This is a genomic window from Pseudoalteromonas rhizosphaerae, assembly GCF_902498845.1.
In the GTDB taxonomy this organism is placed as follows: Bacteria; Pseudomonadota; Gammaproteobacteria; order Enterobacterales; family Alteromonadaceae; genus Pseudoalteromonas; species Pseudoalteromonas rhizosphaerae.
On sequence record NZ_CABVLM010000012.1, the window covers coordinates 57672 to 115342 of the forward strand.

Here is a 57671-nt window from a genome sequence, read left to right on the forward strand (position 1 = left end):
GTTCACTAAGTGATTAATTGCCGCTAAACTATTATTTATATCTTCGGCAACCACCGTTTGTTGCTCGGTTGAGGTGGCAATGTGATGACTTTGATCTTGTACTTTAGTCACTGAGTCAGCAATGTTTTGCAATGCATCTAGTACTTCTTGAGTTTGCGTAACCGAGCTTTGCGCGCGCTCTTGTCCTTGTTGCATCATAGTTGAAGCTTGCTGTGCAATTTGCTGTAAGCGTGAGATCATGTTGCGAATATCATCAGTTGACTCTTGTGTGCGACTGGCCAACGAGCGAACTTCATCGGCTACGACCGCAAAGCCACGGCCTTGCTCACCAGCACGGGCGGCTTCAATTGCAGCGTTCAGCGCCAGCAAATTGGTTTGCTCTGCAATGGAATTGATCACATCAACTACGGCGCCGATGTTACCACTTTCTTGCTCTAGGCCTGCGACCACTTTAGCAGCTTCGCCAATATGGTCAGCTAAGGCGGTCATCACGCTTTGTGCATTTTGCGAGCGAGTGGCGCCATCTGCGGTGATCTGTTGGACTTCCTCAGCTGCATTGTTGGTGTGTTGTGCATTACGCGAGATCTCCATAACCGTGGTCGCCATTTCGGTTACTGCAGCGCTAACACTATCAACCTGCTGTTTTTCTTGTTGAATTTCGTCATTAGTTTGTTGCGAAACCGATTTTAATTGTGCCGCCGCATCGGTAAGTTGTTCAGCCTGTGCTGCGGTATTAAGCATCATAACGCGTAATTTATCGATAAAGGTATTCATATGATGAGCTAACTGGCCAACTTCATCTTTGCTATCAATAGTAATTTTTTGGGTTAAATCGCCATCCCCAGAAGCAATATCGCGCATGATATGGGTCAAGGTGATGATCGGCTGTGAGATCATTTTTGTAGCCCATAAAATCATTGCCATGATGATTAATAAAATAATAATGACCGAGCTGGTGGTGGTCATGACCGCGTCATTTACTGGCTCATCAATCATAGTGCGTGGCACTAAAATACCCACGTACCAGTTTAGATAAGGATGCTCTAATTGTAAGCGGTTATAAACCACAAAGTACTCTTGTCCTTGTAAGGTTACCTTGGCATCACCAGCGACGTTATTTTTCATTTGCTGGTTGAGCGAACTGAAGCCTTGCGTGTCGCTAAATTGTTTTTCTAGTACTTCTAAGCCTTCTTTACCGTTAGGGCCTTCATCGGTGATTGAAAGTTTATGGTTGGTACGTTTTGAGAAATGCACCACTTTTTGGTCGCCATCGAGTAAAAAGCCAAAACCTTGACCGTTAAAACGAATATCTTCGACCATTTTATTGATTTTATTCAGTTGTAAATCTACGCCACCAAAACCAATTAGTTCGCGTTGCTTATTATAAACAGGCTGTTGCACAACCGCAGAGGCATTACCTGTGGTTAAATCAACTGAAATGGGCCCGACATATAAACGGTTAATTTTTAATGCATCTTGCCACCAACCACGTTTATAAGCGTAATACGGCTGGCCATTATAGTGGGTAGTACGTTCATGCTCTTTAAAATATTCACCGGTTTTGGCGGAGGCAAAAAATGCCGAGAGAATATTTTCATCATTGCCACTAATGCGTATAAAGTCTTGATTTACTTCTTCGTAGCCTGGCGCGCCTTGGAGTGTTTGGTCGCGTTTATCCCATGCGTCAAACCAGTTAACGAGATGAGGATTATTCACAAAAGTCTCTACAACTTTGCCATATTGAGCAAAATAGCTCTGCATTGACAGCTGTTCGCTTTGTAAGTAGCTGTATGCTTCACGTTCAATACTTTGACGAGACAAGGCGGCGATATGGTTCACAAAGTAAGCCGAGGCAATAAGTAACAGCACACTGATAGTGCCACCAATTAATAACAGGATTTTTTTTCGTAATGATAGATTTCGTAACATAAGTGCACACATTCTTATTATTTAGTAGAGTAAGCACTCTTATCTAATCATATCTTTATCTTAATCGCTATTGTGTGCGATGAGAGAAGTGAACAAATTTCTATTTAATTGTAAGGGTGATGTTACGTGGCGGGTACAAATAAAGACCAATTAATAGTATTGGGCGCAGGTTGGTTGGGTCAGCCATTGTGCTTACAACAGCTCGCAAAAGGTTGGGATGTTCAAGGCACCCATCGCAGCGCAGAGCATCAACATGCTTTTCAGCGCCAGTTAGTATTTGCAGATCAGCAATTAGCTCATCAACTAGATTTACATAATGCGTGGTGGGTGTGTGCTATACCACCACGTAGTCGCCACGCTGATAGCCATTATTTAGCCACGTTAAAATTAGCCATTGAACTGGCAGGCACCATGAATGCAAAAGGCTTTTTGTTGTGTTCATCAACGGCTGTGTATGCTCAAGATAATCTAACCTATACAGAGCAAAGTGAGATTAAAGTAAGCACTGCACGCCAACAGCCATTAATTGATGCTGAGCAACTGGTATTAAATGCGGGTGGAAAAGTACTTAGACTCGGTGGTTTAATTGGGCCAGAGCGAGAGCCTGGGCGTTTTGTGGCAGGCAAAGAACTACAAAGTTCGAGCAACCAAACCGTTAATATGGTGCAGCAACAAGATGTTATTAATGCGATTGTTACTGTGTTGGAGAATTGGCAAGTTGCAGCGCCAATTTACAATGTAGTCAATCCAGCTCATCCAACCAAAGCAGATTACTATCAGCAAAAATGCCAGCAATACGGAACAACCCCTCCTACATTTACGAGTGACGAAAGCGCCGAACGCATCATTGATGGTTCGGCTATTGAGTCACTTGGTTTTAACTATCAGTTTGCTATTTAAAACGACGGTAATACGCCTTTAGGTAATAAATTACACAACTCACCTTGCTGTAATAATAAATTAGCTGCTTCGATATCTGGGCCAAAATAACGGTCTTTATCGTAGTAGCTCACTTTTGTGCGCAGTGTTGCTTTAGCTTGTTCAACTTTGGCTGATGCCTGCAATGGCTTTCTAAATTCTAACCCTTGCGCAGATGCCAACCATTCAATTGCCAGTACGCCTTGCGTGTTATCAGCCATTTCTTGCAGACGACGTGCTGCAAAAGTTGCCATAGAAACATGGTCTTCTTGGTTCGCTGAAGTTGGTAAGCTATCCACAGAAGCAGGGTGCGCCAATGATTTATTTTCAGACGCTAATGCTGCTGCGGTTACTTGTGCAATCATAAAGCCTGAATTAACGCCGCCGTTTTCAACTAAGAAAGGTGGCAACTTTGATAAGTTTGAATCAATCAGTAACGCAATACGACGCTCAGCTAGTGCACCAATTTCGGCAATCGCTAATGCTAAATTGTCGGCTGCCATAGCCACAGGCTCGGCGTGGAAGTTACCTCCCGAAATAATATCGCCTACATCAGCAAATACTAATGGGTTGTCGGTTACACCATTAGATTCACACAACAACACTTCGGCGGCTTGGCGAATTTGTGTTAAGCATGCACCAAGTACTTGTGGCTGACAGCGTAGGCAATACGGGTCTTGTACTTTTTCACAATCCACATGAGCTTCGCTGATCTGTGAATGTTCACCGAGCATATCGCGAAACATTGCCGCGGTATCGATTTGACCAAGTTGGCCACGAATTTCATGAATACGTGCATCAAATGGCGAACGACTTCCCATTGCAGCTTCAATACTAATTGAGCCAATCGCGCAGCTTTGTGCATATAAATCCTCGGCCCGAAATAGCCCTTGAAGCGCAAATGCGGTAGAGGCTTGAGTGCCATTTAACAAAGCCAAGCCTTCTTTAGCGGCCAGTGTTAATGGCTCAAGACCGGCTATTTTAAGACCGTCAGCAGCGCTAATGAGTTTACCTTGATAGCGCATTTCGCCTTCGCCGAGCAGTGGTAAACACATATGTGAAAGTGGCGCTAAATCGCCAGATGCACCTACCGAGCCTTTTTTTGGCACGCATGGATAGACTTGTGCAGCAAGTAACTGCATAAAGAATTCGATCACTTTTAGGCGAATGCCAGAAAAGCCACGTGATAATGAATTAATTTTCAATACCATCATCAATCGTACTGTGCTGTCATCCATATAAGCACCGATGCCCGCAGCATGGGAAAGTACAATGGATCGCTGGAGTAACTCTAATTCATGTTCAGCAATTTTAGTATTGGCGAGTAAGCCAAAACCGGTATTAATGCCATATACCGTTCTGTGTTGATCAATCACGTCTTGCACGGTTTGTGCACTGGCTGCTATTTTTATCTCGCTATCTTTGGCGAGCGTTAACGTCACTGGTGATAAATTAATTTGACGCAGTGTTGCTAAATCGAGCTTTCCAGGTGTTAGGGTGAGTTTAAACATGATTATTCCTTATTTAACATTGGCAGGTCGAGGCCTTGCTCGGTCGCACAATTAATTGCAATATCGTAACCTGCATCCGCGTGGCGCATAACGCCCGTTGCAGGATCATTCCATAATACGCGGCCAACCCGCGCAGCTGCTTCGTCGGTGCCATCAGCAACAATGACTACGCCAGAATGTTGGCTAAAGCCCATACCTACACCACCACCATGATGAAGTGACACCCATGTTGCACCTCCTGCGGTATTCAGTAATGCATTAAGTAATGGCCAATCTGATACTGCATCTGAGCCGTCTTTCATTGCTTCGGTTTCACGGTTTGGACTCGCAACTGAGCCTGAGTCTAAATGGTCACGGCCGATCACAATCGGTGCTTTAAGCTCACCATTTTTGACCATCTCATTAAACGCCAGCGCTAAACGAGCGCGGTCTTTTAAGCCAACCCAGCAAATACGAGCAGGTAAGCCCTGGAATTGAATACGTTCACGAGCCATATCAAGCCAGTTATGTAAGTGTTTGTCGTCAGGAATAAGCTCTTTCACTTTTGCGTCGGTTTTATAAATATCTTCAGGATCGCCTGATAATGCCACCCAACGGAATGGACCAATTCCTTCGCAAAATAATGGACGAATATAAGCTGGCACAAAACCTGGGAAATCAAAGGCATTTGTTACGCCTTCGTCAAATGCCATTTGACGAATGTTATTGCCGTAGTCAGTTGTTGCAGCACCAGCTTGTTGTAGTGCTAACATTGCGTTGACTTGCACAGCCATCGATTGCTTAGCTGCTTTGACAACCGCTTGTGGATCTTGTTCACGCATTTTAGCCGCGTGTTGCATGCTCCAACCTTGCGGTAAATAGCCATTCAACGGGTCGTGAGCAGAGGTTTGATCGGTCACTACATCGGGAGTAATAGCTCGGTTAACAAGCTCACTAAATACATCAGCGGCATTACCAAGTAAGCCGACTGACAGCGCTTCGCCTTTGCCACACGCCTCGTTGATAAGCTCCAGTGCATGATCTAAATCGGTTGCTTTAACATCCACATAGCGGGTTTTGATCCGAAAATCGATACGCGTTTCATCGCATTCAACTACGAGTGCGCTAAATCCCGCCATGGTTGCCGCAAGTGGCTGCGCGCCGCCCATACCGCCTAAGCCACCGGTTAGCACCCACTTTCCAGCAGCGTCACCATTAAAATGTTGTTTTGCCATCGCTACAAAGGTTTCGTAGGTACCTTGTACTATGCCTTGTGATCCAATGTAGATCCATGATCCCGCAGTCATTTGCCCATACATCATCAAACCAAGTTTATCGAGCTCGTTAAAATGCTCCCAATTAGCCCAGTGAGGTACTAAGTTTGAGTTGGCAATTAATACTCGCGGTGCATTACTGTGAGTTTTAAATACCCCAACAGGTTTGCCTGATTGTACGAGTAGCGTTTCGTCGTCTTCGAGTCTGTCGAGAGTTTCGATGATTTTATCAAAGCAAGGCCAATCACGCGCTGCACGACCAATCCCACCGTACACAACTAAAGCATGTGGATGTTCGGCTACTTCAGGATCTAAATTATTCATTAACATGCGCTTAGCTGCTTCGGTGAGCCAGCTCTTAGCGCTGATTTTATCGCCGTGTGGGGCGCGGATAACGCGAGATTCATCAAGTCTGTTGTTCATAGATTACTCCTGTTGTATATACAAGCTTATTGGTTTCAAAAAATACGCTGTTAAGCGCATCATTTTGATTTTTATATTCTTTCTAATGTTATTTTTTACATATTACTTTTTAAAAGTTAAATGTCCGCCTAAGCGATACTTACTACCCGGTGATACTAAGCGGGCAAAACTAACAATCCCAGATGATGACCAAGTACGCCTAATCACCTGTAAGCATGGCTCTTCATGGTATAAATTAAGCCATTGGCACATTTCGCTGTTAGGCATTATTGCTTCTACCGTATGGCGCGCTTCAGTTAATGGTGCGACGCTCGATAAATATTCGTGCGGAGTTAACGCAGTAAAATCTTGTTGAAGGTAGCTTGTTGCTAGGGCCGGGTTAACAAAGCGCTCCTCAACTTGCAGTGGCTGTTCGTTTTCGTTATGCACTAATACACTGCGATACACCACGCTATCTACTTCAACACCCAGTGCAATCGCAATTGGCGCAATGGCGCTGATAGATTCAAGCACTAATACTGTACAGCTGTAATTGCCGTTACGGGCTTTGACTTCATCTGCTATATTTTTAATTTCAAGCAATGATGATTGTGATTTAAAACTGGCAACAAACGTGCCTAAACCTTGGCTACGAGTAAGAATACCTGCTTCGGTTAATTCGCTTAACGCTCGGCGCGCAGTCATTCGACTAACACTAAATTGTTCGGCCAATTCATTTTCAGAAGCCACACGTTGGTTTTCAAGCCATGCGCCGCTGCGGATATTATCAACAATAAATTGCTTTATTTGTGCGAACTTAGGTGTCGTCATTAAATTATTATGGTCTTTTAAATTTGCTATTAACTATAAGATGGCATATTTACCTTGTATATACAAGATGACTTGTTAGACTGAGGAAAAATAATTTTCGGAGTTAATATGACAACAATCACTGCAAATGATCCGGCTAATGACTGGGATTTATTGATCACAGATGCCAATATCGCAACTATGGATTGCAGTATTGCAGCACCTTATGGCGCCATCGAAAATGCAGCGCTGGCAATCCGTAAAGGTGTCATTGTGTGGTTGGGTAAACAGGCCGATTTACCTAAATTCGACGTATTAGCAACGCCGATGCTTTCAGCAAAAGGGCAGTGGCTAACACCTGGTTTAATTGATTGTCATACCCACTTAGTGTTTGCCGGCTCAAGAGCTGAAGAGTTTGAACAGCGTTTACAAGGTGTTAGTTACGAGCAAATAGCGGCGCAAGGTGGGGGGATCGCTAGTACGGTAGCAGCAACACGAGCTGCGGATCATGAGGCTTTATTTGTGCTCGCGAAGGATCGTCTCAATGCCCTCTATGCTGAGGGCGTGAGTACCGTTGAGATCAAATCTGGTTACGGACTTGATTGCGAAAATGAAGTTAAAATCCTCGAAGTGGCACGTTTGTTAGGTGAAAATCACCCAATTGATGTAAAAACGACATTCTTGGGAGCGCATGCCCTACCTTTGGAATTTAAAGGTCGCAGTGATGAGTATATCGATCTAGTTTGTAATGAGATGCTTGAGCAAGTGGTCACTGCAAATTTAGCCGATGCTGTCGATGTGTTTTGCGAAAATGTTGGTTTTAGTAATGAGCAAACTCGCCGAGTTTTTAATGCCGCAAAAAAACATAATTTGCCAGTGAAATGTCATGCTGAACAGCTTTCAAATCAGCAAGGAGCACAATTAGTCGCTGAATTTAATGGGTTATCTGCTGATCATATTGAACATTTAGATGAAGCTGGAGTAAAGGCCATGGCTGCAGCAGGCACTGTGGCGGTATTATTACCCGGGGCATTTTATTTTTTACGCGAAACCAAACAGCCGCCAATTGAGCTATTAAAGCAGTATCAAGTACCAATAGCGATTTCGACAGACTTTAATCCAGGTACATCACCCTTGTGTTCTTTGCAATTAATGATGAATATGGGGTGTACTTTATTTCGCTTAACTCCTGAAGAAACTCTCGCCGGAGTTACGCGTAATGCCGCAAAAGCATTGGGTTTAACTGATCGCGGAGTGTTAAAAGTCGGCATGCGTGCCGATATAGCTCATTGGCAAATATCCCACCCAGCACAATTAAGTTATCAATTTGGCGTGAATAAACTGTTAAATCTGTGGATTTTGGGTAGACTAAATTAGTCTGTTGTAATGTTGTACTCAAAAAATGATTTTAATTGCGCTATTAACAAATACGGGACTTGAATATTCTGCAGGGAGCGCTTTTTTAAACAATATATTGACGCCTACTTTTTTAGCCGGCGCTATTTTTATGGCGATGATCTGTGCCTTGTGCGTGGTTAAAAAGCCATTACTGCGCTTTAGCTATCTCAGCAATGGGGTACTTGGGTTGGCAGTATTAAGCGGCGGCTTTAACTTTTTGGAGTTACTATTTGCACTGAGTATTGGTTTGCATTTATGGCTGGCATTTTCGCAAAATAAATGGACTATGCTCACTTTGAGCTGTTGCTCAGCACTTGTATTTACGGTGTGCTTAGCGGCTCATTTACTACTTGAGTTACCTCTTTATTTAATTGTACTGGCGAGCATTGTACTGGCTATGTCTGGCTATTTTGATGATGAAGAGCTTGTTGCTGAGGCTGATGACGCAGCGCATATAAATCACTTTATGGAGCCTGCGCCGTTATTAAATCTTCCCGATATTAAGCAGTTACGACAAGGTTATTACGACTGGCGTAAAAACAATCAACAACGAGCTGCGTTGGTGGTTATCCGGTTGGAGGGGTTTGCTCAGGTTAATCAGCATATTGGCCGAGACTTTGGGGATTTACTATTAGCGCAGTCTGCAAACCGTATTAAGCAACTACTGCTTATTGAAGAAGTGATTAATTTAGCTGGGGAACAAAAATTAGCTCACCTTGGTGGCCTTAATTTTGCATTTATATGTAATTTAGCGCAGCAAAAACATTTACATGAGCAATTAATCAATCAAATACTAGGGGCCACCTTGAAGCCGTTTAATGTGGCTAATTGCACTATTAAAGTCAATGCACGGGCCAGTTTCGTTGATTGCGATGAACAAGAAAATAGCTTTGATAATTTAATTTCGTTTGCTTACCTCGCTTTAGATAGCCACCCAAAACAACAAGTGGTGGTGTACCATCAACAAATGAGAATAGAGCAACTAGAACAGCAAGCGCGTTTGCAAGAATTAGCAAATATCGATTTTTCTAGCGAACTTGAACTGTACTTCCAACCCATCATTTGCAATCACGATGAAAAAATTGAATTTTTAGAGTTGTTACTGCGTTGGCAACATCCCAGACAAGGGATTTTATCGGCTAATCGATTTATTGATGATATACGTGTTGCAGGGCTTGCTTATCCATTAGCCACATTTGTTATTGAACGCGCCGCAGAGCTTGCAATGGCACTGCGTATGGAAGGCATAACGATGCCTTTGAGTATAAATTTATTTGGCTCTGAAATGCTAAATGAAGAATTTATCGAATTCCTTGATCACATTTTTATCGAACATCAACTACAAACAGGCGATTTAATTGTCGAGTGTCCACTTAATCTGTTTATGAGTTTAGATGAGCAAGGTAAAGCAATGGTCGCACGCATCAATAGCATTGGTATTAAAGTCTGTGTGGATGGCCTTGGTGATAGCCCTATTTGGCTTGCTAAGTTACCAAATTTAGCCGTTGCATATGTGAAAATAGCGCCTTCATTAACAGCTGATTTCAGTCATCAAAGCCATGTTCGTAGTTTGATAAGTGGTATGGTTGATATGCATAACCAACAAAATGCGAAGGTAATTTGCGAAGGGGTAGAAACACTGGAGCAGCTTAATTTTGTAAAAAGTTTAAACGCCTATGCTGCGCAGGGTTATTACTACAGTCATCCACTGAGCAGTGTTGGCATGATCTCTTGGTTAAAACAATGGCAAATAGAGCATCCGTAATCGTTTTTTAGTTTGCTTTGGCTTGTAAATAAGCATTCACGAGAGCTGTGATTATTTGCCCTGCATCGCTCATTCCGGCCTGTATACCACTAGGATGTTGGTTGGGGGCTGCTTCACATAAATGCAAGTATTGGCTGTTTACTTGACTGGCAGCTAAATGCACAAAGTGCTCGGCATCGCTAACACTAAAACCACAATTGGTATACGCACTGACGGGCATTAATGAAATGCTATCAAGATCCACTTCAACCCCAAGTGGTGCATCAATTAGATTATATAGTGCCTGCTGGCATGCTTCAGTTAAGGTTTTTTCGCGCCTCACTTGCAGCGCTTGGTAGCTATCATAACTAAATTGGGCAGCAGCTAAAGCATCAATAATTGCTTGATTGTTTTTCAGCTCGTGCATGCCAATAACATGATAATTATTTAAGTGTTGCTCGTTATATGCATAGCGAAAACCATTACCACTATGGCGGCCTTCACAGTCACGGAAATCGGCATGAGGGTCAAAGTTGATCGCGTTTATTGGGCGCTGTTTATGCTTGCTTAATGCGCGAATAATACCAAGGCAGTTATTATGGCCACCGCCAATAACGATTGGCTCTAACCCCGCAGCAAAAATTAAGCTCAGCACTTGCTCAACACGTTGATCAAGCTGGGCGCATAACTGGCGTAATTGTGTTAGTTGCTGAGGATTTTGGTTTGATAAATCGCGCGCCGCAAGAGTCAAATCGCTGATCGCGACTTCGCCTAATAACAAAACTTTTTCGTTCGCTAAGAATTGGTTGTCAGGTTGATTTAAAAAGCGCTTAAGAAATGCTTGCCAGCCATCTTCGGCACCACCATTGCCTAAGTTGGCGCGTGGCCCGATATCTTCGCAAATACCTAGTAATACATACTTAATACCAAATTGCGCGGCATCGCGCATGGCTTGTAAAGGATCAACACCAGTGTCAAGTAGGGCTATTGACTGCCATGCTTTTCTTTCATTAGCGCGACTGCTACACCAAGGTTTTACAGTCGCTTCATCATAGATATGTAGGTGGTTTGACACTCGTTATTCTTCTACGATTTCCAGTTCAAGTTCTTCACCAGATAATACAATACCGGTGCTATCTGCATAGATAAAGTCGTCATCAAAGAATGATACACCAGCGAAGTTAACGCCAATGCCGTCTTCACCAGCACCGGTGCTGTCTGCTGCAACAGGGATTGAAGCAATTGCTTGAATACCTAAATCAAGCTCTTCAAGTTCATCAACATGACGTACTGCACCGTATACCACAATGCCTTGCCAGTTATTTTCTACAGCTAGTTCAGCAAGCTCGATATCGATTAATGCGCGACGAGTTGAACCACCCCCATCAATTAATAATACACATTCTTCGCCGTCTTGAGAGAGTATGTCGCGGATCAGTTCATTATTTTCAAAACATTTGACGGTTTTAATACGGCCACTAAAATTGTGACGACCACCAAAGTTAATAAACATAGGTTCGAGCACATCGACCACATCGGCAAAGTGATCGCATAAATCTGAAGTGCTGTAATCCATTTTTCTATCCTTTCTAAAGATACGTGAGCTGATGTTCAGTATACCTTTCTTAAATGCAATAACAACGACTTAATAACAGTAAATTGCGCTCTTTTTAAACAATTATTGCGCTAAAACAGGAAAAGCAATATTAGTGTCTTAAAAGCGTCACTCAATTGTTATTTTCACCGCCTAAGCTGAAATTGTGTACAGAGTTTGCACAATTAAAGGATCAAGTAATGAGTGAGAACAACATGCTAAAAAAAGTTGTCCAACTGGACCAAAGTTTGTTTTTGATGCTATTTAATGGCAATGCCCCAAAATGGTTAAAAAATTCAGCTTTAGGTTTCTCAAAAACAGGCAATGGAGGGCTTTATGTATTAATCGCTGTTGGTTTTGGCTGGCTTAGCAGTGAAGCTGAATTACGGCTTATGGCGATGACTCTATTGCTGGGCTTTTTAATTGAGCGACCCATTTATTACGTGGCTAAAAATAGTTTTGCCAGAATTCGGCCATGTGATTGTTTAGTAAAAGGCGCTTACATTACGCCCAGTGATAAATTTAGTTTACCGTCAGGTCACAGTGCTGGCGCATTTTTAGTGGCTGTTATCTTAGCGCAGTATTTCCCGCAATTCGCAGAGTTATGTTTTTTGTGGGCAACGGGGGTCGCAGCATCGCGGGTGTTACTTGGGGTACATTTTCCTGTTGATGTAGTGCTTGGTGCATTGATGGGGGGAAGCTGTGGTTTATTGGCAATCTTGATAGTGGCTACCTTATGAAAATACTTTATGGCATTCAAGGAACTGGTAATGGTCATATAACCCGAGCACGGGTGATGGCGAATGCGTTTAAGCAAATGGGGATTGCTGTAGATTATGTGTTTTCAGGGCGAGCCCAGCAGAATTACTTTGATATGGACGAGTTTACTAATTATCGCAGTTTTCGGGGGTTATCTTTTACTACTCAAAATGGTCAAGTCAATAGTTACCAAACAGTGAAAAATAGCCGTATATGTAGATTACTAAAAGACATAAAGCAGTTAGATGTATCGGGTTATGATTTTGTGTTTAATGACTTTGAACCGATCACTGCATGGGCAGCAAAACGTCAAGCAGTGCCAGTAATAGGCATGAGTCATCAAGCTGCATTTTTATCACCCAAAGTACCAATGTTTGGCCATAGTTTACTGCGCCGCTCATTAATAAAATATTATGCTCCTGCTGATACCTATTTAGGCGTGCATTGGCAGCCATTCGCACAAAATATCATCCCTCCTTTTATTGCTCATCATCGACATGATAATCCGGTCAATGTTGACAATAAAGTATTGGTATATTTACCTTTTGAAGAACTGCGAAGTGTGATTGATTACTTACAAGATTTTCCTGAAAAAGAATTTTATTGTTACCACCCGCAAGCTCAGGATAGTTCATCCGCTAATATTCATCTACGAGCCCCTTCACGTGGTGGCTTTTTAAATGATTTAGCCAATGCCAGTGGTGTGATCGCAAATGCGGGTTTTGAGCTCTCTAGCGAAGCACTAAAATTAGGTAAAAAACTGTTATTAAAACCATTGTCAGGGCAGTTTGAACAAGACGCCAATGCACAAACATTATTAGCAATGAAAGCCGCGCACGTAATGAATTACTTAAACCCTAATGCGTTGGATGACTGGCTCAATAGTACATCACAAAAACAGATTAATTTTCCAAGTGATCCACAGCCATTAGTTGAGTGGTTAGCAGCTAAACAGTGGCATAACACACAGGAGTTACATCAAAATTTGTGGGCTTCGGTAGGTTAAATTCAAAATCAACGGATTTTTTAAAGCACTGTAGTAAAAAACAATAATAATGTAAGCCAATTGTTAGTTATTTAACTATACTTCGTACTGTGATTTATTTTATAGGCTGTTGTTAATGAGTTTACTCCAAAATTTGACTATTAAACGTCGTTTACAAGTCAATGCATTAGTTGTTGGTCTCGCTATGGTCGTTATGTTATGCGTCATCATCTATGAGGCACGCATTATGCTGAAACTAAATGAAACGATTCAGTATGCTGAAGAGCTCGATATACACGAACTGTCAATGCGTAAGTACGAAAAAGACTTTTTGTTTTATAAGCAAGAAAGCAGCTTAGAGTTATTCGATCAAGAATATGAGCAGCTACAGGTTAAAATAAAAATGTTAGCTCAGTTATCAGCCGAGCTGGATATTGCCACTGCGCAAGTCGAGCAATTTGTAGCACTTGCTAAGCATTATAATGACGACTTTCAAAAAGTTGTAAAATTACAAAAGAAAATTGGTTTACACCCTAAAGATGCGCTTTATGGCGAACTACGAGATGCTGTGCATCAAATGGAAACGCTGTTAAATAAGCAAGATAACTATCATTTACTCACTTTGATGTTACAGCTTAGACGCTCTGAAAAAGATTTTATGCTGCGTTTTGACCTAAAATATTTAACTCGTTTTGAAGATGGTGTATCGCAGCTAGAACGTCAAATTCGCAACGAAAACTTGGCTTCAAGTGACCAGTCTGAGCTGTTACGTTTACTTGCAATTTATAAAAGTAAGTTTAAATCGTTAGTTGATGCGCAAGTTGCACTCGGTCTGGATTTAGGTTCAGGTGCGCTTGGTAAAATGAGAGACAGCGTTAAACAAAGTGATGATTTAGTCACTTTAATTACGACTGCAACGAAACAACAAGTTGAGTCTACTGCTGCACAAGCGCAAATGATCGCTATCGCAATTTTTATTGTTGCCAGCTTACTAGTGATGATTTTGGTGTACTTTACAAGTCGCTCGATTATCGTCCCAATAGAACGGGTATATCACACCATCAATGAAATTCGCCGCAACAATGATTTACGACTTACAATAGATCATAGTGGTAAAGACGAAGTCACGACCATGACGATCGATTTTAATAGTCTCATAAATGATTTTAAAGAACTGATCTATGAAGTGAATACAGCTTTAACAACTTTAAATATAGCTACCGATCACTTATCGGAGAGCACCGCAGCAACGAGCTCGGGTATGCAAGAGCAGTTGCATGAAGCTGATATGGTTGCAACCGCCGCTACGGAAATGCAAGCCACCATTCAAGACATTTCTCATAATACCGAGGCCGCAGCCAAAAAAGCAGAATCAACTAATCAAAGTGCTCAACAGGGGCGCAAAGAAGTTGAAGCAACGGTTAAGCAGATCAATCAATTATCCGATTCACTGGGTAATGCCTCTACCGTAGTATCACAGCTTGAAAAAGACGGTGAAACCATTGGCTCAGTATTGGATGTTATTCGTGGTATTGCTGAACAAACTAATTTACTAGCACTCAATGCCGCAATCGAAGCTGCGCGCGCCGGAGAGCAAGGCCGTGGCTTTGCTGTTGTTGCTGATGAAGTGCGTTCACTTGCACAGCGTACTCAAGAGTCAACCAAAGAGATTGAGAGCATTATCTCGATTTTACAAGGGCGTACTCAAGAAGTCGTAAGCATAATGCAACGATGCCGAACACAAGGCGGCGAAAGCGCAGCACAAGCAACAAAAGCGGGTGAACTTCTGAACTCTATTACCGAAGATGTGCAAACTATTATGGAAATGAGCACGCATATTGCCACCGCAATTGACGAGCAAAGCCAAGTTGCTTCTGAGGTGAATAAAAACGTCGTGCGTATTCGTGATATCGCCGAAGATGCCTCAGCTCATTCATCAAAAAATGCACAAACTAGCGAAGAGGTATCAGAGCAAGCAAGAGTGCTTTACGCCGCGATAGATAAGTTTAAGGTTTAAAAACAGCAGCTAGGTTCTAGGGTTTAGGCGCTAGGAGTTAGCTGAGCTTTAAGCGCTAAGCCATAAGTTTTAAGCAGCCCTGAGTTGTTTGAAAGTTATGGCTTTTTTGTTTGGATAATTAAATAAGCGCCGCGCCTCTGAGCCTCTTTGTAAATATTTCAATTAAAGATCTTTTGCACAAAGAGAAGGGAGTGAAAAGCTTCTGGTTTTGAGCAACGAGCTGCGGGTATACGCCTAGCTCCATTGTAGGTCGTCATTTATGGCGAAAATCAATTAACTATTGGAATTGACTGCTAAAGCACGACCTACGCCAACCTCAGCCTTTAGGCCCTACCTCTAAAACGCAGCGTCTCTTGACCTCTTTGTGAATAATTCACTAAATTTTTTTGCACACAGAGAAGGGAATGAGCAGTAAATGAAGGAAACTTAGCGCTTAGTATTGGCATGCTTAAATAACTGATAATCTAACATGAATATTACTAAGCGATTGAATCAAAATAGCAACTCCGCTATGGTTAAACCATCAATAACAATAAATTAAAAACGAGTTATTCTACAGGCTCGTTAGGATTATGAGAGTATCAATGAAACTTTTAAGCTGGATTTTACTGATATTATTTATATTATCTTATGGTGGTTCTGCATTATTTTGTTCAGGTTTTGTTGATATTATTGAGCCAAATTTTGGTGAATGCTTTAACAGTGGTGTTTCATATTTTGATTATTTTCCAAAAGGTCAGTCTCCTCTTGAAATGTTAGGTGTAAAACTAATTGCGGCATGCTTAGTAATATCATTTGTTATTGGTTTTATTTATCATAAGTTTAAAGTCAGAAAGCAACCCTAACATATATGAGTCTTAACTCAGTCAATAGGCAATAGTATTACCTTTAACGGTTTAAATTCGGTAACGGCCAACTTAAAATCAATAAACAAATTTGTTTACATCGTCTGTCGATGCAGCTGTAAGTAGCTTACGGCAATCAGACTATTTAGGGCTTATTAAAACCTAAAACCTAGTTACCTAGCACCTTCTCGTTACGCTTCGCTACACTCAACCACAACCACAACCACATAGTTAACTTTAACGCCGAGCTGCGCTAACTTTCACCTTGAACCTTTTAACTCGCTAACTATACTCTCGCAAACTCGCAAACTCGCAAACTCGCAAACTCGCAAACTCGCAAACTCGCAAACTCGCAAACTCGCAAACTCGCAAACTCGCAAACTCGCAAACTCGCAAACTCGCAAACTCGCAAACTCGCTAAGGTACAAACTTGATCGGTACGCTGTCTTTATTGGCTTGATGTTCTGCGAGGCGTTGTTGGTAGGTTTGCCATAAATCGTCATGTTGGGCTTGTAGGTGGGTGAAGTATGCCCAGCTGAATAAGCCGCTGTTGTGGCCATCATCAAAGTCTAAACGCAGTGCGTAGTGGCCGACGGGTTCTATCTGTTTAATATTCACTGATTGCTTATTAAGTACGAGTTTCATCGGTTCGTTGCCGTGGCCTTGTACTTCGGCAGAGGGGGAGTGAACACGTAGAAACTCACAGCTAAAGGTGCAATGGCTGTTATCGTCAAAATAAACATCAAGGGTTTTACTAACGGTGTGATGATGTACCTTGATCACTTGCTTCATTGTTATACCTTTGTGATTAACCTAGAACCTAGAACCTAGGCCCTAGATCCTAGTTTTAAAATTAAAGAATAAAGCGGCTTAGGTCTTCATCTTCAACTAACGCACCTAAGTGCTGCTCTACATAAGCGGCGTCAATCACGATGCTGCTGCCTGCCTGCTCGGATGCATCATAGGAAATTTCTTCCATTAGTTTTTCCATCACAGTGTGTAGACGACGAGCACCGATGTTTTCGGTTTTTTCATTAACTTGCCATGCCGCTTTGGCAATGCGCTCGATGGCGTCATCGCTAAACTCTACACTTACTTGCTCTGTTTTAAGTAGTGCATGTTGTTGCTCGGTCAGTGAGGCATGTGGTTCGGTTAAAATACGTTTAAAGTCGTCAGCGGTTAATGCTTCAAGCTCTACACGAATAGGTAAGCGACCTTGTAGTTCTGGGATCATGTCAGATGGTTTTGCCATTTGGAATGCGCCAGAGGCAATAAACAACATATGGTCAGTTTTCACCATGCCATGCTTAGTGCTCACGGTTGAGCCCTCAATCAGTGGCAGTAAGTCACGCTGTACGCCTTCACGGCTTACATCTGGACCTGATGATTCACCGCGTTTACAGATTTTGTCTATCTCGTCGATAAACACAATACCGTTTTGTTCGGCTGCGAAGATTGCTTGCTCTTTTAGCTCTTCAGGGTTTACTAATTTAGAGGCTTCTTCTTCAACCAATAATTTAAACGCTTCTTTAATTTTAAGTTTGCGTTTAGTGCGCTTGTCACCCGCCATATTTTGGAACATGCCTTGCAGCTGGTTGGTCATTTCTTCCATACCAGGAGGTGCCATGATCTCAACATTTGGTTGTGCTTGAGCTAAATCAATATCAATTTCTTTATCGTCTAATTGACCTTCGCGTAATTTTTTACGGAAGATCTGACGCGTTGAAGATCCTTCATCGCGTTGGCTTTCACCAGACGAATCTTTAGCTGGAGTCAGTAGTGCATCTAAAATACGTTCTTCGGCAGCTTCTTCTGCGCGATGTTTGAATTTTTTAGTTTGTTGCTCACGGGTCATTTTGATTGATACATCAACCAAGTCGCGAATGATGGTTTCAACTTCTTTACCAACATAGCCCACTTCAGTGAACTTAGTCGCTTCGACTTTAATGAAAGGCGCGTTGGCAAGTTTTGCTAAACGACGGGCAATTTCAGTTTTACCAACACCGGTTGGACCGATCATCAGGATATTCTTCGGCGTTACTTCAGCGCGAAGATCTTCATCTAATTGCATGCGGCGCCAGCGATTACGAAGGGCAATAGCCACTGCTTTTTTTGCTTTTGCTTGACCAATTATATGCAGGTCAAGTTCATGAACGATTTCTCTGGGAGTCATATCAGACATAGCAGTTCCTATTACAATTCTTCGATGGTTTGAAAGTTATTTGTGAATACACAAATGTTGCCGGCAATTGTCAGGCTTTTTTCAACAATTTCGCGGGCGCTTAAATCGGTGTTTTCAAGTAGGGCAGTTGCAGCTGATTGGGCAAAGTTACCACCACTACCAATGGCAATTAAATCATTTTCAGGCTGCACAACATCACCGTTACCAGTAATTATCAGTGAGGCTGTGGAGTCGGCAACAGCAAGCAATGCTTCGAGTTTGCGCAAGGCGCGATCGCTACGCCAATCTTTAGCCATTTCAACAGCGGCTTTGGTTAGGTTGCCTTGGTGCATTTCAAGCTTGCTTTCAAAACGTTCGAACAGGGTGAAGGCATCAGCAGTGCCGCCAGCAAAACCGGCGATCACTTTGCCATTATAAAGGCGTCGAACTTTGCGGGCGTTGCCCTTCATTACGGTGTTACCAAGTGAAACTTGGCCATCGCCACCAATGACGACTTTATCGCCGCGACGTACACTTACAATAGTGGTCATGTTATTCCTCATCATCGAGTCGCAGGGGCGACTCGTTAAAAGCGATTGATGATGAGTTAATATGGGTTAATGGGCTAAAATCAAGTCCAATTCCAAATTCCGCAACCAGTTATTTTGCTACGCTTTAGTTTGTTTTTATCACTTTCGGCTAAACGTTTGGTTTTATAAGGACCTAAACGCACTTTATACCAGACACCGTTAGTGCCGGTTGTTTCACGAATTTCGGCGATTAATCCGGCAAATGCGATTTTAGCTTTTAAGGTTTCTGCTTGGCCATGGGTTCTGAACGAGCCGCATTGCATTACATAAGGGCCTTTTTGTTCAAGCTCTCTTACTTCAACTTGAATTTCATGCTCTTTGATTTCTTTTATGAATTCAGGAGGGCGTGGTTTAGGCAACTCTTGTTGCACTTTTGCAGGTGTTGGGTTTGCTTGTTGTTCAACCAGCTTTGGATCTGCATTGGTTTTGACATACCATAAACCAAAACTAAAACCGCCAACAAGTAGTACGGTAACCAGTACTAATAATACGGGGAATGGTTTTTTCGGTGGCGCTGTTTTTTTGCTATTACGGTTGCCCGGTTTTTTATTAATAAAATCGTGTTGTGCCATGGTGGTATTGGGCTTCTAACCTTAAATCATATCTATTGGATCTACATCTAAGCTCCATCGCACCTTTTGCGCTAATTTACTGGTACTTAAGTAGTCTACCATTTGCGCGAGATATTGGTGTAATAGAGGGCGTTCGAGCGCTTGAATATGCAATTGAAAGCGATATTTCCCCGCAATTCGCTCGAGCGGTGCAGGGATCGGACCTAGCAATTGTATACCAGTTAGACCTTGGACTGGAACTAAATCTGTTAAAAAATCGACCACTTGCTTTATGTTGTGACCTTCAGCGCGGACAATCGCCATATTAGTTATTGGTGGTAGCTGTGCATCATCGCGCTCTTGCAGTGCAAAACGGGCGAAATCTTGATAACCATTATTGACTAAATCTTGTAATAAAGGATGTTCGGGAAAGTGAGTTTGCAATAATACATGACCTGGTTCGCCACTGCGCCCAGCACGGCCAGCCACCTGAGTAACCAATTGTGCTAAATGCTCTGTGGCGCGAAAGTCGCACGAGTACAAGCCGCCGTCGACATCAAGGATCAATACTAAGCTCACATCAGCAAAGTGATGACCTTTGGCAAGCATTTGGGTGCCAACTAAAATCCTTGCACCGCCTTGGTTTATATCGTCTAGGGCTTTTTCTAAACTGCCTTTACGACGCGTTGAGTCGCGATCAATCCGGCTAATCGGGGTATCAGGAAACTCGGTTGTTAAAAACTCTTCTATTTGTTCGGTGCCTTTGCCGTTAGGAAATATTTGTGTACTACCACAGTCTGGACACTGATGCGGCACGCGTTCTTGCTCACCGCAGTGATGGCAAATCATTTGGCCGATGGCTTTGTGAAAAGTCGCACTGGTGCTGCAACGTGTGCACTCACTTAACCAACCACATTCATGGCAAATCAGGGTAGGTGAAAAACCGCGACGGTTTAGAAATACCATCACTTGTTTGCCTCGTTTTAAATGCTGACGCATAGTGGCAAGACTGGCATGGGCTATACCAGCTTGATCCGGCTGGCCTTTCATATCAATCAGCTGAAATTTATTGTCGGTACTGGTTTGCGCACGTTGCGTTAGGCTCAGCAGTTGGTATTTATTATGAATTGCCTTATGCAAGGTTTCGAGCGCCGGGGTTGCTGAGCCTAAGATCAGCGGTATTTTATGTTGAAAAGCGCGGTATGCGGCTAAATCACGGGCATGGTAACGTAAGGTATCTTGTTGTTTAAATGAACCGTCATGTTCTTCATCAACAATGATCATACCAAGCTTTAAAAATGGTAAAAAGATACTCGAACGTGTACCAATCACAATTGCGCAACTGGCTTTTTCACAAAAGCGCCAAGTTTGTAAGCGTTCGTTATCGGTCAGTGCTGAATGCCACAGCATAATCGGCGTATCAGGAAAGCGACGACGAAATCGATTAACCGTTTGTGGCGTAAGGCCAATTTCAGGCACTAGTACGAGTGCTTGTTCACCGCGTTTTAAAACCTCTTCAAGGCATTGTAAGTAAACCTCGGTTTTACCACTGCCAGTAACACCTTCTAGTAAAAAGCTATTGAAACCGACCGCTTGATTAATGGTGGTACAGGCTACTGCTTGCTCTTTATTTAGAGTCGGCTTAGTGCCTACGGTGGGAAGTTGTTGTTGCCATTGGTTGTCGTGTTCAATCGTTTGGCTGATCAGCTCTTTGTTAAGTAAGCTGTCGATAGTTTTTTTACTAAACCCCAGCGCTTTTAATTCTGTAAGTGATGATTTACCCGAATCTGCCAGTTGTTTGAGTAAGCTTAGTTGGCTCTTTGCTTTTAAAGACGGTAATTTAGCGCCTTTTTCAGTTAGTGCCACCATACTAATACTGCTTTTATCTGGGCACAGTCCTTGACGCAGCGCGCCAGGCAGGGCGATATGAATTGTTTCACCTAGTGGGTAGCAATAATAGCGCGCAGTAAAACGCAATAATTCGATATGTCGCTCTGATAAAACGGCTTCATCATCAATCACTTCAAGCACTGCTTTAAGTTTATTAACCGGCACATCGGTGTTGGTTTTTAGCGCCAGTACGACCGCAACTTTGCGCTGATTACCAAATGGCACCCATACCCGCGCACCGACTTTAGGCATCACCGATAAACCATCGAGTTGCTCTGGAATGCGATAATCAAAGGTGCGATGCAACGGTACTTTTATAGCAACTTCAACAAAACTCATAACAACCCAAACAAGAACGAATAAGGGAGTTAATGTACTAAAATTATGGCTGAAAACCTACCTGCAAATATCTTCTTTAAAACTTTTGTTCATTTTATTAGCAAAAACGACATTTAAAGCTTGTAGCAAGTGGGGTTGTTGCTTAGAATACGCGTCCTAAATAATTTGTTTTAACGACGTATGGTGCCAGACTCCGGGTTTGGAGAGCGATGCGGCCTTAACTAGAGGTTTCTATGAAAGAAGGTATTCACCCTAAGTACGAAGTAATTTCAGCATCATGTTCATGTGGAAATAAATTCGAAACTCGTTCTACTCTGTGTAAAGACATTCACTTAGACGTATGTTCTGCGTGTCACCCGTTTTACACTGGTAAGCAAAAAGTTTTAGACACAGGTGGCCGTGTTGATCGCTTTAACAAGCGTTTCGGTTCACTTAGCAGCAAGTAATTCTTGTTGTTTTGTCGGAAAAAGCACCTTAGGGTGCTTTTTTTTATGCCTGCTATTTATTAAAAACACCGCCTTTTAGTCTTTATTTCTTGCTCTAGTGCTCCAGCTTTACGCATTCATTATGTTGTGACTATTTCCCACTTTTATATCCAGTATAGCGAGTAAATAACAGACAAATAGTGATTTGTTGACTATATTGTCATTCTCGTTAAAGCGATAAATTAAACGTTTTTGTCGGTAAAGTTAGGTCTTTTGCGGTTAAATGTTGTTAACGTCTTACTTTGATGGTTTTTAGTCATAGGCCATTATTTTTGCTTTAAAGCGTTGCATAATGAGCATTTTAAGATGGGTTTTTTGATGCTTTGTGGCGTTTTTATAGCCGAAAATTGAAGATTTTTTGCAAAAAATGCTGACAAAACGCATAAAATTAACGGATATAGCATATAACAGGATAGACCTGATATTGCTTGAATTTAATTATAATATAGGTATCGTTCCCTATAAGATATAAGAACTGCTTACTCTCACTTTCAACTTAACTTACTTGCAGGATAAAATCGCGTTATGTCAGACTTTCGTGAACAAGCTTTACATTACCATTCGCACCCCGTTCCAGGAAAAATTAGCGTTGAGCTTACAAAGCCAGCTGAAACCGTACAGGATCTTGCACTCGCATACAGCCCCGGTGTTGCAGAACCGGTACGTGAAATAGCTGCTGATCCCGCTAATGCCTACAAATACACTGGTAAAGGCAATATGGTTGCGGTTATTACTAACGGCACCGCTATTTTAGGTTTAGGTAACTTAGGTCCATTGGCTTCAAAACCGGTTATGGAAGGTAAAGCGTTATTATTTAAACGCTTTGCGGGTCTAGATTCGATAGATATTGAGGTGAAACACAATACCACCGAAGATTTCATCAATACGGTTGCTAACATCGCTGATACGTTTGGCGGTATTAACTTAGAAGACATTAAAGCGCCAGAGTGTTTTGAAATAGAAAAAGCATTGATCGAGCGTTGTAGCATTCCAGTGTTCCACGACGATCAACACGGTACCGCGATTGTAACGGCTGCTGGTATGATCAACGCACTTGAAGTACAAGGCAAAGAAATCGAAGATGCGATTATCGTTTGTTTAGGAGCCGGTGCCGCAGCGGTTGCGTGTATGGAGCTACTGATCAAGTGTGGCGCATTGCGTGAACATATTTACATGTTAGATCGTAAAGGCGTTATTCATACTCGTCGTGATGATTTAAACGAGTACAAACAGTTATTCGCTAACAATACAGATAAGCGCACACTGCAAGATGTTATTGCTGATGCCGATGTATTTGTTGGTGTATCTGGCCCGAATTTACTTTCTCCTGACGATCTTAAGCTAATGGCTGATCGACCTGTAGTGTTTGCCTGTTCAAACCCAGATCCAGAAATCTCTCCAGTGCTTGCTCATGGTGCTCGCGATGATTTAATCATGGCAACGGGTCGTTCAGATTATCCAAACCAAGTTAACAACGTGCTGTGTTTCCCATTTATTTTCCGTGGTGCGCTAGATGTGCGTGCAAGCAAAATTAATGATGAAATGAAAATTGCTGCGGTTGACGCTATTCGTAGCATTGCTAAAGAACCAGTACCAGCGGAAGTATTAAAAGCGGCGGGTGTTGAGACACTTGAATTTGGTGCGCAGTATATTATTCCAAAACCGATGGATCCGCGTCTATTACCGCGCATTGCCAAAGCAGTAGCGCAAGCGGCAATTGATTCTGGTGTTGCACAAATTGATATGCCGGAAAACTACATGGAGTAGCTGCTTCGCTGCAATTGGTAATGGCACAATAATAAAAACCTCAGCAACTTACGTTACTGAGGTTTTTTTGTAGCCAATTCCTGAAGCAGGAATATATACAAATGATAACTTAATCTTCGTTGAGTACAGGTACTTCGAGACCCATCTCAAGCATGATTTTTTTCACTTCTTCAGGCACTTTCTCTGGATTATCTTTACGTAAATCTTCATCGTTTGGCAGTGGTTGGCCAGTAAATGCGTGTAAAAATGCTTCACAAAGTAATTCGCTATTTGTTGCATGGCGAAGATTATTAATTTGACGACGAGTGCGCTCATCAGTCAAAACTTTTAATACATTTAGCGGGATCGAAACGGTGATCTTTTTAACTTGTTCTGATTTTTTCCCGTGTTCTGCGTATGGGTGAATATATTCACCATTCCATTTAGCCATAGGATGTATCGTTGCCTCAGGTTGTTAATTGTTTGCGCGACCTTTTGCAGCGCAAAGATGGCGAAATTCTATCGTGTTAAAAAAGATAGTCAAATACTTGTTTTTTAGCCATCTAGAGGCTTAAATGTTTTTACTTCTAATCTTGCGGCTAAAACCGCATAAATGCTTTGACTTATTAAATTTGATCCTCTAACCTTTTAGACGTCTAAACATCCATTTAATTGTAGGTGACGGTATGAGTCAAAAGAATAAAGCAACCATTGCAGTACGCAATGGTATTGATGCAGATAAACATCACGGCGCGGTTGTGCCTCCCATTCATTTATCGACCACCTACTCATTTGCTGATTTTGATAAAAAGCGCCAATATGATTATGGCCGTAGCGGCAACCCAAACCGTGACTTACTCGCTGAAACGCTCGCTAAGCTTGAAGGTGGCGCTAAGGGAATTATCACTGCAACGGGCATGGCTGCGGTGCATTTAGCTACTCAGCTGCTAAACAGTGACGATACTTTAGTGATCCCACATGATTGCTATGGCGGTAGTTACCGCTTATTCACCTCACTTGAAAAGCGTGGCTTATTAAAGTTAGTGGTTTTAGATTTAACTAAATCTGAAAATCATCAAAAAATTCTAGAGATAAAACCAAAGCTAATTTGGATTGAAACACCGAGTAATCCTATATTACGGTTAACCGATATTAAAGCGATCACCACGATTGCCAAGCAGTGCGGTGCGTTGGTTGGTGCCGATAACACATTTTTATCACCTGCTTTGCAAAACCCAATTGAGTTTGGTGTTGATATTGTGGTGCATTCGACCACTAAATATATTAACGGTCACTCAGATGTTGTTGGTGGTGCGGTGATCGCCGTTACCCAAGAGTTGGGTGATGAGCTTGCTTGGTGGGCTAATAACATCGGCATTACCGGAGCCCCGTTTGATAGCTACTTAACGTTACGTGGCCTGCGTACTTTGAATGTACGTTTACGTCAGCATCAAGAAAATGCCTTTATTATTGCCCAATATCTAGAAAACTCACCTTATGTAAGCCAAGTATATTACCCTGGATTAGTATCTCATCCACAGCATGAACTCGCTAAACAGCAGCAACGTGGTTTTGGTGGCATGGTAAGCTTTGATATCAAAGGTGATATTAATGATGCTGCAGAATTTTTGACCAGCTTAGAAGAATTTAGCTTAGCTGAGTCATTAGGTGGGGTTGAGAGTTTGATTTGTCACCCTGCAACTATGACTCATGCAGGTATGGAGGCAACTGCTCGTCTTGCTGCGGGAGTAGGTGATACCCTGATCCGTATTTCGGTGGGCATTGAAGATGTAAAAGATTTAATCGCTGACTTAGATCGTGTATTCAATAAAGTGAAACCAGGTCAAGGTCAGCACGGCGCAAAAGTAATTGCTTCCTCTGTTCAACAACAAGATGATGAGCAATCAAGCTCATTTAAACTGACTCCTGCACATACGGCTTTGTGGTAATAAAAAATGGTAAATATAGTTCATAAATTTGGTGGTTCTAGCCTTAGTTCTGCAGAGCGTTATCAGGCCGTAGCAAATATTATTCTAGCCCATACGGAAGCCGGTGATTGTGTGGTGGTATCCGCAGCTGGTAAAACTACCAATACGTTAGTTACGCTATGGCAGAGTTACCAGCAAGGTGATCAACAGGCAGTGAGTGATATTTTATTGCAGCTTGATAATCATCAACGTACTTTGATCGAGCAGTTATTGAGTCCAGCAGCGCGACATACGGCATTAAACGTATTAGAACAGGAGCTAGCCTTAATTGCACAGCAAACTCAACAGCAAAGCTTACAGGAAGCCGCATTGCTTGCTCACGGTGAAGTTTGGTCGGCACGATTATTAGCTAGCTATTTAAAACAGTTAAATGTTGCAGCTCAAGATGTTGATGCTCGTCAATTGTTTACCCTTAATGATGGGCAATTATTACATCAAAAAAATCAACAAGCCTGTGCCGAGTTAATTTCAGCCAATTGCATTAATGTTGTTACTGGTTTTATAGCCGCTGATTGCCAAGCAAATACCGTTACTTTGGGGCGCAATGGCAGTGATTACAGCGCGACTTTGTTAAGCAGTTATTGTCATGCTAGTCAGGTATCAATTTGGACTGATACCCAAGGGGTGTTTAGTACCGACCCTCGTAAAGTAAAAAAAGCGATTAAGTATTCTAAAGTATGTCGTGGCCAAGCAAACTTACTGGCGCGTTTGGGCAACCCAGTGTTACATGCTAAAACTCTCTCGCCATTAAAAAATACTGATATCAAATTAGTCGTTCGCAGTAGTTACGACAGCGAAGCTAGCGCGACAGAAATTGTCAAAGAAGGTTACAGCAAAGCTAAGCGTTTTATCACTACCTTAGAAAATATTGATTTACTGCGCATTGATCAGCTGCGTGGCGGTGAAATTGGCGAATTAAGTCAGCTTATTCAACACAGCTTGCATCATTTTATTAAAAACGGCGATACCTACTTACTAGTGCCGGCAGCAGCGACTCATCAGGTGGTGAGTCATTTGCAAGGGCGCGCTAATATTATTGAGTCGAACTTACATGGTTGCGCTGTTGTGGCGCCACGAAATGATGTAGCGCAATTATTTGAACAAGCAACGCAAGTGCTTAGTGAGCAAAGTTTAGTGCCGCGCTTTAGCCATCAAGATGCAGACTACATATTACTACTAACGGATCAATCTATTGATAGTGATGTGTTGACCTTATTGCATGATAAGCTGATTAACAAAGGCCAAGAGCTTGCCATTATTGTTGCTGGCCTTGGTAATGTTGGTGAAGTATTTATTGAGCAACTTAGTCAGCAACTTAATCGTTTGCAACAGCATTTTAGCGTAAAGCTGGTTGGTTTATTACGCTCGCGCTCTATGTTGTTCAGCCCAAGTGGTATCGTGCTTGAGCAATGGCAGTCGCAGTGGCAAAACGAAGCAATAGATTACCAAGAAGCTGATTTACTGACACGTATCAGCGAACTCGATTACGAACACAAAGTGCTGATTGATATTACTGCTAGTGAAGCGTTTAGTAAGCTTTACCCGGCGTTTGTAAATTTAGATTGTCACCTGATCAGTGCTAATAAATATGCGGGCACTGCAAATAATGACTGGTATCAAAATTTACGCCGTAATTTAGCTGAACGTAACTTATTATGGCGTTATAACACCAGTGTTGGTGCGGGTTTACCAATTAATTTTGCGTTAGCTGATTTACAAAACAGTGGCGACAGTATTACCCATATTGAAGGCGTGTTCTCAGGCACTTTATCGTGGTTGTGTAGCAGTTATGATGGCAGTGTGGCGTTTTCCGATCTAGTGTTGCAAGCGCAGCAAATGGGTTACACCGAGCCTGATCCACGGGAAGATTTATCAGGGCGTGATATGCAGCGTAAGCTATTAATTTTAGCTCGTGAATTAGGGCTCACCTTAGAGCTTGATGAGATTGGCTTAACACCGTTGATGCCAGAGCAACTAGCGCAAGGTGATTGGCAGTCTTTTTTAGCTAATAAGCAGTTGCTTGATGACTTTATTGCTGAAAAAGCGCAGTTAGCAGGCAAAGAAAACAAAGTACTGCGTTATACCGGTGCGTTAACAATTGCTGATGGCAAAGTAACCGCTAAAGTCGGTTTGGCTTATGCAACACAGGGTGATGCCTTAGCTAACTTAACTCCAGGTGATAATATCTTTGTTATCAACAGTCAGTGGTATAGCGATAATGCGTTGGTGATCCAAGGTCCTGGTGCAGGCAAAGAAGTTACCGCAGCAGGCGTGCATTCTGATTTATATTGGTTAATACAAAACTTAAAATGAGCTCTGAGTTTGTAAAATAAAAAAAGCGCCGATTGGCGCTTTTTTTATGTAGCAGCGATTTTATATCGCGATAGAGTAATATTAAAACAGCTCTTCTTCTGTTTTAGTTTCTTCTTCAAAAACGTTTTCTACATGCTGCATCACATACTTAGTGGGCGAGGTGCCTTTTTCAAAGTATTCAAAGCGACTAGTGTAATCGTTCTTTTGACTCAAGAGTCCCGTTGCTAAATCGATTCGTACCGACACTAATCCTTCAGGTGGCTCGATTGGTGCTTCTGGCTTATCTTTGAGTGCTACTCGCATAAAGTCAATCCATGCCGGTTGAGCTGTTTTAGCACCAGATTCTGCACCAGAGATCTGGGTATTATCCATGTTGTTGTTATACGTCGAGCGACCAAGCGGGTTACCTGGATTATCAAATCCAACCCAGACCGAGGTCATAACATTACGGTTAAAGCCGCTAAACCAAGTATCGACAGAGTCATTAGTAGTACCCGTTTTACCGGAAAGATCGCGACGATCTAATACCTGAGCACGCCAACCGGTTCCACTCCAACCCGTTTTATGGGCCCAACTACCGCCCCCCCAAATTGCGCTATTCATCGCATCAGCTATCAAAAACGCGTTTTGTTTAGATATGATGCGCGGCGCACAATGATTTGCTGTTTGGCTGGTATTTAACCCTGTAGTGGACTCAAATTGAGTCATTGTTAGCTGAGGCGTAACAGGATCACACGCTAATAATGGTTTTGTTTTAAATAACACATTACCTGCAGAGTCTTGAATCTCATTAATAAAATAAGGGGTGATCAAATGACCGCCATTGGCAAATGTGCTCATGCCACGGGCAAGCTCTAAAGGAGTGATTGACGCACTACCTAAAGCTAGCGATTCACTGCGATTGATATCATTATTTTGAAAGCCAAATTTTAATAGGTGATCAGCTGTGCGCTGCAAGCCTACACCGCGCAGTAAGCGCACCGAAATAACGTTTTTCGATTGTGCTAAAGCACGACGAATACGGATTGGGCCGTTATATACCGCAGGGCTGTTTTTTGGTCGCCATGCAACCCCTAGGCTCTTGTCCCATTGATTGATTGGCGCATCATTTAAAATAGACGCTAAGGTATAACCATTATTCAGCGCCGCCGAATAAATAAAGGGCTTAATGTTAGAACCTACCTGACGTTTTGCTTGCACGGCTCGGTTATATTGGCTTTGTTCAAAGCTATAGCCGCCAACAATAGCTTTAATGCGACCATCATTCGGATCCAGCGATACTAATGCACTTGATGCTTCAGGTAATTGGCTGAGTAGATAACTACCATCGTCATTTTTACGTAGCCAAATTTGCTCCCCTGGATTGAGTATGTCGGTAGCGGTTTTTGGAGGAAAACCTTGACGGTAACGCGTAATGTATTTGCGTGCCCATTTGAGATTATCCCAGTCTAGAGTGGCTTGCTCACCACTTTTTAATAACACTGTTGCCGTTTGATCTGCTACAGACAAAACTGCTGCTGTTAATAACGGGGCAATTTCTTTTACCGGTTTTAGCTTTGCTAAAATTTCACTAGAACTTAGGGCAGGTTGCGTTTCAAAATCCCACAGTTGCTGCTCTGGGCCACGATAGCCATGGCGCATGTCGTATGCATGGAGATTATTAACGAGTGCTTTTTGCGCTGCGGCTTGTACGTCAGATTCAACACTGGTGTAAACTTTAAAGCCGGTATTATAGGCTTTTTCGTAGCCATAACGAGCGACCATTTCTGCACGCACCATTTCAGATATATAAGGCGCATATAAGTCTATTTCGGCACCATGAAATTTTGCCGTAATTGGTTCTTGAGAGCTCTGGTTGTAGTCTGCTTGAGAGATATAACCTTCATCGAGCATACGTCTGAGTACCACATTACGGCGTGCCTTGGCGCGAACTGGGTTTCTGATCGGATTTAAAGCTGACGGCGCTTTTGGTAAGCCTGCAATCATTGCCATTTGCGCTAAAGTTAACTCGTTTAGTTGCTTACCATAATAGACTTGTGCAGCGGCTCCGATACCAAAAGCACGATTACCTAACTCTATTTTATTTAGGTATAAAGCGAGTATTTCATCCTTGGTAAGTAAGTTCTCAATGTGTAACGCAATGAAGATCTCTTTTACTTTACGGATATAGGCCTTTTCACGTGTTAAGAAGAAGTTACGAGCTAACTGCATTGTTATAGTACTTGCGCCTTGTTTTTTCTCACCAGTTGAAATTAATACGAGCGCTGAACGTAAAATACCTATAGGATCTATACCTATATGGTCATAAAAACGGTTATCTTCAGTAGCTAAAATAGCATTTATGAGTGGTTGTGGGATCTCTTCTATAGTCACTGGAATGCGACGTTTTTCACCGAACTGGTTGATTAACAAACCATCTTTCGAAAAGACTTGCATAGGAGTTTGTAATTGCACGTCTTTTAAAACTTGCACACTGGGGATATCAGATTTAACGTAATAATAAAGGCTTACTAAGGTAATGAGCCCTAAAAACGCGCAGATGATAAAAAATTGTAAAGTTCGTTTCAATAAAATCACTTATATTTTCCCTAAATGGACTCCCAATTAGAATCGGAGACTGCTAGTATATATTGATTAAAAAATGAATAGTATTTTTTCATATAAAAATTATAACTTGTTTATTCTTAAAACAAAGGCCAAGTTGCGAACATGCTAAGTCAACTATTGAGTAAGTCTTCATCGATGATGGTAGGGATAGATATCGGTTCACATGCTATAAAAGCGGTGTTGCTGAATGAAACGGACAGTGGCTACAGGCTCGAAGCGTTAGCAATTGAGCCAATGCCAAAAGGTACAATGGCTGAGCGCAATATTCAAGATATTGAGGCAATTGGTAATATCATTACTAAGCTAAAGCGTAAGTTACCTAAGTCAATTCGTTCGGCAGCAGTGGCTGTATCGGGACAAACCGTCATTACTAAAGTAATTTTTATGGATGTTACGCTTAGCGATGCAGAGCTTGAGTCGCAAATAGAAATCGAGGCCGACAGCCTTATTCCCTATCCTTTAGATGAAGTTAGCCTAGATTTTGAAAAGCTCAGTACCAACGAAGCCGATCCTTCCAAAATGAATGTGTTGCTTTCAGCTGCGCGTACCGAAAGTGTTGAAGCCCGTGTTGGTGCCTTAGAATCAGCTGGTTTAATAGCAAAAGTAGTTGATGTAGAAAGCTATGCGCTGAGTCGCGCAATGGATGTGTATTATCAGCAATTACCAAGCGATGCATTTAATAAGTGTGTAGCAGTGGTCGATATTGGCGCGGTACTCATGTTGGTAAGTGTGGTACTTGGCGGTGATACGATTTACACCCGAGACCAAGTATTTGGTGGCGATCAATACACCAACAGCATAGTGGCTTATTACAATAAAAGTTTTGATGAAGCTGAAATAGGCAAAACTACTGGCGATCTTCCGCCTAACTATACGTTTGAAGTATTGGCACCGTTTCAAACCTCATTATTACAGCAAGTGCGCCGCGCAGTGCAGATGTTTTTAACTACCAGTGGCAAAGATCAAATCGATTACATTGTGCTTACTGGTGGCACAGCGATGATTGATGGCCTTGATCGATTGCTAATTGAAGAACTAGGTATTCATACCATAGTGGCTGAGCCTTTTGAAAATATGGATATTTCCCACCATGTCGATCGCAATGTGTTACAGCGTCATCGTACTCAATTTGCAATAGCGACAGGTTTGGCATTAAGGAGTTTTTCATCATGCCACATATAAATCTACTGCCGTGGCGCGAACAGCAGCGAAAACAATCGCAGAATAAATTTGTCACTATTTTATTTTTCGTGGTGCTTGGCAGTTTTATCAGTATGTATTTATTGAGTAGCTATTACGGTGGTTTACGAGACGGTCAAAATATTAAAAATAATTACCTTTCAACTGAAATAGGGCAATTAGATCGGCGTATTAGTGAAATTCGTGAGTTAGATAAAAAGAAAGAAAACTTACAGCAACGTATGCGCTTAATTGAAGAGCTGCAAAGTAGTCGTAATTTAGGCACACAAATTATGGATGAAGTTGCCAAAATTGTACCAACGGGTGTTTATCTAACTAAGTTAGAGCGCCGTGGTAGTGCAATTCATGTGGTTGGGCGTAGCGAATCAAATAATTATTTGTCAAACATGTTGCGCCAAGTACAAAACTCCTATCTGCTCGAAAAGCCGACAATGCAAGGCATTATTGCAGGGGAGAAATCGTCTCGTTTATTGAGTGATTTTAATATGGAATTTTATGTAAAACCCTTTGATAAGATTGGAGAGGTTAAATAATGAACCTTGATATCAAAGCGTTAACAGAGATTGAATGGAACGAAATTGAGCTTGAAAATATCGGCGATTGGCCAATAGTTGTCAAGGTTATTTGCTGTACTTTTGTAGCTGCCTTGGTGCTGTTTTTTAGTTACAGCTTATTGGTTTCAGATGAAATAGATAGCTACCACAATGCAGTTAGTAAAGAAGTTGAGTTACGCAGTACCTATCGAGTGAAATATGCTGTGGCCAGTAATCTAGAAATTTACCGTCAACAAATGGTTGAAATGGAAGAAAAGTTTTCTTTACTACTAAAGCGCTTACCGACTTCAAACGAAACACCAGGCTTACTTGATGATTTATCTTATGTGGGCACGACCAGTGGCTTAACCTTTCTTAAAATTGGCTGGTTACCAGAAGTGGAAAAAGAATTTTATACTGAGTTACCGATTAAAATTGAAGTAATAGGTAGCTACCATGAGTTTGGTGATTTTGTTGGTAAAGTGGCGCAACTTCCTCGTATCGTAAGTTTGCATGACTTTTCAATTAATAGTTCAGACTCAGGCAAACTGACATTTAGCGTGGTTGCCAAAACTTACCGCTATGAAGGCGGCGTGAAGAAAGTAGGGGCTAAAAAATGAAAAAACTAGCCTTGGTTTTACTCAGCGGTATTTTGGTGAGCGCATGTAACGATGATACTTCTGAGCAAAAAGAATTTATTGATCAGGTAAAAGCCAGCACTACACCTAAGGTAGAGGCTATTCCAAAACTGACCCAATTTGAGCACTTTGAATACAATGCACAGCAACTACGTAGTCCTTTTGTTGCGCCGCAACCAGAAATTATTCAAAATAACATGATCCAAGTTAAAAACTGCTTACACCCTGATCCTGATCGTACGCGTGAAGTATTAGAGAAATATCCGTTGGATAACCTAGCAATGAAAGGCACGCTGGGTTCTGGTGGCCAAACATGGGCATTAATTAAAGCTGCAGATGATACTTTACACCGAGTTACTATCGGTAATCATATTGGTTTGTATCATGGTGTTGTACAAGATGTTAAAAGTGATTATATAGAATTGTTAGAATTAATACCCGACGGGTCTGGTTGTTGGAAAGAGCGCCTGACGAAGCTGGAAATGTTAGAGGCGGGATCCAATGGCACTAGTTAAAAATAAAAAAGGTAAAATTAAAATGCATAAGGGAGTATCTTGGAGTAATCGCATTCAGCAGGCTTTGTTTGTTGTTATTGCCCTTTTTATCACGCAATCAGCAATGGCTACGCCGCTATTGTATGATGTTCGTTATAGCCCGCTAATAGCTGGAGAAACACAGTTACAGCTGGTATTTGATGAAGAGCTGACTGAAGAGCCAAAAGTTCAGGTATTTAATAACCCGGCCCGTATTGAAATGCGCTTTAATGCAGCTAGTGTTGAACAAGGTTTAAGTGAAGTACAAATCAACCAAGCAGGTATTGAAAAAGTTAATAGTGTAGCTGTTGATGGTAACTTGATTGTCACTGTTCATTTAGAGCGTTTAAAAATTTACCAAACAACGGTGAACAATAACCTTGTTTCATTACACGTCTCAGATAATCCGATCACGTCACAACAAGATGCTAATACCGCTAAAGAAGTGACTGGCAATTACATCAACTCAATCCAGTCTATTGATTTTCGTCGCGGTGAAAAAGGTGAAGCGCGAGTCTTAGTCTTTTTACAAGATACTCAAGCTGCGATTGATGTGCATGAAAGTGGCGGTAAAATTATTGCTGAGTTTCATCATACCGATATTTTAGATGACTTATTATATGAGCTAGATGTGCTAGATTTTGGCACTGTAGTGAGCTCAATTGAGACATTTAAAGAAAATAATATGAGTAGGGTAGTGATAACCCCTAATGCCGCGTTTAAATTCACTTATCAACAAATTGAAAATATTCTTACACTTACAGTTGAAAAAGATGAATCGCAACGTTCATATTTAGAAGGTGGTAAAGAATACCAAGGTCGCCCAATGACCCTAAACTTTCAAGACATCTCTGTGCGTGCCGTATTGCAAATTATTGCCGGCTATAATGATTTCAACCTAGTAACCAGTGACTCAGTCAGTGGCAACATAACTCTGCGTTTAGATGGTGTGCCTTGGGATCAAGCTCTTGACGTGGTATTACGCGTTAAAGGTTTAGATAAGCGTATGGATGGCTCTATATTAATGGTGGCACCATCTGAAGAGCTTGCCGCCCGCGAAGCGAAAGATCTAAAAGCCAAACAACAAGTTGAAGACTTAGAGCCGCTTTATAGTGAATATATTCGTTTGAATTATGCTAAAGCGGAAGAGTTTGCTGATTTACTGAAAACCGACACTAACAGCATTATTAGTGCTCGCGGCAGTGTATCCGTTGATAAACGTACCAATACCTTGTTAATTAAAGACACCGTTAAAAGCATTGCAAGTGTTCGCCGTATGGTCGAAACTTTGGATATAGCGGTTAGACAAGTTATTATTGAGGCACGTATGGTTACTGTACGTGATAACGTAAAAGAAGACTTAGGAGTACGCTGGGGGTTTAGTGATCAACAAGGCACTGATGGTATTTCAGGTACCTTAGAAGGTGCTAATACGATTTCTAACGGCACCATTCCAAGTATTTCTGATCGCCTTAATGTAAACTTGCCTATCACAGGTGCCGCTGGCAGTATTGGTATGCACGTTGCTAAATTAGCAAATGGCACGTTACTTGATTTAGAGCTAACCGCGCTTGAAGAAGAAAACCGTGGTGAAATTATCGCAAGTCCGCGCATTACGACTGCCAACCAGAAAAAAGCACGTATTGAACAAGGTACCGAAATACCGTATGTTGAATCTGCTTCAAGTGGTGCTACAACTGTTAGCTTTAAAAAGGCAGTATTGAGTCTTGAGGTAACACCACACATCACCCCAGATAATAAAGTTATCTTGGATTTAATCATTACCCAAGATACCCGAGGTGATACGGTACAAACTGGAACTGGTCCTGCAGTTGCAATTGATACCCAAGAAATTCAAACCCAAGTACTGGTTGAGAATGGTCAAACCGTGGTACTTGGTGGTATATTCCAGCAGCAAATCATTAACTCAGTTAAAAAAGTACCATTATTAGGTGATATTCCTTACCTAGGAGTGCTGTTTAGAAGCACTAGTGAGTTTAATGAAAAGAAAGAATTGCTGATTTTCGTTACTCCGAAAATCCAAATAGAGTAATTTACACTGATTTATTCTTACACAATGGGCAATTATTGACTTTAATTGCTCGTTAATTGGCTTTTTGTTCTAATTGACTTGAAATACCCAATCAATTACTGAGATAATCCCCTCCTTAATTTTGGGGCCAGGTCGTTAGGCGGGGTTTTATTTCAAATTTTAGAGTTCGTTTGTACTAAAAGATATGGCTGAAAAACGTAATATATTTCTAGTTGGCCCTATGGGGGCTGGCAAAAGCACAATTGGTCGTCACATTGCAGATCAATTGCACCTTGAATTTGTCGATTCTGATCAAGAAATCGAACGCCGTACCGGTGCAGATATTGCCTGGGTGTTCGATCTTGAAGGTGAAGAAGGCTTTCGACTTCGTGAAGAATCTGTCATTGGCGATCTAACAGAAATGCAAGGTATTGTACTTGCAACTGGTGGTGGTTCTGTGATGAGTAAAGAAGTACGAAACAAGCTTTCGGCTCGTGGTATTGTTGTATACCTAGAGACACCTATCGAAAAGCAAGTTGCACGCACGCAGCGCGACAAGCGTCGCCCATTACTGCAAACAGAAGAAGCACCTCGTGATGTATTAGAGCGCTTAGCTGAAGAACGCGAACCGTTGTATAAAGAAGTAGCTGATTTTGTTGTACGCACTGATGAGCAAAGCGCTAAAGTTGTCGCTAATCAAATCATCGAGAAATTAGATTTTTAAATACCAATAAGAAAGGATACTAGCGATGCTTGAATTAACAGTTAATTTAGACGAGCGAAGTTATCCTATTTATATTGGTCAATCTGCTCTTCAACAGACTGACAGGCTGCATCATCATATTGGTGATTGTCGACCTATCATTATCACTAATGACACCATTGCACCTTTGTACTTAAGCGATGCAATGGCGTTATTAGCTGATTTAAATCCGCTAAGTTTTATTATTCCTGATGGTGAGCAATATAAATCACTGGAATGGTTTGAGAAAATCTCGGCATTTTTGCTTGAAAACAATTGCGGCAGAGATACTTGCTTAATCGCCCTTGGTGGTGGTGTGGTCGGTGATCTGACTGGTTTTGTTGCGGCCTGCTATCAACGCGGGGTACCGTTTATTCAAGTACCCACTACCTTATTATCGCAAGTTGATTCATCAGTTGGCGGTAAAACGGCGGTTAACCATCCTTTGGGTAAAAACATGATTGGGGCTTTTTATCAGCCGCAAGCCGTGTTTATTGATACTCAATCATTGCATACACTTCCTGCTCGTGAATTTGCAGCCGGTATGGCTGAAGTTATTAAATATGGCTTAATTTACGATACAGAATTATTTACTTTTCTAGAAAACAACACCGCGCAATTACAGGCTTTGGATGAAGAAACCATTCAGCATGTGATTTTTCGTTGTTGTGAAATTAAAGCACTGATTGTCGCTCAGGATGAAAAAGAAGCAGGACTACGAGCGTTACTTAATTTAGGCCATACCTTTGCGCATGCTATCGAAGCGCAAATGGGATACGGCCAATGGCTACATGGTGAAGCTGTTGCCACTGGCATGGTATTAGCTGCACAGCTAGCTCATACTCGTGGTGATTTAAGTGCACAAGAAGTTGCAAGGATCGTTACCTTAATAGCACAATATAATTTGCCTAGTGAGATCCCTGATGTGATGACTGCTGAACATTTCCTTCATCATATGCGTAAAGATAAAAAGAATAAAAAAGGCACGATCCGTTTTATTCTTCCTACTGCGTTTGGTCAATGCGCGTTGGTTGATGATGTATCAGATCAACAGGTCCGAAATTTAATAGGGCGCTAATGCAATCGCAAATCTTACCTAGCCGTGCGGCTTTGGTTGATCGGATTGCCCTACAGTTTGAATATGGGCAAAATTTAATTGTCTTACTGGGTCCTTCTGGACTTGGTAAAAGTTATCTTCTCGAAACCTTCATTACTGATAAATACAGTGATTTTAATAAGTCATTTGTGCAGCTTAGTGCGCGTATGAGTGATATGCAATTGATGAGTGAGTTACTGGAACAAAGCTTCCGCTCGCCGTTAATTGATCAAAACCTAAGCCTGTCAGAAAATTTTTACCAACTAGCTAAACAGCAAAACTGTGGTCCATGTTTATGGGTGTTAGATGGTGGACGGCATTTATCTGAAGAAATGGTCGAAGAGTTAACAACGCTTGCCAAGCATAGTCCTACTACTTTATATGTCTTACTGGCATCGCAATCAGTGGGGCAATTTAAAAGCGCTGTTGAAATTCATCTCGAAGCACTTTCAATAGCAGAAAGTAAACAGTTGATGAAGTGCTATTTTAATGATTTACCTTATGATGAAGACCCGGTATTTCAAACCTTTTTGCGCGAAGCACACGGTAATCCGAGTTTATTGTTAGCGTGGCAACCAACACAGCACACAGCTAAGGTTGTAGTCACTGATAAAGTATCTTGGCGAGTACATTTAATAACGCTGCTAGTGATTATTATGTTACTCATCATTGGTTTTTTATATAAATCTGATATGACCCGTTGGTGGCAGGATTTTTATCAGCCACAACCAGAAACTCCAGTGGCGACGGCAATCGCAGTCGATACTTTAAAGCAAGCTGTAACAGAACCTGCGGTGACAATAGATTCCTCACAAGTAGAAGCTGCAGATGCTCAATCAGCTGCTCAACAAGCCCAACCAGAGCAAGACAAGCCGCTTATTGATAATCCTACTCAGGAAAATAATGTTGCGGCAATACTAGATAGTTTAGCGCCAGTTGCAGAGCCTGTTGATATCACGACTAGCTTAGCTGAAGAACCCACTGTGGTAGAGCCTGTTCCTCAAACGCAGCAAATTATGCCAGCAGATAATGCTTGGTATCTACAACAGCCGGATAGTAAGGTCGTGATCCAGTTACTAGCGGTAACTCAGCAAACAATCGCCGAGCAGTTTGTTGCTAAACAGTCGCTGCAAGTACTTGGTAAAGTCTATCAAACACGACGCAACGATAAAATGTGGTGGGTGGTAACCTATGGCAGCTTTGATAACTTAAATGCGGCTCGCGAAGTGCTAGCAAGCCTACCTGAAGCGGTGCGTAAAAATCAGCCGTTTTATAAAAAAATCAGTAAAATAAAACAAGAAATCGCGTTACTAGATCAGTAAATTTACACTGTTTAGTGTAAAATCGCGGCACACCAGTTTGAAGTAAAGAGCCGATGCAGAAAAAGACCAGAGCCTTCCTTAAATGGGCTGGCGGAAAATACAGCTTAGTTGAAGATATTAGCGCGCGCTTAAATGAAGCGAGCAAACACGCTGATACCTTAGTTGAACCGTTTGTAGGTGCTGGCTCGGTATTTTTAAACACAGATTTTAAAGATTATATTCTTAATGATATTAATGCTGATCTCATTAACTTGTATAACGAATTAAAAAATTCTCCAGATGAATTCATCAGCGATGCTAAAAAGCTGTTTGTTGATTTAAACAACCAGCCTGACGCATATTATGATTATCGCGTACAGTTTAATCAAAGTAATGACATCTACGAGCGAGCGATCTTATTTTTATATATGAATCGCCACGGCTACAACGGTTTATGCCGCTATAACCTGAAAGGAATTTTTAATGTTCCGTTCGGTAAGTATAAACGTCCGTATTTTCCTGAAAAAGAAATGTACTTTTTTGCCGAAAAAGCGCAACAAGCCACGTTTACTTGTTTAGGTTATGACGATGTATTTAAATTAGTACCCGATAACGCAGTGATCTATTGCGATCCACCTTATGTGCCTTTGAGTAAAACGGCGTCGTTTACCTCTTATGCTAAGGGTGGCTTTAATTTAGATGATCAGGCGAATCTAGCTAATTTAGCTGAGCAAGCGGCATTTGAAAACAAAACACCGGTATTGATCTCCAATCATGACACTGTATGGACACGTAAAATATATAGCCAAGCAACGTTAGCTGAAATTCAAGTTAAGCGGACGATTAGCCCAAAAGGTGGTTCGCGCAATAAAGTTAATGAGTTGATGGCTATGTACTTAGCACCCAAGTCACCACGCCATAGATAGCGGTTACAAAAAATATAAATAAAATAATTGCGATGATAATAATGCTGGTAGGCGAGTGTTGTTTAAAGTCAGCGTGACGCTTGTGTTCAGATTGCACGCCAAAAAATGCCGCAACAACACTTTGTATAGCGCTGATCAGTTGCCGCATTTTATTAAAACCTAGGGCTAAGTGAACGCGCTTTTTGTGGTTCGTCTGAGCTGGTTAATAATTCAAGTAAATCTAAATAATGAAATTGTGCACTGCGACTATCACCAGTGATCCATGACATCCAACTTGATTCTTGTTCGACCTTCATACATTGCACTGCATTATTAATTTTTAAATGGCCTGAGCTACATTCGCAATCGTTAGCTGCGATAAGTGTATTATCACTTTTTGAAAAATAGCTTAGTGTACCGATAGTTATAGCAGCCGCAGTTAAGATCCCGATTTTAAAAGCACGCATTTTACTAAGTCCATAATAGTGTTACTCACTAGAGCATACATAAAAAATGCTCAAATAACAAACTTAATTTATCCTTAACAAATATAAAAAATTAATAAAATTAAAAGGTTAAGGTAAAAATAATGTTTATATTTAACTGTTTAAAATATAACCGTTGCAAAACTTCAAATAGAGTTAAAGCTTTAATTAACTGGGATTCTTGGGGAATAGCTTGATTTAGGTTACATTATGGCAATTAACGGCCCTGCTATTTTGCGCATTTTTAATATCACTAAGGATTGTTTATGTTAGAAACACTACAAAAGTACCTTATCGCCCCGTCTATTTTATCTGCTGATTTTGCCCGTTTGGGCGAAGATGTTGAGCGTGTTTTAGCTTCTGGTGCAGATGTAGTTCATTTTGATGTGATGGATAATCACTATGTGCCAAACTTAACAATTGGGCCTATGGTGTGCAAAGCGCTGCGTGATTATGGTATTACTGCGCCTATTGATGTGCATTTAATGGTTAAACCGGTCGATAGTTTAATACCGCAATTTGCTGATGCTGGCGCTTCAATCATTACTTTTCATCCCGAAGCGAGTGAACATATTGATCGCACTTTACAGCTGATCAAAGATCATGGTTGCCAAGCTGGTTTAGTCTTTAACCCTGCGACGAGTTTAAGCTATTTAGAACATGTGATTGATAAGCTTGATGTAATTTTACTCATGTCGGTTAATCCAGGTTTTGGCGGTCAAAGTTTTATTCCTCATACTTTGAAAAAACTACGCCAAGCACGGAAAATAATTGATGATTCAGGTCGTGCTATTCGTTTAGAAGTAGATGGTGGTATTAAAGTCGATAATATTGCGGCGGCGGCTCAAGCCGGAGCTGACATGTTTGTTGCCGGCTCTGCTATTTTTAATCAGCCAGATTACCAACAAGTAATTGAACAAATGCGTGCTCAGTTAGAGGGTGTAAAATAATGAAGTATGAAGCCGCTTTATTTGATCTTGATGGTACTTTAGTTGATAGTGTTTATGATTTATATATAGCGATGAATCTGACTTTATCTGATTTAGCTTTTCCAATTGTAAGTCAGGGGTTGGTACAAAGCTGGGTTGGTAACGGCATTGAAATGCTGGTTAAGCGAGGCCTCAGTGGCGACATGAAAGTCAGTGAACACCTAGATCCAGCATTAGCAGATAAAGCAATTGCGCTTTTTTATGGTCATTATGAGCAACAAGTAGGTGAATACAGTGTGCTTTATCAACACGTAGAAACAGGCCTTGCGGCGTTACGTGGTATACCAAAAGCGTTGATCACTAACAAAGCCCGCTGCTTTACTGAAAAGCTACTTGATAAGCTCGCTTTAAGAAGTCATTTTGAGGTGATAGTGTGTGGTGATGACATGGCCAAAAAGCCTTCACCAGAGCCTCTTTTATTTGCTTGTCAGCAATTAAATGTACCAGTGAGTCAAGCAATTATGATTGGTGACTCAAAAAGTGATATCTTAGCGGCGCAAGCGGCACATATAGACGTAATTGCCGTTAATTATGGTTATAACCAAGGTGAAAATCTTGCTGATTTGAATCCACAGTACCTCTGTGAGAATTTCTTAGATATAATACCTGTTCTTACCCAGCGTTAAGCGATTTTTTAATTTTAGCATTTTTTATTTTTGTAATATAAAGGAACATCATGAGTAAACCAGTAGTGTTAAGTGGCATGCAGCCAACCGGTGGAATGACAATAGGCAACTATGTTGGCGCTATTAACCAGTGGGTAAAGCTACAGGAAGAGTATGATAGTCACTTTATGTTAGCTGATTTGCACGCGATTACGTTACGCCAAGATCCAGAGCTTTTAAAAACCCGTGTATTAGATGGTATAGCTTTGTATGTTGCATGTGGTATTGATCCAGATAAAGCTGCTTTATTTGTGCAGTCGCAAGTGCCTGAACATGCACAGCTAGGTTGGGTACTAAACTGTTATGCGCAAATGGGTGAGCTTAACCGCATGACCCAGTTTAAAGATAAGTCAGCAAAGAACACCAGCAACGTAAACGTTGGTTTGTTTGCTTATCCGGTATTACAAGCAGCTGATATTTTACTTTATCAAGCGGCGCAAGTACCAGTAGGTGATGATCAAAAGCAGCACCTTGAACTAACACGCGATATCGCAACGCGCTTTAATAACTTATATGGTGAAGTTTTCACGATCCCAGAACCTTACATTCCAGAGTTTGGTGCGCGAGTAATGAGCCTGCAAGATCCACTGAAAAAAATGTCTAAATCAGATGAAAACCCAAATGGTTTTATCATGATGTTAGACGAACCAAAAAAGATCGAGAAAAAGCTTAAAAAAGCAGTAACCGATTCAGACGAGCAAGCGCGTATTTATTTTGATCGCACTGAAAAACCAGGTGTATCAAACTTACTAACACTTATGTCTGTTGCAACCAAGCGCTCAATTGAAGAGTTAGTGCCTGAATACGAAGATAAAATGTATGGCCATCTGAAAAAAGACACCGCTGACGCAGTAGTAAGCATGATCGAGCCAATCCAAGCGCGCTTTAAAGAGATCCGTGAAGATCAAGCATTGCTCAACAACATCATGAAAACCGGTGCTGAAAAAGCCAGCGCACGTGCAGAGATAACCTTAAAGTCTGTTTACAACGCGTTAGGATTTATTCCACGTCCGTAACGCTTGCTAATAACTAATCATATAAAGCCAGATGGTTCCAACTACAACGGAATATCTGGTTTTTTTGTAACTGCTATATACCGATTACAGCTCAATGAAGAGCGTAGGCAATCAATTTTTTGTTGTTTTAATGCTCTAAATTCTGTTCAATAGAAAAGTAATAGATATTGAGCAGTGCAGGGGCTGCTTAGATACAACAAGCACACAATTACATTTGTTTGATTTAGTTTATACTAAAAAGACTTTCCATAAATTTAAAACCCTTAGCATAAACGACAGCAACTCTGACAGATCGAGCATGTAGCGCCTCAGTCTACGAGCGACACTAAAATATAAACTGCGTGTTGCATAAAAACTAAAATGTTATATTTAAGGATAAAAAAATTGGGTCTTGGCGGGTGGGATGATGCAATACTAAAAAGCCTCTTATATGTGGGACTAGGTATTGCTATTTACGCTTTATTTAATAGTTTTACATCATTATCAGAGAACGATACTTTAGGCTTTGTTGTTACGTTATTGCTATACATCGGTGTGTATTTGCTTATTTCTATTGTTGGATGGTTAGTAATTGGATTCCCTCTCCATTTTGTAATCAGCAAATATACTAATGGTTCTTATTTATACTACGCTGCTTTGCCAAGTGTATTTGTTATACCGTGCTTGTTTTATAAAGGTTCGTTGTTGTTTGGTCTCGCAGCATTATTTCAAGCTTTAATATTTCGTTTTTTCGTTTACAAAAAAGCCTAATCAGATAGCCGGAGGTCACTAAACTCCAGAGTCTACATCATCCATCAAGCACTTTTATTATAAAGAAGTGGTATAGGCGGTTCATCTTCCGTAATAAATATTTATCCAAATATCTTTCAGTAACGTTAAACCTCGTGAAGCTAAATAGTCATTACCTAGTACAGCGTTAATTCCTTTTGTTTTGAGCTTCTACAAGGACCTCACTTCCAACGCTTACTTTTGGTACTTTGATACTAGTGCTCCCACATGATATGGCTAGTTGCTCGCTGGCACCCAGTTTCATTAAACCATCACACATGGCGAGACAATTATGAAGTGTAAAATAATACGTCAAGCGGTATCTTAATACATTGAAGTTGATTACAACAAATCAAGAAGGCATAGTATTTCTGGGCTATCTCAGCTCAGAAGTATTTTAACTAAAGAACATCGCTTAGTGCTGCGTTCAGTTCTAGTGCAAGGGACTAGACTTTAATTAAGATGGTGTTGAAGGAAATCAAATTTAGTGGATGATGTGATTTATGAGCAGAATTAATGTAACCGTCGATGAAGTGTATTTATCTTATAAGTTTAAGGGAGCTATTCTCTGTCATTTTGCTCTGGTTTTATTAGTAAGCACTTTTTGTTTTTTGTTATTTGAGTGGAGCTATTTGTCAGTCGATTTAATTCAGCTATTAAATAGATTGCCGATCTTTATAAATATCAATAATGCCTCTGCAAAGCCCGACTTTTATAATTGGCTTGCCTTTTGTGTGCTGGTTGATATGCCAATATACGTGTGTCAGTTATTTTTTTTAACGAAAGGGTTTGGCTTTGTTTATTTTGGCCCTAGCAATTGGGTTGTTCGCCTCAAGATAATCCTAGCTTTTGTTGTTCTATTGAGTGTGTTGCTTTTTTGGGTATTTGGCTGGGTTTTTACTTGGGACTTTAAAGGCCACAAAACGGATGACCTCTATAATCAAAAAGGTACCTTCATCTTATTAAATGTGTTGAATTTTTATTTATTTTGGTTACTGGTTTTTAGTTTAAAGACAGCGAAAAAGTATTAATAAATGAATACAAAGAAGATGAGTATAAAAAAGACGCCCATCAAGCGCTTTTTTATTAGCGGGGAGTGCAATGGGCGGTTTACCTCCCGCGATGGGGATTACCGTTTTACTTTAATTCACTGGCTTTAGTATTTGCCGCAGCTCGCACGCAACCCGCAGCCGCTATGGCGCTTTAATGCCAGGCGATTGGCAGGCTTTTACCGTAAAGCTGTAACCGTAAGGTTTGCTGTTATCTGGTGCAATTTCAACAATTTCGTAGTCGTTAATCTCAATCGATTTACTGTCGTCAGATTTTTTGCAACGGGAGTACTGGTCTGCTTCGTAGGTGTAAGCAAACATAGCAATTAACCGTTTGCTGCGTTCAAAGTAACCTTTGGTGTTAAAGAATAATCGTACGGATTGAGTGGTTTCATCTTCTTCCGTCTTAGTTACAGGCGGTGTGGGAGGTGTCTGCGTAATGTTTTCACTTGGCAGTTGCCCATGTATTTTTTGGCTGAGCTCTTCTACAACTTCAACTTCTTGTTGCTCTGTTAGTGCTCGACTTGAGAGCTGCTTGCTGCTGACGAAGTTGCTTACTATGTCATCAATAACGGCACCGGTATCTTTGTCATCAACAAAAGACATTAGATTGATTATTACAATCGTTGATAAAAAAAACCGTATAGAAGCGGTAAGCAAAGGTGAATAGCTTTGGCTAATAAACTTTACCCGCTGTGAACCAAACGGTTTGATGATTAAGAGCGTAAAAATGTAGAACGGCAATATCAATTGTAATAATAGTAATGTTGATAGAGAGATGCCCAACGCCCAGGGTGGTAAATAAAGTAGCGTGGCAAAATTATGGGTGTAATTAAAATGTGTTGCTGAAACATGAGTTACATTATTTACAATGCCACTGGCATTGGCCAGTACAAAGTTGGCGATACTGGCATAGAAAATAAGTATAAGTGCTTTGCCAGCAAGTGAATGCCAGAGCTTATTGAACTTTGGCCAAAACTCAATAGTAAGCGCTACGATAGTGATACTGGCGCATAGCCAACCACTTTGAAAGATAATTAGGCAGATTAACGCCAATAAGTAGAGCTTTTGCGCGGTGTTAAGATTAAACCAAATAGCTTTACCTTGCTCATAAAAGCGCAGTTTATGAGGTTGCAAATTTTGCTGTTGTTGCCTCAGCTGCGATTTGGCAATTTTTATATATCTTAACACCGGCCAACCTTAGTACATAAAGCGAAAACCCTATTTTGATAATAGGGGTTTCAAATAGTGGCCAGTATGTGAACGCTCACATTCGGCTACTTCATCCGGCGTGCCTGCAATGAGGATCTCACCGCCGCCAGCACCACCTTCGGGACCTAGATCAATGATCCAATCGGCTGTTTTTATTACATCAAGATTATGCTCAATAACCACAATCGTATTACCGTGGTCACGCAGGCGATGCAGTACTACTAATAATTGTTCAATATCAGCAAAGTGCAAGCCTGTGGTTGGTTCATCTAAAATGTATAAGGTTTTACCTGTGTCACGTTTAGATAACTCGCGGGCGAGTTTAACCCGTTGCGCTTCACCACCAGAGAGCGTTGTCGCGGCTTGGCCTAAGCGAATATAAGACAAGCCCACATCCATTAAGGTTTTTAGTTTACGCGCAATGGCGGGTATTTTATCAAAATAGTCGTGTGCGTCTTCCACCGTCATTTCTAATACTTGATGGATGTTTTTGCCTTTATACTGCACTTCTAACGTTTCACGGTTATAACGTTGCCCTTTACAGACATCACATGGCACATATACATCAGGTAAAAAGTGCATTTCGACTTTGATCACGCCATCGCCTTGGCAAGCTTCACAGCGGCCACCTTTTACATTAAAGCTAAAGCGACCGACTTTGTAACCACGAGAGCGAGATTCTTGCGTGCCTACAAACAGTTCACGAATGCCAGTAAAAATACCGGTATATGTGGCTGGGTTTGAGCGTGGGGTACGGCCAATCGGGCTTTGGTCAATATCGATAACTTTATCAAAATGCTCAAGGCCGCTAATTGATTTGTACGGTGCGGCTTCGGCGGTGGTTGCTCCGTTTAGTTCGGTATGAGCAAGTTTGAATAAGGTATCGTTGATAAGCGTTGACTTACCAGAACCTGATACGCCAGTAATACAGGTCATTAAACCAAAAGGTATTTTTAAATCGACATTTTTTAAGTTATTACCGCTAGCGCCAAACAGCTCTAACCACTTGTCGTTGATTTTATGACGCTCTTTGGGAACTTCAATTTTGCGTCGGCCAGATAAAAATTGCCCTGTTACTGACTCTTCGCTAGCTAAAATGTCATCGCGAGTACCTTGGGCAATGATATAACCGCCATGCACGCCAGCTCCAGGACCAATATCAATAATATGATCGGCGGCACGTATGGCATCTTCGTCGTGCTCTACCACAATCACGGTATTACCTAAGTCGCGAAGATGGATTAGCGTTTGCAGTAAACGGTCATTATCGCGTTGATGCAAACCAATCGATGGTTCATCAAGTACATACATTACGCCTACTAAGCCTGCGCCAATTTGGCTGGCTAAGCGAATACGTTGAGCTTCACCGCCAGATAAAGTATCGGCACTGCGCTCTAAAGAGAGATAATTTAGGCCAACGTTGATCAAAAACGATAAACGGTCGCGAATTTCTTTTAAGATTTTCTCGGCTATTTGGCCTTTTTGGCCCGTTAAGCTTAGTTGCTCAAAAAAGCTCATCGCTTCACCAATACTCATACTGGTGATAGCGGGTAAGTTAGTCTGACCGATAAATACACTGCGCGCTTCTTGGCGTAGGCGCGACCCTTTACAACTTGGGCAAGCTTGGCTGGTTTGATATTTAGCCAGCTCTTCGCGCACGGAATTTGATTCTGTTTCACGATAGCGGCGGTTCATGTTATTTAACACGCCTTCAAACTCATGGTTACGAGTGATCAGGTCGCCACGGTCGTTGCGGTAGTTAAAAGCAATTTTTGTATCGCCAGAACCTTCTAAAATGATTTTTTTAGCATCTTTAGATAGTTCCTGAAATGGCATTTCTAAATCAAATTTATAGTGCTCAGCAACGGCTTGTAGCATCTGGAAATAGTAAAAACTGCGTTTATCCCAGCCTTTTATGGCACCGCCAGATAAACTAAGCTCTGGGTTTTGAATCACTCGATTTGGGTCGAAATACTGACGAACCCCTAAACCATCACAACTTTGGCATGCGCCTGCCGGATTATTAAATGAGAATAACCGAGGTTCAAGTTCGGTCATGGCGTAGCCACATGTTGGGCAAGCGAAGTTGGCGGAGAGCAGCAGCTCTTCGGCGTTTGCGTCATCCATTGATGCAATAGTTGCTACACCGGCTGACAGCTCTAACGCGGTTTCAAACGATTCGGCTAAACGCTGTTGTAAGCCATCTTTCACTTTAAAACGATCGACCACGACTTCAATTGTGTGTTTTTTATGTAGTTCTAAAGTCGGTGGATCAGAAAGGTCGCATACTTCCCCGTCGATACGGGCGCGAATATAACCTTGGCTGGCTAGTTGCTCTAACAACTTAACGTGCTCACCTTTGCGCTCTTTCACAACAGGGGCTAGCAACATCAGCTTGCTGCCCTCTGGGAACGCCAGCACAGTGTCGACCATTTGGCTAACAGTTTGTGCAGCGAGTGGCAAATCGTGAGTAGGGCAACGCGGTTCACCGACACGGGCAAACATTAAGCGCAGGTAATCATATATTTCGGTAATGGTGCCAACGGTGGAGCGGGGATTATGTGACGTTGATTTTTGTTCAATTGAAATTGCCGGCGACAACCCTTCAATATGATCAACATCCGGTTTTTCCATTAAAGATAAAAATTGTCTGGCATAGGCCGATAAAGATTCTACATACCGACGCTGCCCTTCTGCATATAAGGTATCAAATGCTAAAGACGATTTACCCGAACCAGATAGACCGGTGATAACAATTAATTTATCACGGGGAATGGTTAGGCTGATGTCTTTTAAATTGTGCGTGCGGGCGCCTCGGACTTCAATGTTTTCCATGCTATCTCGTTTCATTACCAAATTGATTTACTGAGTATCTCATAATACGTGCGAAGATTAATCCTTGATCAATGAAAAATCATCGCATTGGGACGATTATTTCTCTGTAAGCTTGTGGTAGAATCCCTGCTCAAATTTTAATAGACAGCAAGAACACGCGAATCATGACAGCTTCTTCACTCAATTCACGAGAAAAACGCGCCGCAGTTTCCTTAGCGAGTGTGTTTGCATTTCGTATGCTTGGCCTATTTATGTTGATGCCAGTATTGGCTATTTATGGGCAAGAATTATCAGGATTTTCACCTATATGGATTGGTTTTGCGATTGGCGCCTATGGTTTAACACAAGCTGTGTTACAAATTCCCATGGGTTGGTTATCGGATAAAATTGGCCGTAAAAAAGTCATTGTTGGCGGTTTAACTGTTTTTGCCATCGGTTCGGTGATTGCTGCCACGGCTGATTCAATGCAAATGGTCACGTTAGGGCGAGCATTACAAGGGATGGGCGCAATTGCCAGCTCGTTATTAGCTTTTGCTTCTGATTTGAGCCGCGATGAGCAACGACCAAAAGTGATGGCCGTGATTGGTATGAGCATAGGCATGAGCTTTGCTATTGCTATGTTACTTGGTCCAATGGTTGCCGCAGCGTGGGGTCTTGCTGGAGTGTTCTGGTTAACTGCTATTTTGGCTGTTGCGGGTATTTTTATTGTGTTGTTTTTGGTCCCCAAAGCGGTTAGCAAAGCCCCCAAAGGCGATACCTTAGCAAGCGTTAGCGATATTAAAAAACTCATTAAGCACCCGCAATTAGCACGTTTAGATTTAGGGGTGATGCTATTACATTTGACCTTGACGACGATTTTTGTCGCCTTACCAGGGCAGTTAATTGCCAAAGGTTTAGCAGCACAAGCGCATTGGCAAGTATATATTCCCGTTTTATTACTGGCATTTTTATTAATGGCGCCAGTGATGATCATTGCGATCCGCAAAGAAAAAGAGAAACAGGCATTTGTTGGCTCTATCGCAGTGCTCGCTCTAAGTATGTTGGCAATGGCAATTGGTGTTGACTCAATCATCGGCATGGCGATGTGTATGCTGGCGTATTTTGTTGCCTTTAACTTTTTAGAAGCGACGATGCCGGCATTAGTATCGCGCTTAGCACCTGCTAGCCAAAAAGGCTCGGCGATGGGAGTGTTTTCGTCAGGACAATTTTTTGGTGCATTTTTAGGTGGTATTTTAGGCGGTTACGTTGCGCAATCAACAACACCGCAAGCAGTGTTTGCCGCAGCCGCAGTTGTTGGGGTAATATGGCTTATCCTTGCGTGGAATATGCAAGTCCCGCCACGCAGTAAAATGATAAGCTTAATGACAGAATTAAGTAACGAGCAGCAAGCGCAAACCCTTGCTTCTCGTTTAGTTGCTTTACCAGGCGTAATTGAAGCAACAGTAGTCTGTGATGAAAATCGCAGTTATTTAAAGATTGATGATAAAGAATTTGACCTAGACCAAGCCCGCAAAGTGGCTGGTTTAATATAACGTTTATAGGAGAAAGGTCCATGGCACGCGGTGTGAACAAAGTAATCTTGGTTGGTAATTTAGGTCAAGATCCAGAAGTACGTTATATGCCTAACGGCAATGGTGTAGCGAATATTACTCTAGCTACGTCAGATAGCTATAAAGACAAAAACACCGGTCAAATGGTTGATAAAACAGAATGGCACCGTGTTGTGTTTTTTGGCAAGTTAGCTGAAATTGTTGGTGAATATTGCCGTAAAGGTTCACAAATTTACGTTGAAGGCAAACTTCAAACCCGTAAATGGACTGACCAACAAGGCCAAGAGAAATTCACCACTGAAATCGTAGTGGATGGTTTCACTGGTCAAATGCAAATGTTAGGTGCCCGTGGTGGCGACCAACAAAGTGGCGGTTACCAAGGTGGCCAACAGCAAAGCCACGGTGGTCAATCTCAAGGTGGTTACGGCCAACAACAGAGCGCACCGCAGCAAAGCGCACCACAACAAGGTGGTGGGTATGCTCAGCAGCAAAGTGCAGCACAGCAAAGCGGCGGGTATGCACCAGCGCCACAACAAGCGCCAGCAGCTCGTCAGCAACCAGCTGCAGCACCACAGCAAAGTAATCAATACCAAGGTGGCGGCGGCTATGCTCCACAAGGTGGTGGACAAGCGCAAGGTGGTTTTGCACCTAAGCCACAAAGTGCTCCGCAAGGCGGCGCATCAAATCCAATGGAACCACCTATCGATTTTGATGACGATATCCCGTTCTAACCAAAGACAAAAATGAAAATGTTTAAAAAATCCTTTGAAGCCACTGTTTAGTGGCTTTTTCAATTTCATAAGTATTTATAATTTATTAGTACTTATGAAATAATGTGGTAATTATTAATGAAAGCCTCTTTAAATATTAAGTTTAAAGGTTTTTTTTGTTATTACGCAAACAAGAATAAGCAGGGGGATTAAACATTTTTTAAATCTCCAGCTTAACCTGAAAATCATTTAATTTAATAATATAACTGATAGTTTAATAATAGTTTGCAGACTAAATTGTGCTTTTAGAATATTAAATCAAAATTTGCCTCATGATGAATCTCAAGGCAATATTAAAGAAAGCGTAAAATTGTGTCTAAAACAAAAGATGAATACCATCGTAGGCATTAAGTAAAGGAATACATTTATTTCTAAGTCATTGACTATTATTGAAGACAATCTAGAACTTGCAGCATTGCTTAAGAGTTTTTTTGAAAAGCATGGCTTTTTGGTTAACACGATATATAGCGGTTCTAGTGGCTTAGAGTATGTGCTGTTACATCAACCTGATTTTGTCCTATTAGATTTGATGCTTCCCGAAGTGGATGGCTTTGAGGTGTGTCGTGCTTTACAGAATAAGTATTTTGGTAAAGTGATTATCTTAACGGCTAGCAATGACGACATCGATGAGATCACCTTACTGGAAATGGGGGCTGATGACTTTATTCAAAAGCCGGTTAATCCTCGAATTATATTGGCTAGATTTCGCAAGTTGCTCAGATTAGCTCAAGGAGTTGCGAGTAAAAGCAAATTGGATCATATACTCAATGTTGGCCCGTTTAAATTTAATTTGCTCACCAGAGTTGTAAGCCAATCCGATATCAAACTTGAGATGTCGGATAGTGAATTTGATCTCTTCTATTTTTTAGCTTCACATGTAGATTCTATAATTAGTCGCGATGATATTTCTCGGCAATTATATGGCAGGGAATTTGATGGATTAGATCGCACAATTGACAATAAAATAATGAAAATACGCAAAGTCATTGGGGATAATATACCTTATCGCCACCTCATTACAGTTAGGGGGAAGGGGTACATTATTGTCAATAGCAAGGAAACCGAATGTTGTTAATACGCTTTGCGGTAAAAAGCTTAATTTTCATTTTGATATTTTTAACGATTAATCCCCTTTTAACTTCACTTGCTACGGATTATTTTTCTACTGAATTGAAGCAAGATGTGGAATTAGACTATAGAGCCTACATTTATGCTTTAGATGCAGCTCGCCCAGCACTGAGCAATGAACAATGGCTTGCTTTGCTAAAGCGAATCTCGGAGCAAAGCAACCTAACTGTTAAAACTATTAGTACCCCAGCTTCAGAACAGACGCAAACTATACTTGTAGAAAATGTTCATGATGGGAATTTGCAAGCTGTTACAGCAAAAATACAGGGGAATGAGTTAATTCAATTTTCAGCATTTAGAGTGAAAGATAATGTCGAGACCATTCTGTTTTTTATTCAATATGGGCTGCCTTTGGGTTTAATATTATTTCTTTTTTTATTGCATACACTTTGGCTGCAATACAGACTTTTTAGATTAGAGCTTGCAAGCAAACTAATTGCAAAGGGCCAATTATCGGGGCGTGCTGATACTGGACTTTTCGCTATTGGACGTGTAAATGAAACTTTCAACCACATGGCAGAGAAGTTGGAGCGCTTGTTTGCTCAGCAAAGGCATATGATAAGAGCAATTTCTCACGAACTAAAAACCCCTATTTTTCGATTGCAACTGAAGCTTGAGCTGTTAGATAAGTCCTCAAATAATGAAAAGCTTATTTACGAGTTATTTGAGGAATGTGACGAACTGGATACTTTAGTCCATGAAATATTAGAATATAGTAAAGTAGAGCAGTTTTCTTCATCTTTGAATTTTACTGAAATTAATTTGAGCAATTCACTTCAAAACTATGCGAAGTCTATAGAAAAGTACTGTAACCATCCTATTATTTTGGATGTCCAACAATCTATATTTGCGCGAGTAGATAACGCTGGTATCAAAAGAGTTATACATAATTTAGTTGTTAACGCGGATAAGTACGCTGTAGAGCAGATTCATGTGTCACTACTTAGGCAAGGTAGACGTTTGCTGTTGACAGTTGAGGATGATGGAATAGGAATTGCCAAGGGCAAACGAGAGTTAGTTTTTCAACCCTTTTATACCGTTGATGAAAGTAGGACAGGTAAGCGCCATGGTGTGGGTCTAGGGCTTGCAATCGTAAAAGAAATTTTGTCTAGCCATGATGCGAATGTAAAAATAAGTAAAAGCCAGTTTGGTGGCGCTTGTTTGACTATTGATTTGTCTAGTTGTTTTGTCGAATAGGCATTACGAAACTCTGACATTAAAGTGACAAACCGAGAGTGCTTTGAATATTAGAATAACTTCTTATTTCAATTTATAGGAAGTTGTAATGATCAAATGTATTGCTAAATTAGTCGTCACCATATTTTGTATCAGCTTACTTGGATGTAACTCTGATAGTGATCAAAGTGACATTATCAAAGAGCAGCGAAATGAGCTTTGGTATTCGGATATTTATGGTGAAATAAAACAGATCAGCGGTGATTCCGTTGTTACTTGGCAGGTAACAGGAGCTTTCTGTTATCCAATAATTACTTTAGACCCCTTGCCACTTTTTGATTCTTTTAGCCAAAAGTATAAAGACCAACTTATTTATGAACGACCGTATGATAGTGGTCCTGCTTCATATAGATCTATACAAAACATTGAAGATGTTTGCACTGACGGCATACTAGATACAATCGCCGGTAACAGCTATGAATTTGATGCCGAAGTTATTTTTCAGTTGTTTTGGCTAGATATGCAAAATCACTACGCCTTTTTTAAGGAGCGTAACATTGATTGGGAGCATATCTATGAAGTGTACGCTCCGAAATTAAATGAAAATGATGAAGAGCAACTCATTAATATAATTAGTGAAATATTAGAAATTTTGAGTGATGGTCATACTCGCTTGTATTATAACTTAGACGAAGAGCCAATAAGCTTTGAAGCTAAGTTAACACTTGCAAAACGACTGGAACAAGAAGCGCATGATTTAGAGTTGAAAGGCGAAGCTGCTGAGAATTATATTATCGAGCAAACTGTACTTGTTAGAGAAAATATTACGCAGTACCTAAATAAAGCAACTCAGCCAGCGTTTATTGCACGTAATACACTGAACTCATTTAGCCCAAACTGGGGGATCATTGATGTTGAAGGTATTCAAGTTGGATATCTGTCACTGCCTCACTTTGTAAATTTTATTGAAACCGATAACCTAGAGCGCCAAGATATCAGCTATGCGAACGAAGCATTTAATAACTTGCTCGATGAGGTTTTTATTGCATTGGATGGTACGCAAAAATTGATAATTGATATTCGTGATAATGAAGGCGGCTATGATATTCAAGCCTTGGAGTTAATCAAAAGGTTTATATCTGGTAATACCTTAGTTTGGGATATTAGTACTTTTTATGCTGGTAGCCTTCATGAACTAATTACTGTTTATGCAGAACCTGATAGCAGACCATACTATCAAAATGATATCTATTTACTGACATCAAATGGTACTTTCAGTGCAGGCGAGAGTTTTGCACTTGCTATGTCAACGCTTCCTAAGGTTACTTTGGTTGGAGAACCCACTGCAGGGGCCACATCAGATACCTTCCCTCGTATGTTACCTAATGGTTGGGCCTATGAACTTAGTAATGAATACTATAAAAATGGTGAGGGGCTAAATGCTGAAGTGCTCGGTGTGCCTGTTGATATTGAGGTTGACCCTTATGATAAATTCGCAAGAGGCGAGAAAAAGGACCTTACGATAGAGAAAATAATTACGCTGCTAACTGAAGACTAAACATAATATGGCACTCGTCTTTATTTGAGGTCTGTCTGTATAGTGGCTTTTATGTTAGATAATCACTTGTATTTATTTAGTAAATCTCGTTTTAAGAGTTTCCGGTTGATGATGAGCCCGTAGCTTATACGTTTAATATAGGGGAGTTAAACGAATATCAATAAAATTGATGGCTTCTGAGTGATTATAATAAACCTTTCGAAGTCATTACCATATTTGCTGTCTTAGATAACTGTTGACTAAATAGATAAAAATTACAAACAAGTGAAACATCATAAGTGTTTTGTTATTTTTAGGAAGCAATTGTGATGCGCTAAAAATTATAAATATTTATTCCGACTTAGGTAGCTAAAAATGCGATGGTTTTATTCATTATAATGTTCGTTAACATTTAAACATCGCTCTCAGCCTTGTGTTTATAAGGATCTTGAACAACACTTTAGCTATTAGTACAAACAGCGTAACAGCCATGGTGACTCAATTTAAAAATGCACAAGTACGGATGCTAAGTATTTATGTAATTGCTTTTATGCTTTTACTAACGGTATTTAATCTTTTTCTAGGGGAAATATTGCATCAAAAAGTACACATCACTGGGAGTCAATTAGCTAAGCAAGTCTATAGCCTCAAACTAAAGCCAATTGCAGATAAAGAGATCATTGCCGCACTTGCTCAAAGTCATGGTTTTATGCTTGAATCAGCCCATGAGTCGATTCACTTTTCTGCTTTTATGACCCAAGATAGTGATATCTTTAAATATAAAACAGTTAGTTTAAAGCTTTATCATTTGCCTTTTTGGGTTGTAGAAAGTCCGCTATTTATTTTATTAAATCTAGTGATGATTGGCGCTGCTATTTGGAGTTATCGCTGGTGGCGTCTGTTGTTTAAACAGCGCGATGGCGTAGATTCAATCGCATTATTAACTGGTGGTAAAGTATCAAGCAGCCAACAAGCGCCTAAAGATGTGGTTAAATTAGCACTAAATGATATTGCTATTAATAGTACAAAAGTACTGACAGCCAAGCGAAAATTAAGTTCCGCAGACGATGTTGCAATTACCGCAATGTACGGTATCCAAAATAATCATAACCACCTTTTTGCTTTACTTTATTGGACACAGCCATTTCCAGATAACGTTGATTTAGAAAGCCACTTTAAACTTATTGTGAGCAAAGGCTTTAAAGAGTTATCTCGGGTATCAGTTAAGTTGTTATCTTCAGGTGGGCTGGCAATTACCTTGGAGAATATACCTCAACCTGATATCGATGCTTACACTAAGCGCTTGCATCAAATTATTTATCAGGCTTCTTTGCTTTATCGCGGTGATTTATCTCGCAAAGAAATTAAAATAGGCGTATGTAATTACCGCGATGGTGCCGATCAAACTGTGGTTTATCAGCTAACTAAATCAGCACTCGCATTAGCAAAACAAAGCCCATGGCAGCATACTCATCGGGTACCGTTTAACCACACGCGTTCAACGGTGCTGGCAAATAGCGATGAGAACTTAGCTGATTACATTGGCAAAAAGAAATTTATGTTGTTTTTTCAGCCGTTATTTGAGTTCGCCAGTGGTGATATTTTACAGCATGAAGCTTTGATCCGGGTTCGTCATAAGTCTTTAGGGATGCTTTCTGCTAAGCAATTTATTCCTCAACTAAAAAATGATTCAGCGATTGTTTTATTGGATAAAACAGTATTGGATCAAGTTGTTAAGTTATTAGAAAGTGAAACAAGTGCGTTAACCGTGAGTATTAACTTACACGCATTTAATTGGTTTTCTGATGATTATTGGCGCTGGTTTGGACAGAGAATGAAAAATGTAAAAGGCGCTGATAAACTACAGTTTGAGATATCGGAGGTGGATTTTTATCAACATCAACAGCGATTGAATTTTGCTTTTAGTACAATTAAATCAGTGGGAAGCTCAGTATCAATTGATAATGTTTCATCGCACGATAAAATCGCTTTATTAGCGCCTTACAAAGGGATCAAAGGACTCAAGCTTAGCTATGATTTAATCCACGACATTGATAAAAATGTAACGCAGCAAAAAGTGGTGCGCCAAATTGTAGCCAGTGCAGAGCGAGTGAACTTACCCGTATACGGTGTTGGTGTTGAGACGCAGCAAGAGCTCAATATGCTTAAAAAACAGGGCGTCATTGGCGCGCAAGGATTTTATTTTACGGAGCCTTTGCAAGAGTTTACTAATGTAATGGTTAATTAATCTATTAACCGGCGGTAACGCAGTCCATCTAAGCCTTGCAGACCGCCGGTATGAATCGCAACGATCCTGCTACCTGCTGGAAAGTAGCCTTGTGCGATTAATTGCCATAATGCGTACATCATTTTTCCTGAATAAATCGGCTCAAGTGGTAATTGATGTTGGGTTTGCATCATTTGGCAAAACTGCCAAAGTTTAGGGCTAAATTTACCATAGCCACCATCATGAAACGCGGTGAGTAATTGCCAGTTTTGTTGCTGCGTTGCAATTGCACTAAGAGATTTGATTTCATCCACTAGATAATCAGCTTGCTTTAATACCGCAACCCCTAAAACCTGAGTAGTCTTATCGCAGCCTTCAATCAGTCCTGCTAGGGTGCCGCCACTACCGGTTGGGCATAAAACATAATTAGCGAGAGGTAATGACTGGGC

General features: G+C 41.1%; 48 protein-coding genes (2 of these 48 cut by a window edge). 30 read left to right on the forward strand and 18 right to left on the reverse strand.

Going from position 1 to position 57671, the window contains the following annotated elements:
* Nucleotides 1-1929 carry the 5' portion of a methyl-accepting chemotaxis protein gene (locus PSR9079_RS17425; protein ID WP_149982613.1) on the reverse strand. It extends 102 nt beyond the left edge of the window, so only the first 1929 of its 2031 coding nucleotides appear in the window; the start codon lies at nucleotides 1927-1929; its stop codon lies beyond the left edge, outside the window.
* A gap of 126 nt (nucleotides 1930-2055) precedes the next feature.
* Between PSR9079_RS17425 and PSR9079_RS17430 the strand changes: the two genes are divergently transcribed.
* Nucleotides 2056-2829: a Rossmann-fold NAD(P)-binding domain-containing protein gene (locus tag PSR9079_RS17430; RefSeq protein ID WP_149982614.1), complete on the forward strand. Its 774-nt coding sequence runs from the start codon at nucleotides 2056-2058 to the stop codon at nucleotides 2827-2829.
* On the opposite strand, the gene hutH is transcribed toward PSR9079_RS17430, so the two are convergent.
* The 3 genes from hutH to hutC all read right to left on the reverse strand — a co-directional run bounded on the left by hutH (nucleotide 2826) and on the right by hutC (nucleotide 6844).
* Nucleotides 2826-4358 carry a histidine ammonia-lyase gene (gene hutH, locus PSR9079_RS17435; RefSeq protein WP_145238455.1) on the reverse strand — a complete coding sequence of 511 codons (1533 nt, stop codon included), beginning with the start codon at nucleotides 4356-4358 and terminating at the stop codon, nucleotides 2826-2828. The two genes, PSR9079_RS17430 and hutH, sit on opposite strands and share 4 nt — an antisense overlap.
* A 2-nt stretch (nucleotides 4359-4360) precedes the next feature.
* Entirely contained in the window at nucleotides 4361-6034 is a 1674-nt protein-coding gene (gene hutU, locus PSR9079_RS17440) for a urocanate hydratase (RefSeq protein WP_145238458.1), read from the reverse strand.
* A 102-nt stretch (nucleotides 6035-6136) separates the two neighbouring features.
* Nucleotides 6137-6844 (reverse strand): histidine utilization transcriptional repressor HutC, encoded by a 708-nt coding sequence (gene hutC / locus PSR9079_RS17445; RefSeq protein WP_149982615.1) that lies wholly within the window; start codon nucleotides 6842-6844, stop codon nucleotides 6137-6139.
* Nucleotides 6845-6952: 108 nt separating this feature from the next.
* Between hutC and hutI the strand changes: the two genes are divergently transcribed.
* Together hutI and PSR9079_RS17455 are read left to right on the forward strand one after the other, a co-directional pair.
* On the forward strand, nucleotides 6953-8200 hold the full coding sequence (hutI, locus tag PSR9079_RS17450; protein WP_149982616.1) for an imidazolonepropionase: 1248 nt from the start codon (nucleotides 6953-6955) through the stop codon (nucleotides 8198-8200).
* A gap of 130 nt (nucleotides 8201-8330) precedes the next feature.
* Nucleotides 8331-9986, forward strand: a complete 1656-nt coding sequence (locus PSR9079_RS17455; RefSeq protein ID WP_179959215.1) for a GGDEF domain-containing phosphodiesterase — start codon at nucleotides 8331-8333, stop codon at nucleotides 9984-9986.
* A gap of 7 nt (nucleotides 9987-9993) precedes the next feature.
* On the opposite strand, the gene PSR9079_RS17460 is transcribed toward PSR9079_RS17455, so the two are convergent.
* Both PSR9079_RS17460 and rraA read right to left on the reverse strand, forming a co-directional pair.
* Nucleotides 9994-11040 (reverse strand): formimidoylglutamase, encoded by a 1047-nt coding sequence (locus PSR9079_RS17460; protein ID WP_149982618.1) that lies wholly within the window; start codon nucleotides 11038-11040, stop codon nucleotides 9994-9996.
* 3 nt (nucleotides 11041-11043) lie between these two features.
* The gene (rraA, locus tag PSR9079_RS17465) at nucleotides 11044-11541 is read right to left on the reverse strand and encodes a ribonuclease E activity regulator RraA (protein ID WP_145238473.1); all 498 of its coding nucleotides are present in this window, start codon (nucleotides 11539-11541) and stop codon (nucleotides 11044-11046) included.
* A 218-nt stretch (nucleotides 11542-11759) separates the two neighbouring features.
* Here rraA and PSR9079_RS17470 point away from each other — a divergent pair, with 218 nt between their 5' ends.
* The 4 genes from PSR9079_RS17470 (at nucleotide 11760) to PSR9079_RS17485 (ending at nucleotide 16165) form a co-directional block, all read left to right on the forward strand.
* Entirely contained in the window at nucleotides 11760-12299 is a 540-nt protein-coding gene (locus PSR9079_RS17470) for a phosphatase PAP2 family protein (RefSeq protein ID WP_145238476.1), read from the forward strand.
* Nucleotides 12296-13324 (forward strand): MJ1255/VC2487 family glycosyltransferase, encoded by a 1029-nt coding sequence (locus PSR9079_RS17475; protein ID WP_149982619.1) that lies wholly within the window; start codon nucleotides 12296-12298, stop codon nucleotides 13322-13324. Before PSR9079_RS17470 ends, PSR9079_RS17475 begins: the two co-directional genes overlap by 4 nt.
* 115 nt (nucleotides 13325-13439) lie before the next feature.
* Nucleotides 13440-15320, forward strand: a complete 1881-nt coding sequence (locus PSR9079_RS17480) for a methyl-accepting chemotaxis protein (protein WP_149982620.1) — start codon at nucleotides 13440-13442, stop codon at nucleotides 15318-15320.
* 584 nt (nucleotides 15321-15904) lie between these two features.
* Nucleotides 15905-16165, forward strand: coding sequence for a hypothetical protein (locus tag PSR9079_RS17485; RefSeq protein ID WP_149982621.1), 261 nt, complete (start codon nucleotides 15905-15907; stop codon nucleotides 16163-16165).
* A gap of 417 nt (nucleotides 16166-16582) precedes the next feature.
* Here the strand turns inward: PSR9079_RS17485 and PSR9079_RS17490 are convergent, their stop codons facing one another.
* From PSR9079_RS17490 to priA, 5 genes are all read right to left on the reverse strand, one after another.
* Complete coding sequence (locus PSR9079_RS17490; RefSeq protein WP_149982622.1) at nucleotides 16583-16957, reverse strand: gamma-butyrobetaine hydroxylase family protein; 375 nt, start codon at nucleotides 16955-16957, stop codon at nucleotides 16583-16585.
* Between the two features lie 61 nt (nucleotides 16958-17018).
* Nucleotides 17019-18347 carry an ATP-dependent protease ATPase subunit HslU gene (gene hslU, locus PSR9079_RS17495; RefSeq protein WP_149982623.1) on the reverse strand — a complete coding sequence of 443 codons (1329 nt, stop codon included), beginning with the start codon at nucleotides 18345-18347 and terminating at the stop codon, nucleotides 17019-17021.
* An 11-nt stretch (nucleotides 18348-18358) separates the two neighbouring features.
* Nucleotides 18359-18877: an ATP-dependent protease subunit HslV gene (gene hslV / locus PSR9079_RS17500; protein ID WP_145238496.1), complete on the reverse strand. Its 519-nt coding sequence runs from the start codon at nucleotides 18875-18877 to the stop codon at nucleotides 18359-18361.
* An 80-nt stretch (nucleotides 18878-18957) separates the two neighbouring features.
* Entirely contained in the window at nucleotides 18958-19488 is a 531-nt protein-coding gene (locus PSR9079_RS17505; RefSeq protein WP_149982624.1) for an SPOR domain-containing protein, read from the reverse strand.
* A gap of 21 nt (nucleotides 19489-19509) precedes the next feature.
* Nucleotides 19510-21696 carry a primosomal protein N' gene (gene priA / locus PSR9079_RS17510; protein ID WP_149982625.1) on the reverse strand — a complete coding sequence of 729 codons (2187 nt, stop codon included), beginning with the start codon at nucleotides 21694-21696 and terminating at the stop codon, nucleotides 19510-19512.
* Between the two features lie 233 nt (nucleotides 21697-21929).
* On the opposite strand from priA, the gene rpmE reads away from it, so the two are divergent.
* Together rpmE and PSR9079_RS17520 are read left to right on the forward strand one after the other, a co-directional pair.
* Nucleotides 21930-22142, forward strand: a complete 213-nt coding sequence (gene rpmE / locus PSR9079_RS17515) for a 50S ribosomal protein L31 (RefSeq protein ID WP_145238505.1) — start codon at nucleotides 21930-21932, stop codon at nucleotides 22140-22142.
* Nucleotides 22143-22706: 564 nt separating this feature from the next.
* Complete coding sequence (locus tag PSR9079_RS17520) at nucleotides 22707-23948, forward strand: malic enzyme-like NAD(P)-binding protein (protein WP_145238508.1); 1242 nt, start codon at nucleotides 22707-22709, stop codon at nucleotides 23946-23948.
* 109 nt (nucleotides 23949-24057) lie between these two features.
* Here PSR9079_RS17520 and metJ read toward each other — a convergent pair whose 3' ends face one another.
* A complete protein-coding gene (metJ, locus tag PSR9079_RS17525; protein ID WP_016709540.1) occupies nucleotides 24058-24378 on the reverse strand; it encodes a met regulon transcriptional regulator MetJ in 321 nt (106 codons plus the stop codon).
* A 235-nt stretch (nucleotides 24379-24613) separates the two neighbouring features.
* Here metJ and metB point away from each other — a divergent pair, with 235 nt between their 5' ends.
* Entirely contained in the window at nucleotides 24614-25876 is a 1263-nt protein-coding gene (gene metB, locus PSR9079_RS17530; protein ID WP_149982626.1) for a cystathionine gamma-synthase, read from the forward strand.
* A 6-nt stretch (nucleotides 25877-25882) separates the two neighbouring features.
* On the forward strand, nucleotides 25883-28228 hold the full coding sequence (gene metL / locus PSR9079_RS17535; protein ID WP_149982627.1) for a bifunctional aspartate kinase/homoserine dehydrogenase II: 2346 nt from the start codon (nucleotides 25883-25885) through the stop codon (nucleotides 28226-28228).
* Between the two features lie 81 nt (nucleotides 28229-28309).
* On the opposite strand, the gene PSR9079_RS17540 is transcribed toward metL, so the two are convergent.
* Nucleotides 28310-30805 carry a penicillin-binding protein 1A gene (locus PSR9079_RS17540; RefSeq protein WP_149982628.1) on the reverse strand — a complete coding sequence of 832 codons (2496 nt, stop codon included), beginning with the start codon at nucleotides 30803-30805 and terminating at the stop codon, nucleotides 28310-28312.
* Between the two features lie 132 nt (nucleotides 30806-30937).
* Between PSR9079_RS17540 and PSR9079_RS17545 the strand changes: the two genes are divergently transcribed.
* From PSR9079_RS17545 to PSR9079_RS17585, 9 genes are all read left to right on the forward strand, one after another.
* Nucleotides 30938-32017: a pilus assembly protein PilM gene (locus PSR9079_RS17545; protein ID WP_149982629.1), complete on the forward strand. Its 1080-nt coding sequence runs from the start codon at nucleotides 30938-30940 to the stop codon at nucleotides 32015-32017.
* The gene (locus PSR9079_RS17550; protein ID WP_149982630.1) at nucleotides 32005-32568 is read left to right on the forward strand and encodes a PilN domain-containing protein; all 564 of its coding nucleotides are present in this window, start codon (nucleotides 32005-32007) and stop codon (nucleotides 32566-32568) included. Before PSR9079_RS17545 ends, PSR9079_RS17550 begins: the two co-directional genes overlap by 13 nt.
* Nucleotides 32568-33188, forward strand: coding sequence for a type IV pilus inner membrane component PilO (locus tag PSR9079_RS17555; protein WP_149982631.1), 621 nt, complete (start codon nucleotides 32568-32570; stop codon nucleotides 33186-33188). The genes PSR9079_RS17550 and PSR9079_RS17555 overlap by 1 nt, the downstream gene beginning before the upstream one ends.
* Nucleotides 33185-33721, forward strand: coding sequence for a pilus assembly protein PilP (locus PSR9079_RS17560; protein WP_149982632.1), 537 nt, complete (start codon nucleotides 33185-33187; stop codon nucleotides 33719-33721). Before PSR9079_RS17555 ends, PSR9079_RS17560 begins: the two co-directional genes overlap by 4 nt.
* Entirely contained in the window at nucleotides 33708-35792 is a 2085-nt protein-coding gene (locus PSR9079_RS17565) for a type IV pilus secretin PilQ (RefSeq protein ID WP_149982633.1), read from the forward strand. The genes PSR9079_RS17560 and PSR9079_RS17565 overlap by 14 nt, the downstream gene beginning before the upstream one ends.
* Nucleotides 35793-35976: 184 nt before the next feature.
* Complete coding sequence (aroK, locus tag PSR9079_RS17570; protein WP_008466255.1) at nucleotides 35977-36495, forward strand: shikimate kinase AroK; 519 nt, start codon at nucleotides 35977-35979, stop codon at nucleotides 36493-36495.
* Between the two features lie 25 nt (nucleotides 36496-36520).
* On the forward strand, nucleotides 36521-37591 hold the full coding sequence (gene aroB / locus PSR9079_RS17575; protein WP_149982634.1) for a 3-dehydroquinate synthase: 1071 nt from the start codon (nucleotides 36521-36523) through the stop codon (nucleotides 37589-37591).
* The gene (locus PSR9079_RS17580) at nucleotides 37591-38931 is read left to right on the forward strand and encodes an AAA family ATPase (RefSeq protein ID WP_149982635.1); all 1341 of its coding nucleotides are present in this window, start codon (nucleotides 37591-37593) and stop codon (nucleotides 38929-38931) included. The genes aroB and PSR9079_RS17580 overlap by 1 nt, the downstream gene beginning before the upstream one ends.
* Nucleotides 38932-38984: 53 nt before the next feature.
* Nucleotides 38985-39836 carry a Dam family site-specific DNA-(adenine-N6)-methyltransferase gene (locus PSR9079_RS17585; RefSeq protein WP_149982636.1) on the forward strand — a complete coding sequence of 284 codons (852 nt, stop codon included), beginning with the start codon at nucleotides 38985-38987 and terminating at the stop codon, nucleotides 39834-39836.
* Here the strand turns inward: PSR9079_RS17585 and PSR9079_RS17590 are convergent.
* The gene (locus tag PSR9079_RS17590; RefSeq protein WP_145238545.1) at nucleotides 39799-39984 is read right to left on the reverse strand and encodes a DUF2970 domain-containing protein; all 186 of its coding nucleotides are present in this window, start codon (nucleotides 39982-39984) and stop codon (nucleotides 39799-39801) included. The genes PSR9079_RS17585 and PSR9079_RS17590 overlap by 38 nt on opposite strands.
* Nucleotides 39985-39988: 4 nt before the next feature.
* Entirely contained in the window at nucleotides 39989-40282 is a 294-nt protein-coding gene (locus PSR9079_RS17595) for a hypothetical protein (protein ID WP_145238548.1), read from the reverse strand.
* 284 nt (nucleotides 40283-40566) lie between these two features.
* Between PSR9079_RS17595 and rpe the strand changes: the two genes are divergently transcribed.
* The 4 genes from rpe to PSR9079_RS17615 all read left to right on the forward strand — a co-directional run bounded on the left by rpe (nucleotide 40567) and on the right by PSR9079_RS17615 (nucleotide 43720).
* Entirely contained in the window at nucleotides 40567-41250 is a 684-nt protein-coding gene (rpe, locus tag PSR9079_RS17600; RefSeq protein ID WP_149982637.1) for a ribulose-phosphate 3-epimerase, read from the forward strand.
* Nucleotides 41250-41915, forward strand: coding sequence for an HAD-IA family hydrolase (locus PSR9079_RS17605; protein WP_149982638.1), 666 nt, complete (start codon nucleotides 41250-41252; stop codon nucleotides 41913-41915). Before rpe ends, PSR9079_RS17605 begins: the two co-directional genes overlap by 1 nt.
* A gap of 50 nt (nucleotides 41916-41965) precedes the next feature.
* On the forward strand, nucleotides 41966-42970 hold the full coding sequence (gene trpS / locus PSR9079_RS17610) for a tryptophan--tRNA ligase (protein ID WP_145238557.1): 1005 nt from the start codon (nucleotides 41966-41968) through the stop codon (nucleotides 42968-42970).
* A 384-nt stretch (nucleotides 42971-43354) separates the two neighbouring features.
* Nucleotides 43355-43720, forward strand: a complete 366-nt coding sequence (locus tag PSR9079_RS17615; protein WP_149982639.1) for a hypothetical protein — start codon at nucleotides 43355-43357, stop codon at nucleotides 43718-43720.
* A gap of 1211 nt (nucleotides 43721-44931) precedes the next feature.
* On the opposite strand, the gene PSR9079_RS17625 is transcribed toward PSR9079_RS17615, so the two are convergent.
* Together PSR9079_RS17625 and uvrA are read right to left on the reverse strand one after the other, a co-directional pair.
* Nucleotides 44932-45978, reverse strand: coding sequence for a hypothetical protein (locus PSR9079_RS17625; RefSeq protein ID WP_149982640.1), 1047 nt, complete (start codon nucleotides 45976-45978; stop codon nucleotides 44932-44934).
* 30 nt (nucleotides 45979-46008) lie between these two features.
* Entirely contained in the window at nucleotides 46009-48834 is a 2826-nt protein-coding gene (uvrA, locus tag PSR9079_RS17630) for an excinuclease ABC subunit UvrA (protein ID WP_149982641.1), read from the reverse strand.
* Nucleotides 48835-48998: 164 nt separating this feature from the next.
* Here uvrA and PSR9079_RS17635 point away from each other — a divergent pair, with 164 nt between their 5' ends.
* The 6 genes from PSR9079_RS17635 (at nucleotide 48999) to PSR9079_RS17660 (ending at nucleotide 57243) form a co-directional block, all read left to right on the forward strand.
* A complete protein-coding gene (locus PSR9079_RS17635; RefSeq protein WP_145238569.1) occupies nucleotides 48999-50366 on the forward strand; it encodes an MFS transporter in 1368 nt (455 codons plus the stop codon).
* Between the two features lie 20 nt (nucleotides 50367-50386).
* The gene (gene ssb / locus PSR9079_RS17640; RefSeq protein ID WP_149982642.1) at nucleotides 50387-51115 is read left to right on the forward strand and encodes a single-stranded DNA-binding protein; all 729 of its coding nucleotides are present in this window, start codon (nucleotides 50387-50389) and stop codon (nucleotides 51113-51115) included.
* A gap of 418 nt (nucleotides 51116-51533) precedes the next feature.
* Nucleotides 51534-52229: a response regulator transcription factor gene (locus tag PSR9079_RS17645; protein WP_149982643.1), complete on the forward strand. Its 696-nt coding sequence runs from the start codon at nucleotides 51534-51536 to the stop codon at nucleotides 52227-52229.
* A complete protein-coding gene (locus PSR9079_RS17650) occupies nucleotides 52220-53479 on the forward strand; it encodes an ATP-binding protein (protein ID WP_149982644.1) in 1260 nt (419 codons plus the stop codon). Before PSR9079_RS17645 ends, PSR9079_RS17650 begins: the two co-directional genes overlap by 10 nt.
* An 88-nt stretch (nucleotides 53480-53567) precedes the next feature.
* Complete coding sequence (locus PSR9079_RS17655) at nucleotides 53568-55016, forward strand: S41 family peptidase (protein ID WP_149982645.1); 1449 nt, start codon at nucleotides 53568-53570, stop codon at nucleotides 55014-55016.
* Between the two features lie 427 nt (nucleotides 55017-55443).
* Nucleotides 55444-57243: an EAL domain-containing protein gene (locus tag PSR9079_RS17660; protein ID WP_149982646.1), complete on the forward strand. Its 1800-nt coding sequence runs from the start codon at nucleotides 55444-55446 to the stop codon at nucleotides 57241-57243.
* Here PSR9079_RS17660 and PSR9079_RS17665 read toward each other — a convergent pair.
* A protein-coding gene (locus tag PSR9079_RS17665; protein WP_149982685.1) for a 1-aminocyclopropane-1-carboxylate deaminase/D-cysteine desulfhydrase crosses the window boundary here: on the reverse strand, nucleotides 57240-57671 show its 3' portion. Its footprint extends 423 nt past the window's final position; only the last 432 of its 855 coding nucleotides appear in the window; its start codon lies off the right edge, out of view; the stop codon is at nucleotides 57240-57242. The two genes, PSR9079_RS17660 and PSR9079_RS17665, sit on opposite strands and share 4 nt — an antisense overlap.

Coding starts and splice junctions, on each gene's coding strand:
- PSR9079_RS17585 (WP_149982636.1), top strand. CDS start 38,985: ATGCAGAAAAAGACCAGAGCCTTCCTTAAATGGGCTGGCGGAAAATAC.
- PSR9079_RS17635 (WP_145238569.1), top strand. CDS start 48,999: ATGACAGCTTCTTCACTCAATTCACGAGAAAAACGCGCCGCAGTTTCC.
- trpS (WP_145238557.1), top strand. CDS start 41,966: ATGAGTAAACCAGTAGTGTTAAGTGGCATGCAGCCAACCGGTGGAATG.
- PSR9079_RS17545 (WP_149982629.1), top strand. CDS start 30,938: ATGCTAAGTCAACTATTGAGTAAGTCTTCATCGATGATGGTAGGGATA.
- PSR9079_RS17605 (WP_149982638.1), top strand. CDS start 41,250: ATGAAGTATGAAGCCGCTTTATTTGATCTTGATGGTACTTTAGTTGAT.
- metB (WP_149982626.1), top strand. CDS start 24,614: ATGAGTCAAAAGAATAAAGCAACCATTGCAGTACGCAATGGTATTGAT.
- rpmE (WP_145238505.1), top strand. CDS start 21,930: ATGAAAGAAGGTATTCACCCTAAGTACGAAGTAATTTCAGCATCATGT.
- priA (WP_149982625.1), bottom strand. CDS start 21,696: ATGAGTTTTGTTGAAGTTGCTATAAAAGTACCGTTGCATCGCACCTTT.
- PSR9079_RS17480 (WP_149982620.1), top strand. CDS start 13,440: ATGAGTTTACTCCAAAATTTGACTATTAAACGTCGTTTACAAGTCAAT.
- PSR9079_RS17595 (WP_145238548.1), bottom strand. CDS start 40,282: ATGCGTGCTTTTAAAATCGGGATCTTAACTGCGGCTGCTATAACTATC.
- uvrA (WP_149982641.1), bottom strand. CDS start 48,834: ATGGAAAACATTGAAGTCCGAGGCGCCCGCACGCACAATTTAAAAGAC.
- PSR9079_RS17455 (WP_179959215.1), top strand. CDS start 8,331: ATGGCGATGATCTGTGCCTTGTGCGTGGTTAAAAAGCCATTACTGCGC.
- hutI (WP_149982616.1), top strand. CDS start 6,953: ATGACAACAATCACTGCAAATGATCCGGCTAATGACTGGGATTTATTG.
- PSR9079_RS17560 (WP_149982632.1), top strand. CDS start 33,185: ATGAAAAAACTAGCCTTGGTTTTACTCAGCGGTATTTTGGTGAGCGCA.
- PSR9079_RS17555 (WP_149982631.1), top strand. CDS start 32,568: ATGAACCTTGATATCAAAGCGTTAACAGAGATTGAATGGAACGAAATT.
- PSR9079_RS17490 (WP_149982622.1), bottom strand. CDS start 16,957: ATGAAGCAAGTGATCAAGGTACATCATCACACCGTTAGTAAAACCCTT.
- PSR9079_RS17485 (WP_149982621.1), top strand. CDS start 15,905: ATGAAACTTTTAAGCTGGATTTTACTGATATTATTTATATTATCTTAT.
- metJ (WP_016709540.1), bottom strand. CDS start 24,378: ATGGCTAAATGGAATGGTGAATATATTCACCCATACGCAGAACACGGG.
- aroB (WP_149982634.1), top strand. CDS start 36,521: ATGCTTGAATTAACAGTTAATTTAGACGAGCGAAGTTATCCTATTTAT.
- rraA (WP_145238473.1), bottom strand. CDS start 11,541: ATGGATTACAGCACTTCAGATTTATGCGATCACTTTGCCGATGTGGTC.
- PSR9079_RS17580 (WP_149982635.1), top strand. CDS start 37,591: ATGCAATCGCAAATCTTACCTAGCCGTGCGGCTTTGGTTGATCGGATT.
- PSR9079_RS17655 (WP_149982645.1), top strand. CDS start 53,568: ATGATCAAATGTATTGCTAAATTAGTCGTCACCATATTTTGTATCAGC.
- PSR9079_RS17650 (WP_149982644.1), top strand. CDS start 52,220: ATGTTGTTAATACGCTTTGCGGTAAAAAGCTTAATTTTCATTTTGATA.
- PSR9079_RS17505 (WP_149982624.1), bottom strand. CDS start 19,488: ATGGCACAACACGATTTTATTAATAAAAAACCGGGCAACCGTAATAGC.
- hslU (WP_149982623.1), bottom strand. CDS start 18,347: ATGTCTGATATGACTCCCAGAGAAATCGTTCATGAACTTGACCTGCAT.
- PSR9079_RS17520 (WP_145238508.1), top strand. CDS start 22,707: ATGTCAGACTTTCGTGAACAAGCTTTACATTACCATTCGCACCCCGTT.
- PSR9079_RS17565 (WP_149982633.1), top strand. CDS start 33,708: ATGGCACTAGTTAAAAATAAAAAAGGTAAAATTAAAATGCATAAGGGA.
- aroK (WP_008466255.1), top strand. CDS start 35,977: ATGGCTGAAAAACGTAATATATTTCTAGTTGGCCCTATGGGGGCTGGC.
- metL (WP_149982627.1), top strand. CDS start 25,883: ATGGTAAATATAGTTCATAAATTTGGTGGTTCTAGCCTTAGTTCTGCA.
- PSR9079_RS17590 (WP_145238545.1), bottom strand. CDS start 39,984: ATGCGGCAACTGATCAGCGCTATACAAAGTGTTGTTGCGGCATTTTTT.
- ssb (WP_149982642.1), top strand. CDS start 50,387: ATGGCACGCGGTGTGAACAAAGTAATCTTGGTTGGTAATTTAGGTCAA.
- hslV (WP_145238496.1), bottom strand. CDS start 18,877: ATGACCACTATTGTAAGTGTACGTCGCGGCGATAAAGTCGTCATTGGT.
- PSR9079_RS17475 (WP_149982619.1), top strand. CDS start 12,296: ATGAAAATACTTTATGGCATTCAAGGAACTGGTAATGGTCATATAACC.
- hutC (WP_149982615.1), bottom strand. CDS start 6,844: ATGACGACACCTAAGTTCGCACAAATAAAGCAATTTATTGTTGATAAT.
- PSR9079_RS17550 (WP_149982630.1), top strand. CDS start 32,005: ATGCCACATATAAATCTACTGCCGTGGCGCGAACAGCAGCGAAAACAA.
- rpe (WP_149982637.1), top strand. CDS start 40,567: ATGTTAGAAACACTACAAAAGTACCTTATCGCCCCGTCTATTTTATCT.
- hutU (WP_145238458.1), bottom strand. CDS start 6,034: ATGAACAACAGACTTGATGAATCTCGCGTTATCCGCGCCCCACACGGC.
- PSR9079_RS17470 (WP_145238476.1), top strand. CDS start 11,760: ATGAGTGAGAACAACATGCTAAAAAAAGTTGTCCAACTGGACCAAAGT.
- hutH (WP_145238455.1), bottom strand. CDS start 4,358: ATGTTTAAACTCACCCTAACACCTGGAAAGCTCGATTTAGCAACACTG.